47 protein-coding genes (1 of these 47 running past the window's edge) are annotated in these 57671 nt (G+C 44.2%); 31 read left to right on the top strand and 16 right to left on the bottom strand.

What is annotated here, in order from left to right; genetic code table 11:
* Positions 1-240: 240 nt before the first annotated feature.
* Positions 241-1077 carry an IclR family transcriptional regulator gene (locus tag MWG72_RS05090; RefSeq protein WP_004280319.1) on the bottom strand — a complete coding sequence of 279 codons (837 nt, stop codon included), beginning with the start codon at positions 1075-1077 and terminating at the stop codon, positions 241-243.
* 503 nt (positions 1078-1580) lie between these two features.
* On the opposite strand from MWG72_RS05090, the gene MWG72_RS05095 reads away from it, so the two are divergent.
* The 6 genes from MWG72_RS05095 to MWG72_RS05120 all read left to right on the top strand — a co-directional run bounded on the left by MWG72_RS05095 (position 1581) and on the right by MWG72_RS05120 (position 9659).
* On the top strand, positions 1581-2735 hold the full coding sequence (locus tag MWG72_RS05095; RefSeq protein WP_247143357.1) for an acyl-CoA dehydrogenase family protein: 1155 nt from the start codon (positions 1581-1583) through the stop codon (positions 2733-2735).
* Positions 2736-2766: 31 nt separating this feature from the next.
* Positions 2767-3966, top strand: coding sequence for an acyl-CoA dehydrogenase (locus MWG72_RS05100; protein WP_005096909.1), 1200 nt, complete (start codon positions 2767-2769; stop codon positions 3964-3966).
* A gap of 255 nt (positions 3967-4221) precedes the next feature.
* Positions 4222-5502 carry an MFS transporter gene (locus MWG72_RS05105; RefSeq protein ID WP_004646972.1) on the top strand — a complete coding sequence of 427 codons (1281 nt, stop codon included), beginning with the start codon at positions 4222-4224 and terminating at the stop codon, positions 5500-5502.
* Between the two features lie 40 nt (positions 5503-5542).
* Positions 5543-6214, top strand: a complete 672-nt coding sequence (locus MWG72_RS05110; protein ID WP_004730985.1) for a 3-oxoacid CoA-transferase subunit A — start codon at positions 5543-5545, stop codon at positions 6212-6214.
* Positions 6214-6873, top strand: coding sequence for a 3-oxoacid CoA-transferase subunit B (locus tag MWG72_RS05115; protein ID WP_247143358.1), 660 nt, complete (start codon positions 6214-6216; stop codon positions 6871-6873). The genes MWG72_RS05110 and MWG72_RS05115 overlap by 1 nt, the downstream gene beginning before the upstream one ends.
* 206 nt (positions 6874-7079) lie before the next feature.
* Positions 7080-9659 carry a bifunctional diguanylate cyclase/phosphodiesterase gene (locus tag MWG72_RS05120; protein WP_247143359.1) on the top strand — a complete coding sequence of 860 codons (2580 nt, stop codon included), beginning with the start codon at positions 7080-7082 and terminating at the stop codon, positions 9657-9659.
* 172 nt (positions 9660-9831) lie between these two features.
* Here the strand turns inward: MWG72_RS05120 and MWG72_RS05125 are convergent, their stop codons facing one another.
* The 3 genes from MWG72_RS05125 to MWG72_RS05135 all read right to left on the bottom strand — a co-directional run bounded on the left by MWG72_RS05125 (position 9832) and on the right by MWG72_RS05135 (position 13730).
* Entirely contained in the window at positions 9832-11031 is a 1200-nt protein-coding gene (locus MWG72_RS05125; protein ID WP_247143360.1) for an MFS transporter, read from the bottom strand.
* Positions 11032-11048: 17 nt separating this feature from the next.
* Positions 11049-12314: a DcaP family trimeric outer membrane transporter gene (locus MWG72_RS05130; protein ID WP_247143361.1), complete on the bottom strand. Its 1266-nt coding sequence runs from the start codon at positions 12312-12314 to the stop codon at positions 11049-11051.
* Positions 12315-12431: 117 nt separating this feature from the next.
* On the bottom strand, positions 12432-13730 hold the full coding sequence (locus MWG72_RS05135) for an MFS transporter (RefSeq protein WP_004730974.1): 1299 nt from the start codon (positions 13728-13730) through the stop codon (positions 12432-12434).
* A gap of 452 nt (positions 13731-14182) precedes the next feature.
* On the opposite strand from MWG72_RS05135, the gene MWG72_RS05140 reads away from it, so the two are divergent.
* The 3 genes from MWG72_RS05140 to MWG72_RS05150 are packed head-to-tail and all read left to right on the top strand — an operon-like array spanning position 14183 to position 17716.
* Positions 14183-14956, top strand: coding sequence for an enoyl-CoA hydratase (locus tag MWG72_RS05140; protein WP_247143362.1), 774 nt, complete (start codon positions 14183-14185; stop codon positions 14954-14956).
* Between the two features lie 2 nt (positions 14957-14958).
* Positions 14959-16479, top strand: a complete 1521-nt coding sequence (locus MWG72_RS05145; RefSeq protein ID WP_247143363.1) for a 3-hydroxyacyl-CoA dehydrogenase — start codon at positions 14959-14961, stop codon at positions 16477-16479.
* Between the two features lie 25 nt (positions 16480-16504).
* Positions 16505-17716 carry a 3-oxoadipyl-CoA thiolase gene (locus MWG72_RS05150; protein WP_247143364.1) on the top strand — a complete coding sequence of 404 codons (1212 nt, stop codon included), beginning with the start codon at positions 16505-16507 and terminating at the stop codon, positions 17714-17716.
* 121 nt (positions 17717-17837) lie between these two features.
* On the opposite strand, the gene MWG72_RS05155 is transcribed toward MWG72_RS05150, so the two are convergent.
* Positions 17838-18275, bottom strand: coding sequence for a PaaI family thioesterase (locus MWG72_RS05155; protein ID WP_005100341.1), 438 nt, complete (start codon positions 18273-18275; stop codon positions 17838-17840).
* A gap of 110 nt (positions 18276-18385) precedes the next feature.
* On the opposite strand from MWG72_RS05155, the gene MWG72_RS05160 reads away from it, so the two are divergent.
* The 8 genes from MWG72_RS05160 to MWG72_RS05195 all read left to right on the top strand — a co-directional run bounded on the left by MWG72_RS05160 (position 18386) and on the right by MWG72_RS05195 (position 28126).
* On the top strand, positions 18386-19141 hold the full coding sequence (locus MWG72_RS05160) for a class II aldolase/adducin family protein (protein ID WP_247143365.1): 756 nt from the start codon (positions 18386-18388) through the stop codon (positions 19139-19141).
* Positions 19138-20061, top strand: a complete 924-nt coding sequence (locus MWG72_RS05165) for a 2-hydroxyacid dehydrogenase (protein WP_005266398.1) — start codon at positions 19138-19140, stop codon at positions 20059-20061. The genes MWG72_RS05160 and MWG72_RS05165 overlap by 4 nt, the downstream gene beginning before the upstream one ends.
* A 34-nt stretch (positions 20062-20095) precedes the next feature.
* Entirely contained in the window at positions 20096-20884 is a 789-nt protein-coding gene (locus MWG72_RS05170) for an enoyl-CoA hydratase-related protein (RefSeq protein WP_247143366.1), read from the top strand.
* Between the two features lie 11 nt (positions 20885-20895).
* Positions 20896-21876 (top strand): NAD(P)H-dependent flavin oxidoreductase, encoded by a 981-nt coding sequence (locus MWG72_RS05175; protein ID WP_247143367.1) that lies wholly within the window; start codon positions 20896-20898, stop codon positions 21874-21876.
* Between the two features lie 211 nt (positions 21877-22087).
* Positions 22088-23890 (top strand): acyl-CoA dehydrogenase C-terminal domain-containing protein, encoded by a 1803-nt coding sequence (locus MWG72_RS05180; protein ID WP_004280299.1) that lies wholly within the window; start codon positions 22088-22090, stop codon positions 23888-23890.
* 128 nt (positions 23891-24018) lie between these two features.
* The gene (locus MWG72_RS05185; RefSeq protein ID WP_247143368.1) at positions 24019-24858 is read left to right on the top strand and encodes an alpha/beta fold hydrolase; all 840 of its coding nucleotides are present in this window, start codon (positions 24019-24021) and stop codon (positions 24856-24858) included.
* Between the two features lie 12 nt (positions 24859-24870).
* Entirely contained in the window at positions 24871-26367 is a 1497-nt protein-coding gene (locus tag MWG72_RS05190) for a flavin-containing monooxygenase (RefSeq protein ID WP_247143369.1), read from the top strand.
* A gap of 76 nt (positions 26368-26443) precedes the next feature.
* Positions 26444-28126 (top strand): AMP-binding protein, encoded by a 1683-nt coding sequence (locus MWG72_RS05195; RefSeq protein ID WP_247143370.1) that lies wholly within the window; start codon positions 26444-26446, stop codon positions 28124-28126.
* Between the two features lie 70 nt (positions 28127-28196).
* Here the strand turns inward: MWG72_RS05195 and MWG72_RS05200 are convergent, their stop codons facing one another.
* Complete coding sequence (locus MWG72_RS05200) at positions 28197-29420, bottom strand: CaiB/BaiF CoA transferase family protein (protein WP_247143371.1); 1224 nt, start codon at positions 29418-29420, stop codon at positions 28197-28199.
* Between the two features lie 356 nt (positions 29421-29776).
* Between MWG72_RS05200 and MWG72_RS05205 the strand changes: the two genes are divergently transcribed.
* Positions 29777-31048: an MFS transporter gene (locus MWG72_RS05205; protein WP_247143372.1), complete on the top strand. Its 1272-nt coding sequence runs from the start codon at positions 29777-29779 to the stop codon at positions 31046-31048.
* Between the two features lie 75 nt (positions 31049-31123).
* On the opposite strand, the gene MWG72_RS05210 is transcribed toward MWG72_RS05205, so the two are convergent.
* A complete protein-coding gene (locus MWG72_RS05210) occupies positions 31124-31615 on the bottom strand; it encodes a MarR family winged helix-turn-helix transcriptional regulator (protein WP_247143373.1) in 492 nt (163 codons plus the stop codon).
* 503 nt (positions 31616-32118) lie between these two features.
* On the opposite strand from MWG72_RS05210, the gene MWG72_RS05215 reads away from it, so the two are divergent.
* The 4 genes from MWG72_RS05215 to aliA all read left to right on the top strand — a co-directional run bounded on the left by MWG72_RS05215 (position 32119) and on the right by aliA (position 36633).
* A complete protein-coding gene (locus MWG72_RS05215; RefSeq protein ID WP_247143374.1) occupies positions 32119-32883 on the top strand; it encodes a glucose 1-dehydrogenase in 765 nt (254 codons plus the stop codon).
* A 75-nt stretch (positions 32884-32958) separates the two neighbouring features.
* On the top strand, positions 32959-33741 hold the full coding sequence (gene badI, locus MWG72_RS05220) for a 2-ketocyclohexanecarboxyl-CoA hydrolase (RefSeq protein ID WP_247143375.1): 783 nt from the start codon (positions 32959-32961) through the stop codon (positions 33739-33741).
* 12 nt (positions 33742-33753) lie between these two features.
* The gene (aliB, locus tag MWG72_RS05225) at positions 33754-34911 is read left to right on the top strand and encodes a cyclohexanecarboxyl-CoA dehydrogenase (RefSeq protein ID WP_247143376.1); all 1158 of its coding nucleotides are present in this window, start codon (positions 33754-33756) and stop codon (positions 34909-34911) included.
* Positions 34912-34965: 54 nt separating this feature from the next.
* On the top strand, positions 34966-36633 hold the full coding sequence (gene aliA / locus MWG72_RS05230) for a cyclohexanecarboxylate-CoA ligase (protein WP_247143377.1): 1668 nt from the start codon (positions 34966-34968) through the stop codon (positions 36631-36633).
* 110 nt (positions 36634-36743) lie between these two features.
* On the opposite strand, the gene MWG72_RS05235 is transcribed toward aliA, so the two are convergent.
* Both MWG72_RS05235 and MWG72_RS05240 read right to left on the bottom strand, forming a co-directional pair.
* Positions 36744-37421, bottom strand: coding sequence for a type 1 glutamine amidotransferase domain-containing protein (locus tag MWG72_RS05235; protein WP_247143378.1), 678 nt, complete (start codon positions 37419-37421; stop codon positions 36744-36746).
* A gap of 171 nt (positions 37422-37592) precedes the next feature.
* Positions 37593-38477: a LysR family transcriptional regulator gene (locus MWG72_RS05240; protein ID WP_247143379.1), complete on the bottom strand. Its 885-nt coding sequence runs from the start codon at positions 38475-38477 to the stop codon at positions 37593-37595.
* Positions 38478-38654: 177 nt separating this feature from the next.
* Between MWG72_RS05240 and MWG72_RS05245 the strand changes: the two genes are divergently transcribed.
* From MWG72_RS05245 to MWG72_RS05270, 6 genes are all read left to right on the top strand, one after another.
* Positions 38655-40184 (top strand): CoA-acylating methylmalonate-semialdehyde dehydrogenase, encoded by a 1530-nt coding sequence (locus MWG72_RS05245; protein WP_247143380.1) that lies wholly within the window; start codon positions 38655-38657, stop codon positions 40182-40184.
* Positions 40185-40195: 11 nt separating this feature from the next.
* The gene (mmsB, locus tag MWG72_RS05250; RefSeq protein ID WP_247143381.1) at positions 40196-41086 is read left to right on the top strand and encodes a 3-hydroxyisobutyrate dehydrogenase; all 891 of its coding nucleotides are present in this window, start codon (positions 40196-40198) and stop codon (positions 41084-41086) included.
* Between the two features lie 86 nt (positions 41087-41172).
* Positions 41173-42822, top strand: coding sequence for an AMP-binding protein (locus MWG72_RS05255; protein ID WP_247143382.1), 1650 nt, complete (start codon positions 41173-41175; stop codon positions 42820-42822).
* A 46-nt stretch (positions 42823-42868) separates the two neighbouring features.
* The gene (locus MWG72_RS05260) at positions 42869-43996 is read left to right on the top strand and encodes an acyl-CoA dehydrogenase family protein (protein ID WP_138742730.1); all 1128 of its coding nucleotides are present in this window, start codon (positions 42869-42871) and stop codon (positions 43994-43996) included.
* Between the two features lie 19 nt (positions 43997-44015).
* Complete coding sequence (locus MWG72_RS05265) at positions 44016-44789, top strand: enoyl-CoA hydratase (RefSeq protein WP_174894412.1); 774 nt, start codon at positions 44016-44018, stop codon at positions 44787-44789.
* 20 nt (positions 44790-44809) lie between these two features.
* A complete protein-coding gene (locus MWG72_RS05270) occupies positions 44810-45871 on the top strand; it encodes an enoyl-CoA hydratase/isomerase family protein (RefSeq protein WP_247143383.1) in 1062 nt (353 codons plus the stop codon).
* An 82-nt stretch (positions 45872-45953) separates the two neighbouring features.
* Here MWG72_RS05270 and MWG72_RS05275 read toward each other — a convergent pair whose 3' ends face one another.
* The 4 genes from MWG72_RS05275 to pdxR form a co-directional block, all read right to left on the bottom strand.
* Positions 45954-46124, bottom strand: a complete 171-nt coding sequence (locus tag MWG72_RS05275) for a hypothetical protein (RefSeq protein WP_247143384.1) — start codon at positions 46122-46124, stop codon at positions 45954-45956.
* 171 nt (positions 46125-46295) lie between these two features.
* Positions 46296-47165 carry an SDR family oxidoreductase gene (locus MWG72_RS05280; protein WP_247143385.1) on the bottom strand — a complete coding sequence of 290 codons (870 nt, stop codon included), beginning with the start codon at positions 47163-47165 and terminating at the stop codon, positions 46296-46298.
* Between the two features lie 369 nt (positions 47166-47534).
* Entirely contained in the window at positions 47535-48989 is a 1455-nt protein-coding gene (locus MWG72_RS05285; RefSeq protein ID WP_004280273.1) for an amino acid permease, read from the bottom strand.
* Between the two features lie 417 nt (positions 48990-49406).
* The gene (gene pdxR, locus MWG72_RS05290) at positions 49407-50909 is read right to left on the bottom strand and encodes a MocR-like pyridoxine biosynthesis transcription factor PdxR (RefSeq protein WP_004280271.1); all 1503 of its coding nucleotides are present in this window, start codon (positions 50907-50909) and stop codon (positions 49407-49409) included.
* Positions 50910-51237: 328 nt separating this feature from the next.
* On the opposite strand from pdxR, the gene MWG72_RS05295 reads away from it, so the two are divergent.
* The 3 genes from MWG72_RS05295 (at position 51238) to MWG72_RS05305 (ending at position 55584) form a co-directional block, all read left to right on the top strand.
* Positions 51238-52509, top strand: coding sequence for a Glu/Leu/Phe/Val family dehydrogenase (locus MWG72_RS05295; RefSeq protein WP_034439540.1), 1272 nt, complete (start codon positions 51238-51240; stop codon positions 52507-52509).
* Positions 52510-52856: 347 nt separating this feature from the next.
* Positions 52857-54119 carry a 4-aminobutyrate--2-oxoglutarate transaminase gene (gene gabT, locus MWG72_RS05300; protein WP_180087025.1) on the top strand — a complete coding sequence of 421 codons (1263 nt, stop codon included), beginning with the start codon at positions 52857-52859 and terminating at the stop codon, positions 54117-54119.
* A 16-nt stretch (positions 54120-54135) separates the two neighbouring features.
* A complete protein-coding gene (locus MWG72_RS05305) occupies positions 54136-55584 on the top strand; it encodes an NAD-dependent succinate-semialdehyde dehydrogenase (RefSeq protein WP_247143425.1) in 1449 nt (482 codons plus the stop codon).
* Positions 55585-55787: 203 nt separating this feature from the next.
* Here the strand turns inward: MWG72_RS05305 and MWG72_RS05310 are convergent, their stop codons facing one another.
* The 3 genes from MWG72_RS05310 to MWG72_RS05320 form a co-directional block, all read right to left on the bottom strand.
* Positions 55788-56069, bottom strand: a complete 282-nt coding sequence (locus MWG72_RS05310) for a helix-turn-helix domain-containing protein (protein WP_004280265.1) — start codon at positions 56067-56069, stop codon at positions 55788-55790.
* Positions 56062-57366: a type II toxin-antitoxin system HipA family toxin gene (locus MWG72_RS05315; protein WP_247143386.1), complete on the bottom strand. Its 1305-nt coding sequence runs from the start codon at positions 57364-57366 to the stop codon at positions 56062-56064. Before MWG72_RS05315 ends, MWG72_RS05310 begins: the two co-directional genes overlap by 8 nt.
* Before the next feature lie 249 nt (positions 57367-57615).
* Positions 57616-57671 carry the 3' portion of a Rieske 2Fe-2S domain-containing protein gene (locus MWG72_RS05320; protein ID WP_247143387.1) on the bottom strand. 994 nt of this gene lie beyond the right edge of the window, so only the last 56 of its 1050 coding nucleotides appear in the window; its start codon lies beyond the right edge, outside the window — the gene reads right to left on this strand; the stop codon is at positions 57616-57618.

Raw genomic sequence — 57671 nt, forward strand, 5'->3', positions numbered from 1 at the left:
CTTGTTATATCTTCCATAATATAAAATCCAATTTCGCTATACGATATTTATAGCATTATCTAAATCGGTTATGAAGCTTATTTTTGATCTTTTTATTTGGAATAGGAATTTATCTTTTTTAAATCTTATCTATTTCGCAGCATTAAAAAGGTTTGCTGAGAATTCTGGATAAAGGAAGAAGATGTGTAGATTGGGTATTCAATAAAAGAGCGACTTAATGTCGCTCTGATAATTAATTTTTTATATGTTATTGAGATTCATTGCAATATTATTCACCATGTGAATCAGACGCGGTCCAATTTCATTTTCCAGTTTTTCCTGATTTAACAGATAACTTGGGGCACCACAGTTAAACGTTAATATCCCATGTTTGGGGTGAACCAACGGAACTGCCACGGAATTCACATCCTTAGCCCAGTCACCTAAAGACAGACAGTAGCCATAATCCTGATAATCACGAATTGCACGTTCCAGATTACGCTTGATGGTTGGCCACTGATCTTCGTTTCTTTTCTTGATGGCATCAAATAAATATTCGCGTTCCTTTACATCCATCGCTGCCAGACAGGCACGTCCCATGGCACTACTATGAATCGGTAAAGTCGAACCGACAGGGCGGCGCATAGTCAGTGTCGATTCTGTATGTACTACTTCCAGATAAATCATGCTGAGACGGTCACGGGTAGCCATTGCCACAGGGGCTTGGGAATAGCGTGACATTTCTTCCATAAACGGATAAGCCTGAGTACGTGCAGAAATATTACTTAAAGCTGCATAGCCTAAAGCCAATACGCCAACATCCAGCAGATATTTCGTGGTATTCGGCAGTTGTTTTAAATAACCTAAAGAAACCAGGGTGCTGGTAATACGAGCTACAGTTGGCTTAGGCAAATTGGTTAATTGTGCAATTTCCTGATTACCAAGCAATTGATTGGTCGCTGAAAAGCAACGCAAGATTTCCAATCCACGCGCAATAGATGCAATAAATTGAGGATTGTTTTCTCTATGAATATGTGAAATCGGATCTAAACGGATTTCGTCGAAATTGGGAATTTCACCAGTTTTATTTTTTGTCATGTTCAAGGCAATTAAGGTTAAATTAGTAAATATGATAACAATATAATTTCACGATACAAAATAAAACACTTCTATAAAAGATAAAATATAGGAAATAGTACCGAAATTATTTGTGGTCGGAAAGAATCCTGTTACCCAAGTTTAAAGACAATATGAAATCATCTAGTTTTTTAGGTTTAATACGTAGCCCACACATTTAAGAAGTTTCGATTTCTCCGAAAGAGTCAGGGATCGATAAGTATTACAGCAAGAAAAAAGGTTTAATTATCTATTCAAAAAAACTGATAAATAAAACAATCATTCATTAAAATATTTCGTATCGTGAAATTAAATCTTAAACACAAATCGACTGGAATACCAGAGAAATTTCATTTTTTGTTTAAAAAATAAAATTTTTAATAATTTTACTTGCTCAAAATGATTTTATATGATTATTTATTTCGTAATACGAAACAAAAATAAGGGTAAAGGAATTTACCTAAATTATATCCATGGAGATTCATATGATTCGTGATCCGGAAATGCTAGACCAACTTCTGTCAACGATTCGCGATTTTGTAAAAAATGAACTGGTGCCTCTTGAGCATGAAGTAGAAGAGAAAAATGCCATTCCTGAACATATTGTGGAACAGATGAAAGAGCTGGGCTTGTTTGGCCTGACGATTCCAGAAGAATATGGCGGTTTAGGCATTACCATGGAAGAAGAAATTCTGGTCGCGATGGAGTTGGGTCAGACATCGGCTGCCTTCCGCTCTTTAATTGGTACTAACAACGGCATTGGCTCAAGTGGCATCATTATCGACGGTACAGAAGAACAAAAACAGAAATATTTACCGCGTTATGCAACGGGCGAAATTATTGGTTCATTCTGTTTGACCGAACCGGATTCAGGCTCAGACGCTGCTGCTTTAAAAACCAGTGCAGTCAAAGACGGCGATTATTATATTTTAAACGGAACTAAACGCTTCATCACCAATGCGCCACGCGCCACGACATTTACCGTGATGGCACGTACCAATCAAGAGATTAAAGGTGCTAGCGGTATTTCAGCATTTTTAGTTGAAGCAGGCACACCTGGTTTAAGCCTAGGTAAAATTGACAAGAAAATGGGCCAACATGGTTCCTATACCTGTGATGTAATTTTTGATAACTGTAAAGTGCATAAAGATCAGCTGATTGGCGGTGTAGAAGGGATTGGCTTCAAAACAGCAATGCGCGTTCTAGATAAGGGCCGTCTGCACATTGCCGGTTATAGCGTCGGCATGGCAGAGCGTATGCTGGAAGATGCACTTAACTATGCAGTGGAACGCAAACAGTTTGGCCAGCCCATTGCGAATTTCCAGCTAATCCAAGGTATGTTGGCAGACTCCAAAGCCGAGATTTATGCAGCCAAATGTATGGTGCTGGATGCTGCGCGTCTACGTGATGCTGGCCAAAATGTTACGACTGAAGCCTCTTGTGCCAAAATGTTTGCAACTGAAATGTGTGGTCGAGTTGCTGATCGCTGTTTGCAGATTCATGGTGGAGCGGGTTATATCAGTGAATATTCAATTGAACGTTTCTACCGTGATGTGCGTCTGTTCCGTTTATATGAAGGAACCACACAAATCCAGCAAATTATTATTGCGCGTGAAATGATTAAACAAGCAACCGCCTAATCTCATAATTTTAAAATAAGGAAATATTAAAATGACGACAAAAATTAGATTTGATTGGCAAGACCCGTTTTTAATCGAACAGCAACTGACGTCAGAAGAACGCATGATCCGCGATGCGGCGGCAGCGTACTGTCAAGACAAACTGATGCCGCGTGTACTGGAACAGTTCCGTCATGAAAAAACCGATCCCGCTATTTTCCGTGAAATGGGTGAACTCGGCTTGCTTGGCCCAACCATTCCGGAACAGTACGGTGGTGCAGGTTTAAATTATGTCAGTTATGGTCTGATTGCCCGTGAAGTTGAACGTGTTGATTCAGGTTATCGCTCAATGGCCAGCGTACAAAGCTCTCTGGTGATGGTGCCAATTAATGAATTTGGTTCTGAAGAGCAAAAGCAGAAGTATTTACCAAAATTAGCAACCGGTGAGTATATTGGTTGCTTCGGCCTGACCGAGCCGGATCATGGTTCGGATCCGGGCAGCATGATTACCCGTGCCAAAAAAGTCGAGGGTGGTTACCGTTTAACTGGCGCAAAAATGTGGATTACCAACAGCCCGATTGCTGATGTATTTGTAGTTTGGGCCAAAGAAGTTTCTGCCGAAGGTAATGTCGGTGACATTCGTGGCTTTATTCTAGAAAAAGGCTGGGAAGGGCTTTCTGCTCCAGCGATTCACGGTAAAGTGGGTCTACGTGCCTCGATCACCGGTGAAATTGTAATGGATAACGTCTTTGTTCCAGAAGAAAATGCATTTCCGGAAGTTCGTGGTTTAAAAGGGCCTTTTACTTGCTTGAATAGTGCGCGTTACGGGATTGCATGGGGTGCCATGGGAGCTGCAGAATTCTGCTGGCATACCGCACATCAATACACCATGGATCGTAAACAGTTTGGCCGACCACTTGCTGCGAATCAGTTAATTCAGAAAAAACTGGCAGATATGCAAACTGAAATTGCCCTTGGCTTACAGGTGGCTTTACGTTTTGGCCGCATGAAAGATGAGGGCATTGCGTCAGTTGAAGGTACGTCTTTAATTAAGCGTAATAACTGCGGCAAGGCGCTGGATATTGCCCGTTTGGCCCGTGATATGATGGGCGGTAACGGGATTAGCGATGAATTCGGTGTGGCCCGTCATCTGGTTAATCTGGAAGTGGTAAATACCTATGAAGGTACCCATGATGTACATGCCTTGATTTTAGGTCGTGCACAAACCGGAATTGCAGCCTTTTGCAACTAAACCTGAGATCTACCTCTAGCCAGCATTGCTGGCTAGATTGTTTTCGGGGTTAAGAATCGCGGCTTAATCACATCTTTCAATGTATTGCTATGTGATTTCTATAGAGCAACTTTATCAAAAACTTTGAAAATCATTTTTATACCACCTGGTTCAAGCGTGGTAATGATTAGTAAATATTCTATATTTCACCTAAATAATTAAGTGAAATATGCATTTTAAAAAGGCACAGGAGTGCCGAAAAGTAGAAAGAGCATTATGGATACGATCAGTTCACAACAACACCCAGTGGAAGGTGGAAACGAACCCAAGCAAAGAGTCTGGATTCTGGCCTTTATCTTCTCATTTTTGGCATTACTGGTTGATGGTGCTGATATTGCATTATTAGCCTACAGTCTGACCAGTCTGAAACAAGAGTTTTCATTAAGTAATATGCAGGCCGGTGCTTTAGGAAGCTGGACACTTGCAGGGATGGCTATCGGCGGTTTTTTTGGTGGCTGGGCTTGTGACCGTTTTGGCCGGGTTCGTGTGATCGTCATTGCCATCGCATTGTTTTCTTCATTAACTTTCTGGTTAGGATTCGTGGAAAGTTATGATCAGTTCAAATGGCTGCGCTTTACGTCTGCAATTGGACTAGGTGCTCTATATATTGCCTGTAACACACTCATGGCAGAGTATGTACCCACCAAATATCGCTCTACAGTATTGGCAACGCTTATGACTGGCTGGACTTTAGGCTCGGTGGTCGCAACTGTTCTGGCTGGATGGCTATTGCCTGAATTTGGCTGGCGATACCTCTATTATATTGCCATTATTCCAATTGTACTGGCCTTCGCGATGTACTTCTTGGTGCCTGAACCGAAAGCCTGGTTAGATGCGCGTAAAGCTCGCCTGGATGCAAAAGCCAGTGGTATTCTGCAGGAAAAACCAAAAAATACTTTTAAAATGATTTTTGAAGATGCACTTAGCCGTCGCATGTTTATCCTCTGGTCCTTCAGTACCGCATTTTTACAGTTTGGCTATTATGGAGTCAGCAACTGGCTACCGGCGTATTTAGAGACTGATCTGGGAATCAAGTTTAAAGAAATGACCATGTATATGATCGGGACTTTCCTGATCATGATGTGTACCAAAGTTATTGCTGGTTTTATCGCTGACCGGATTGGCCGTCGTGCGGTATTTGCTTTCGGCACTATGGGTACTGCGATTTTTATCCCTGTGATTGTCTTTGGTAATACGCCTGATAATATTCTCTGGCTGATGTTATTTTTCGGTTTTCTCTATGGTATTCCATACGGTATTAATGCGACTTACATGACAGAAAGCTTCTCCACCAAAGTACGTGGAACAGCCGTGGGCGGTGCCTATAACGTGGGCCGACTGGGTGCTGTATTTGCACCTCTTACTATTGGCTATTTTGCTCAAGGAGGCTCAATTGGTACGGGCTTACTGATTATGGGCATTGCCTATTTTCTTTGCGGTCTAATTCCCGCTTTCTTTATTAAAGACCGCTTATTTGATCCGCAAAAGGCAGATTAATCTGCACTCGTAATATAGATAGAACATGCTAGGAAGCAATATGATGAATAAAATCACGCAGGATATCGAGACGGTACTTAAGCAAATTCCTGATGGTGCACACATTATGACCAGTGGTTTTGGCCTGGCAGGTCAGCCGGTAGAATTAATCGAAGCATTAATTGACTTTGGTCCTAGAGACTTAACCATTATTAACAACAATGCAGCTTCTGGAGATCGTGGTCTAACCAATCTGCTGTTGTCTGGACTGGTTAAAAAAATGATCTGTTCATTTCCACGGGCCAATAACTCAACCGTCTTTGAAGATCTGTATAAAGCCGGAAAAGTTGAGCTGGAACTGGTGCCACAAGGCAATCTGGCCTGCCGTATTCAGGCAGCCGGTGCAGGCTTAGGAGCTGTTTTTACTCCAACCGGTTTTGGTACCAAAATAGCTGAGGGTAAAGAAACCCGTAATATCAATGGAAAAGATTATGTGCTGGAATATCCGATACATGCTGATTATGCCTTGGTTTATGCCAATCAGGCAGATCAGTGGGGCAACTTGACCTACCGTAAGGCAGCACGGAATTTTGGTCCGATCATGGCCAAAGCAGCAAAAACCACCATTGCACAAGTCCATCAAGTTGTGGAACTGGGAGAACTTGATCCAGAGATCATTGTAACGCCAGGAATTTTTGTACAGCATGTGGTCAAGGTTGGAGATATTAAATAATGAATATTCAAAAACGTAGTCGTGAACAGATTGTAGCTAAAGTTGCACAAGACATTCCAACCGGCTCTTTTGTAAATTTGGGTATTGGTTTACCGACACGTGTAGCAGGTTATTTAAAACCTGAGCAGGAGGTAATTCTGCACTCGGAAAATGGCGTTTTAGGTTTTGCTGCATTGAGCGATCCTGACCAGGCGGATGATGATCTGATTAACGCCGGCAAAGAACTTGTAAGCATGTTGCAAGGTGGCAGTTTTATGAATTCTGCCGACTCTTTCGATATCATGCGGGGCGGACATCTGGATATCTGTATCATGGGGGCTTTTCAGGTCGCTATTAATGGTGATCTGGCGAACTGGCATACCGGTAATGCTGATGCTGTACCTGCTGTAGGCGGTGCGATGGATCTGGCAGTGGGTGCTCGATGTGTCTATGTTTGCATGGAGCATGTGACCAAAAACGGTGAAGCAAAAATCGTTGAAGAACTGAGTTATCCTCTAACAGGTAAACATTGTGTCAACCGTATTTATACTGATCTCTGTGTAATTGAATTAAAAGACAACCAGGCTCAGGTTATTGAAATAGTGGATGGCTTAAGTTTTGAAGAATTGCAACGGCAGACTGGCTGTAAATTAGTGGACTGTCGTCAACAAGCAGCCTAAAAATAAGTCCGCAATATTCTGATTGAGTAAAAGTATAGTTTTAGATCACAGCTTCGGCTGTGATTTTTAAATTTTAGAATTATTATCAAATACACGTAATATTGACCATATTTCCGTATTTTAAAGATATAAATACAAACTTTTGCTAATGATTATTTTAATAATAAGTCTAAAATGTTAACAAGCTAAGGAAGGTGATAGTCTGAATGAATAATAATTGTGATGATCAAGAAATTTTTCATATTTTTAATCTGATTGGTCGCCATACCGAGCTTAAGCCTATCCTCGATGTCATTAGCCAGTGGCTTGAGTCGCGTATTCCAGATGCGCTTGTCACCATTATGCTCTATAAGGATGACACCCAAACTTTAAATGTCATAAGCGGCAAACAGCACTTCTCAAAAGAGTACTGTAATGCTATTCAAGATTTGAAAATTGGGCCAAATCAAGGATCGTGTGGCGTAGCTGCCTTTTTACGTCAGTTGGTCATTAGTCCGAATTTAATGAAAGACCCAAACTGGCAGCCTTATCGTGCTTTGGTAAATGCAGAAAAATTGTCTAGCTGCTGGTCTATGCCGATTATTAATGCTTCAGATATTCTGTACGGAACGTTTGCTACCTATTATCGAACACCAAAAATACCGACTGAGCATCATATTCAGCTTTTACAACAAGCGGCAAAATTAGTTGCTCTGGCAATTGAGCTTGATCAGGAACGCCAAAAAAGACATGAGCTTAATGAAAAATACAGCTCATTTTATACCTATCATCCAGATATTATTTTTGAACTTGACCTGCAGGGACATGTGCTTAATACCAATATTGCTTGCGAAGAAATTACAGGTTTTTCTAAAGCGCAAATCCATGGTCAGCACTATTGTGCCTTCATACCGCCCGAATTCCATGAACTTGCTAACGTTTCATTTTCAGAAGCGGCGCAAGGTAAATCTCAACATTATGAACTTCCAATTTATAATGTTGCAGGCGATATCTTATGGCTGGATCTGACCAATTTACCGATTATTCAAAATCAGAAAGTCACCGGTATTATTGGCATTGCCCGAGATATTACTGTATCGCGTGAAAACAAGGAGTCTCTACGATTATTAAAACGGGGGGTAGAGGCCAGTCCGAATAGTCTTTTTATTACCGATGTTTCTGAAGAAAGACTAATGGTGTATGTGAATCCAGCTTTTCTAAAGCTCACCGGTTATACAGCAGCAGAAGTATTAGGACAAAGCTGTTTTTTCTTACAGGGTCCAGATACTGATCCGGATCAGATTGCATTACTCAAGCAAGCGGTCAAAGAACAAAAAGAAATTCAGGTGACTATAAAAAGTTACTGTAAAGATGGCAGCTGGTTCTGGAATCGTTTAACCATAGGTCCTATTTTTGACCAGACAGGAACCTGCACCCATTTTTTGGGGATTCAGGAAGATATTACCCAGCAACGTATTCACGAAGAATATATTCAGCATCAGCATACTCATGATCATTTAACCGGTTTACCGAACCAGCATGCATTCAAACAGATTCTGGAAGATATTTTTGAAGTACAGCACGAGAGCTCACAACCTTTAGTCTTGCTGTATATAGATCTGGACGACTTTAAAAATATCAACGACAGCTTAGGTCATCTGGTGGGTGACCAGATTCTCAAAAGTGTGGGCGAGCGGCTGCAAAAATTTGTTCAAGGCAATAATGTGCTATGCCGCTTTGCTGAAGATGAATTTATTTTACTGCTCTCAGGGACAGATGAGCACACTGAAGTCGAGGCGATCGCCGGAGAAATTCTTGATCTTCTTTCCATGCTGTTTATTGTCGATCAGTACAAAATACATTTAAGTGCCAGTATTGGTATCGTGGCAGATGACAGTTCAATTCATCATTCTTCTGAATTGATTTATCAGTCTGTTTTGGCGATGCAGGAAGCCAAAAGACAAGGTCGTAATATGTGGCAGTGGTATGAAAAAACCAGAATGCAGCCTGTCGCAGAAATAGACTATACGAATCTGCGTCTGGAACTCATGGAAGCGATCAATCAGGAAAATTTTGACCTGTTCTATCAGCCGCTGATTCATCCTGAAACTGGACTGGTGACAGGCGTAGAAGCTTTAATCCGTTGGTGCCATCCGCAGCAGGGTTATATTTCCCCAGCAATTTTTATTCCGCTTGCAGAAAGAACCGGGCAAATTATTAGCGTAGGCCAGTGGGTATTGGAAAAGGCCTGTTTAGATATTGCCAAGTGGAACAAGACACACAATAGCCAGATCACGGTATCGGTGAATATTTCGCCTTTGCAATTCCGTAGAGCAGGCTTTTTGCAGGTGCTTGAACATGCACTTGAACTCAGTCAATTACCGCCGGAATTACTTAAAATTGAAATCACGGAAGGTGTCATCATTAATGGTGCAGATCGAACCATAGAAATTTTGAAAGCAGTGCGTGCTTTAGGTGTACAGGTCGCCATTGATGACTTTGGCACAGGTTATTCGAGTCTCAGTTATCTGCGTCGCTTGCCGATTAATCAAATCAAGTTAGACCGTAGTTTTATTGAAGAGCTGACCCTCGATGGTCAGGATGCTGCAATTGTGCAATCGATTATTCATCTAGCCCATCAGCTGGATCTGGAAGTTGTCGCGGAAGGGGTCGAAACCGTAAGTCAAGCCAGTTTACTCTATCAACAGGGTTGTGATCTGCTACAAGGCTTCTTTTATGCAAAACCTGCACCTTTAACTGAATTGAAGCCTGTTTATCTCGCAATGGAAAATAGTAAATTGAATTAACTCTAAAAGTTAAGATATCAATATTTTCAACCGCTCTTCAGATAGAAAGGAAACGTTAAACAGGCTTAAAGAATTTTTCTATTTTATCAGCGTATCATCTCTATAATTTATGCTCGGTACAGAAAGCGGGATAAAAAAATAAGCTTTTAACCCCAAAGGTTTTTAACAGTATCTAAGGCTCAGGCTGAATATTGGCTAAATTTCTTTCTTGGTTTAAATCATAATAGTTAATCAAAAAGATCAACACGGCAAAAATAAAACCTAAAATGACGCAGGCAGACCAGCCATAGCTTTTCCATAAATGCAGCGATAAAAATGCACCCAGACCGGCACCTGAAAAATAACAGGTCATATAGATGGCATTAATCCGCGAGCGAGCCTGCATTGAAATTCGATAGACCAGATTCTGGTTCAAGACATGCAAACAGGAAATTCCAAAATAAGCCAGAATTAAGCCCAAGATATAAATCCATAAATAATTCTGGGCAAAGAATAAAGGAATCCAGGCCAGAATCAGTCCGCACGTAGCCAGATGCGCAATCCATTTTTCCCGATGCCTGCCAATCATTTTACCGGTCCACTGAGAGGACCAGATGCCGACCACCCCCACAATGCCCATAAGGCCAATCTGAAAATCGTTAAAATGATACGGTGCTTCAGCCAGAATAAAAGTCATGGTAGTAAAGATAATACTCAGCATGCCAAAGCCCAAACCTCCGATCATACTCCGCCGGATCAGCATGGGTTCTGTTCGGGCAAAGGTAAATAGTGAGCGATAAATTTGCAATATATTCATCTGCAACTGGCTCTTGGCGCTCGGCAACTGGAACCACATGGCCAGACTTAGCAGAAGAATTGCACAACCACTAAATAGGTATACCGCATGCCAGGACCATAAAGTAGAAATCAGTCCGGCCACGGTACGGGCAAACAGAATACCAACCAGAACACCACTCATGAGCAGGCCAACGACTTCGGCACTTTTATCACGTTGCGACAGGCTGGCGGCAAAAGGAATCAGAATCTGGGTGGTAATCGAACAAAAAGAGGCGAGCAGGGTAAAGCCATACAACATATGCAGATTGGTACTGGCTGAAAGCCCAATAAGTGCCAGTCCGGTACAGAACATTAAACTGCAGATGTACAGCCGTTTTTCGAATAAATCCCCCAAGGGGACAAACAAAAATAACCCGGTGGCATAGCCAATCTGGGTCAGTACTACAGTCCAGCCAGACTGAGCTATACTAATTTGCAGATCCTCTGCAATTGAATAAATTAATGGCTGGTTAAAATAGTTACAACCCGCGCAAAGTGCGCAGGTCATAGCCATCATGAACATGAAACGGCGTGAAATTTGCCCTTGGGCTGACATCCTTGTCTCCTGAGGCTTTAGAAACTATAAGTCGCCGATAAGTTCACACGAGAAACATCCGCTTCTCGATTATCAAAAGTTTCACGTTTGCCGTGGTGATATTCTGCACCCAGATTAACCTTTGGAACTGGAGAATAAATCACGTTCGCCACATAGTCAGTTAAACGTTTATTGGTTTCAGGATTCGCGCGTGCATAGTCGCTGGAATCATCAAAATCTACAACGCTGGCATTAATGCTGCTACGTAATTTCGGTGTAAATTTATGCGTAAAGCCGATATTCAAACTATTAAACTCATTGAGTAAAAGTTCATTATTGGCTGTATCAATCGAATAATCTCCACCCCAGGCAGCGCCATCAGTTGTTGATCCTTGAGTCAAGAAAGCGGCAATACGCTGATCTCCGACCATATGGAAATAGTTCCCCTGGATCGAGTTTTGATCATCAAAACGGTAACGTCCACCAAGACCTACACCCCAACCGACTTTTTCAATATCACCTGTATCTGTTTGCGCCTGCTTTTGATTGACAAAGCCTTGAGCTAATAAATGAAGAGGGCCTGATTGATGAACATATTTAGTGGTTAATGCAGGCAAAGCAGAAGAACGATCGCCACCGGCCATATATTCCAGACCGACATTCCAGGTATTTTCTGGATCAAGTTTGAAAGCATAGCTCACCTGAGGCGTACGTAGGACTGATCCACCCAGGAACAAGCTGTAATCGACAGCTTCAGTGCTAATCTCTGGTGTTGACATCAATGACCAGGCCTGACCAAACGTCCAGTTATAGTATTTTAAGTGTGCATGACGGATACGTAATCCACCATCGCCTTTACCATTGTTGGTCCAGAAGTCGGCTTCTAAACGAGCAGAAACATTCGGATTGCCTCCTAGATCTTTGGCCAGGAAACCAATCCGGCTGGCAGCCGCAGTAAAATCGGAACGTACAGAATCCGGTTCAGTAAAAGGTACTTTATTAATCTGGTTAATGGTACGGCCACGGGCTTCAGTAGCACTTTTGAAATCGACTGCACCATCAAAGCGGATCAAGCCATAAACATCGACATTATCTACCATTGAACTCAGCGTTTTAGAGTCTTGCGCTTTGGCTTGTTCCTGCTGGTTCTTTAATGCAAGTTGCGCGGCTTTTTGTTGTTCTAGTTCTGCCTGGATTTGCTTTAACTGTGACTCAAGAAATTGCATACGGTCTTCAGAAGCTTCTGCTGAAAATGCCTGTGCTGAAGCAATACCACATAATGTCGCTAAAACTAATTTTTTCATTTCTTAATCCCTAAAGAAATTTTTAATCCTGAATGAAAGGAGACCTTTCTATACTGACGTGTTGTAAATATTTGAAGTGAGGAAGGCAGCGATTTGACCTGCCTTCCGAAGTAGGGTTTATTCTGCTTTTTGCGGATCGTATAAACGGTCTTTAATAAACAGGGCAGGAATCAAACCGCATAGGAAATATGCTGCACCCATTACCAACAGACCTGTACCGATCGAACCATGCATCGCAAGATAACCAATCGTAATTGGCGCGAAGATTGCACCGATACGACCAATATTGAATGCACCGCCCACCGCTGTACCACGAACACCAGTCGGGAAACTTTCGGTTAGATAGGTTGCATTGATGGCATATGGAATACCGTACAGGAAGCCGAAGATTAGCATCAGTACGCCAATGTTATCGGCATTATGCATATACACCACGACAGGGATAAATAGCGCTGTTCCCATGGTGCCGAAAGCAAACACAATACGGCGACCAATTTTATCAGCAACATAACCTGCAATGATTTTGGCGAATATCATGGTCAAGAAAGTACCAATCATATAGATCGCCATTTCCTTGAATTTGATCCCTAATTCCGCTTCCAGATAACTTGGCAGCCAGTTGCTCACCCCAAAGTAACCGAATAAGAGAAAACCTGAGCTGAATGACCATAAGATAAACATTCTGCCGTGTGTTTTATCTTTTAAAATAGTGATATATGGATTGCCTTTTTTTGCATTATTATCGACGATCTGGCCAGTTCTTTTCATTTCCCGAACACGTTTCCACGATTCTGGTTCAGGCACCATAAAGTGCATGAGGATACCGAGTGCTAAAGGTGCAATGGTTATCCAGTACAGCATACGCCAGCCGAACTCAGGAATAATCCAGCCTGAAAGCATGGTAATCACCAGAGAACCCAGAGTAAAACCGGTCATCAATGTTGCCAGCACTGTGGTACGGTATTTGGTTGGCACATATTCAGACATCAAGGTATTACAGGCAATATATAAACAGCCTAAACCCAAGCAAGAAAGAGTACGTAAAATTGCAAATTCAGTATAAGACTGAGCAAAACCTGAGTAGGCTGACAAGATCGAGAAGGCGATGGTGGCCAGTACAATGACGCGGACACGTCCAAATTTGTCGCATGCCCATCCACCAATAAAACCTCCTATCCCCATTCCTAAAAGAGAATAACTTCCCAAGGCACCGGCCTGTACAGAAGTTAGTCCCCATTCAGCTTTCAGACTGGTCAGACTGAAAGCCAGAATCCCGATATCTGCACCGTCACAGAGCAAAATCAGAAAAGCAAAGACAAAAGCCGTCATCCATAGACGTTTTGGCGCCTGTTTAATGGTATCCGTGGAGGAGACATCGGTTTTATTGTCTCCTGTTACGATGGTATCGCTTGTCATTTTTATATCCTCTATATATTAAAAGTAGCATTTCCTCTGCTACCGCTAAATCCATTTTTCTTCCTCACGGAAACATTTTCCTGATCTAACAGACTTGCTCTGCATACAACAGCCGCTGCATTTATTATCAGGCTACATTCGATTTTTCACGCTTTACGCTAAATCAAAATCATCTCATTGCTGGAAAATTTGATTTCGTAAATTAATTTTAAGTTCTGCCTTATGGCGATTATTCATTTAAATGAATAATCAGATTACATTTAAAATACTTAATTCCGTATTGCGAAATCAATTAATCATAAAATAACCAGATGAACAAGAGTTTTTACTCTATTTTTAGTAAAAAATAACTTTTTTGAATTCTGGAGTTAAAAATCCTTGATTTATAGCTTGAGAAACCTTAGTTTTATATAAAATAAAATTTCGCTATACAAAATAAATGGAGTTTTTTAATGGAACAGGTCGTTCAAATAGAACAAATCTCAACTCATGTAGCGATGGTTAAAATTCATCGACCAGAAGCGAAAAATGCCCTGAATACAGAAGTTCGCCAGAAACTCGCGGCGGCTTTTTTGCAACTGAATGCCGATGAAAATATCCGTGCCATTATTCTTACCGGTGGTGAAACAGATTTCGCAGCAGGAGCCGATCTTAAAGAACTGGCCAATGCAGAAACCATTCAAATGATGCAGCGCCGGACTGAACGTTACTGGCAAGCGATTGCTCAATGTTCAAAACCGGTGATTGCAGCTGTAAACGGTTATGCACTTGGTGGTGGCTGTGAACTGGCGATGCATGCAGATATTATTATTGCCGGGAAAAGCGCCCAGTTTGGTCAGCCTGAAGTGAAAGTGGGTGTCATGCCGGGTGCCGGTGGTACCCAGCGATTATTCCGTGCCGTGGGTAAATTCCATGCGATGCGTATCATCATGACGGGTTGTCTGATACCAGCGCCGGAAGCTTATCAGATTGGCCTAGTGTCTCAAGTAACGGAAGACAGCGAAACCCTTGCAACAGCAATCAAGATGGCTGAAGGTCTGGCAAAAATGCCGCCAATTGCGCTTGAACAAATCAAGGAAGTGGCTTTACTGGCTGAAGATGTGCCGCTTAATGCCGGACTTACCCTGGAACGTAAGTCTTTCCAGATGCTGTTCTCATCCGAAGATCAAAAAGAAGGCATGCAGGCCTTTATTGAAAAACGTAAACCGAATTATCAGGGACGATAAGCATGAGTATTCAGATTCAGAAAATCGGCATTATTGGTGTAGGCACGATGGGTGCAGGTATTGCCCAGATCGCGATTCAGTCTGGTCATGATGTGGTACTGTTTGATGCCAAAGAAGGGGCAGCCGAACAGGCTCAGGATAAACTGGCCAAAACATTAAATACCTTAGCAGATAAAGGTAAATTCAGCCATGAAAAAGCCGCTGAAGATATTGCTCATCTGTCGACTGCGCAGCAGCTAGAAGACCTGAAAGATTGTGACTTGATTGTTGAAGCGATTATTGAAAATCTGGAAATCAAGCAAAAACTGATGCAGCAACTGGAAGGAATGATAAAACCAGAAGCGATTCTGGCATCTAATACGTCTTCGCTGTCGATCAGTGCAATTGCTGCCAATTGCAGTCAGCCAGAGCGTGTTGCCGGTTATCACTTCTTTAATCCGGTCCCACTCATGAAAGTAGTCGAAGTGATTGAAGGCTTTAATACTCGTGCAGATATTGTTGAAGCATTAACCCAGCTCTCTACAAAAATGGGTCATCGTCCGGTCAAAGCTAAAGATACTCCAGGATTTATCATTAACCATGCCGGCCGTGCCTTTGGTAGCGAAGCCTATGCAATTTTGAATGAAAATGTCACACCATTTTATGATATTGACAGGATCTACCGTGACGGAATCGGTTTCAAAATGGGGCCGTTTGAATTAGGTGATCTGACCGGTATGGATGTCTCGCACCCGGTGAGTGAATCGATTTATCACCAGTATTATGAAGAAGCACGTTACCGTCCAAGCGTGATTACCCGTCAGCGTTTTATTGCCAAGCAGTTAGGTCGTAAAACCGGTAAAGGTTTCTATGATTACACTTCGGGTAGCAAAGAAGGTGATGTTGCTCCAGCATTGGTTGAAAAGTTAAGTCAATATCCATCAGTCTGGCTAGGCACCGAATATGACGAAGACCGTCAGGCACTTGAGCAATATCTGCAGCAGTTCAATATCCAGATTGAGCAAACTGAGACACCTTCAGCAGAGGCTTTAATCCTGATTGCCACTTATGGTGAAGATGCAACTTCAGCCGCTGTCCGTTATCAGCTGGCACCTCAGCAAGTGGTGTGTATCGATCTGCTATATGGTCTGAACAAACACCGTACCTTGATGCCAACTTTTGTCACCCAACCTGAGCTGGTAAAAGCAGCCCAATCGATTTTCAATCTGGATGGTGTGACCGCCAGTGTAATTCAGGAAAGCGTCGGCTTTGTGGCTCAACGTGCTTTGGCAATGATTGTGAATCTCGGCTGTGATATTGCCCAGCAAGGCGTTGCAACGGTGGAAGATATCAACATCGCGGTGAAATTAGGCCTTGGCTATCCATATGGTCCAATTGAATGGGGGGATGTGCTGGGAGCTGAAAAAATTCTAAAAATTCTGGATCGTATGACTGCGATTACCCGTGACCAGCGTTACCGTCCAAGTCCTTGGTTGCGTCGCCGCGTTCAGCTTGGTCTACCACTTGTTCATACAACACATTAATTAGAAAGTTAAAGGAATAACACTCATGTTAAATGCATATATTTATGATGGTTTACGTTCACCAATCGGTCGCCATGCAGGAAGTCTGGCAAGCGTACGTCCAGATGATCTGGCAGCTACAGTCATTAAAAACCTGCTGGAAAAAACCGGTATCCCGGCAGCAGATGTAGAAGATGTAATCTTTGGTAGCACCAATCAGGCCGGTGAAGACAGCCGTAATGTGGCACGTTTTGCAGCGTTGTTAGCGGGTATGCCGGTAACAGTTCCAGGTCAGACGGTAAACCGTTTATGTGCATCAGGTCTTGGTGCTGTGATTGATTCGGCACGTGCCATTACTGCAGGTGAAGGCGAGTTGTACATTGCCGGTGGCGTAGAAAGTATGACCCGCGCACCTTTTGTGATGGGCAAAGCAGAAAGTGCTTATTCACGTGATGCCAAAATTTATGACACCACGATTGGTACCCGTTTCCCAAACCGTAAATTTACGGATCAGTTTGGCGCGCACAGCATGCCTGAAACAGGTGATAACGTGGCTGAAGAATTCGGTATTAGCCGTGAACAGGCTGACACCTTTGCTGCTGCTTCACAGGCAAAATATCAGGCAGCGAAAGAAACAGGTTTCTTTGAAGGTGAAATTACCCCGATTGAAGTTTCTCAAGGACGTAAACTGCCGCCTAAACAAATTACTGAGGATGAGCATCCACGTGCATCTTCAACATTTGAAGCTTTATCCAAGTTAAAACCGCTTTTCGAAGGTGGTGTAGTAACAGCGGGTAATGCATCAGGTATCAATGACGGCGCTGCAGCACTGATTATCGGCAGTGAAAAAGTGCAGGAACAGTATGGCTTAAAACCTTTAGCTCGTATCCTGTCTTCTGCAGCCGCTGGCATTGAGCCACGCATCATGGGTGCAGGCCCAATTGAAGCGATTAAAAAGGCAGTACAACGTGCTGGTTTGACGCTAGATGATATGGATGTCATCGAGATTAATGAAGCCTTTGCCAGTCAGGTATTATCTTGCCTGAAAGGTCTGGATGTCGCTTTGGATGATCCGCGTGTCAATCCAAATGGTGGTGCGATTGCCATTGGTCATCCACTGGGCTGTTCGGGTGCGCGTTTGGCTTTAACCGTTGCACGTCAGTTACAGCGTACCGGTAAAAAATATGCCGTGATCAGTCTGTGTATCGGTCTGGGGCAAGGGCTGGCGATGGTGATTGAAAACCCTGAAGCTGCCTAACAGTTTTAGTCATCACCTAAATGCCATGTATATATGATATGCATGGCATTTTTTATTGGGATTTTTCTTTCAAAATAAAAATCCCTGCACATGCAGGGATTGATTACATCAGTGTAATGATTTACTTACGGGCAGTGACTAATAAAGTCGCTGAACCAAAGGCATAAACTTTACCTTCTTTATCGATAATTCGGCCTTCTGAGGTCAGCACATTGCGTCCGATCCGGATGACTTCACCAATCGCAGTATAGGTTTCACCACTTTTCATTGCTTTCAGCATTTTCACATTCAGGTCAATTGTTGAGAAACTGACACCTGCATCTACTGTCGTATGCACGGCAGCGCCAGTAGCACTATCTAGAACCGTTGCACAAAAGCCGCCATGAATTCCGCCTTGTAAATTGTAATGGCGCTGATCAGGACGCACCTCATATTCCACATAGTTTTCGCGCACCAAGGTCAGACGCATGGGAATAATTTCACTCATGGCTGAACTGGGAATTTCCCCATTTTTAATTGCGGTGAGATATTCAAGTCCGTTTAATTGTGATATTGGCATATCAACTCCTTGTAATGATTTATTTCGCCTTATGAAATAATATTCTGTTTTTCTAAAATTATGATATAACAGATAGTGATCGAAATGCTATATTTTTCCAGGATGGAACGATGACAATAAAAAATCTCGTCACAGATGCCGAGTGGCAGGCACGATGTGAACTCGCAGCGCTTTATCGCATTATTGCGCATTACCGGATGACGGATCTGATCGATACTCACATCAGTTTAAGAGTCCCTGATCAGCCTGACTGTTTTCTGATTAATCAGTATGGTGTCGCTTTTGAAAAAATGTGTGCCTCAACGCTGGTCAAGATTAATCATGAAGGGCAGGTCGTAGAAAGCTATGAACAGGATAAGCCGGTGAATATGGCAGGCTTTGTCATCCATGCCGCGATTCATGAAGCACATGCTCATCTGAATTGTGTCATTCATACGCATACCGCGGATGGCATAGCAGTTTCTGCACAGAAACACGGACTTCTTCCCATTTCCCAGCATGCGTTGAAATTTTATCAGCAGGTGGCCTATCACGAATATGAGGGCGTTGCATTGTCAACAGATGAACAGGAGCGCCTGATTCAGGACCTGGGTAGCCATCGCGCCATGATTTTACGCAATCACGGACTTTTAACGGCTGGCGAAACGATTGCACGGGCCTTTCATGAAATCTATTTTCTGGAGCGTGCCTGTCAGGCGCAGATCAAAGCTTTAAGTGGGGGTGCCGAACTGCATTATCCAACAGAAGAAGTCCGAATTAAAACTGCCAAGCAGTTCGCCAGTCCTTTAGTTGAACCGATTTTACAGCGTGCCTGGCAGGCTGCGTTATCCCTGATTGAGCATCAATATACGGAGTATGCATCATGATTGTGATATCCAGTACTGTGCCGAATATTGAAGCAATTCTGGTGAAGTCTTTTCAGAAATATGCCCCTGAGGGCAGTTTTTGTACATTGGACAGCCCGGAAGCAGAACTGGCGACCACAGCAGCCTCGTGGTTTCCAGATTTAGAAAAACTCCGACAACTTCCAGAACTTGGTCTGATTCATTCGATTGCTGCAGGAGTCGAACATTTAAATTTAAACGAGATTAGATCTGACCAGTCAGTCTGCCGGGTACTGGATCCACATCATCAAAAAGGCATGTTTGATTATCTGCTTTGGGGTGTGCTGTATTTTCAGCGTTATTTTGACCGCATGATCCAGCAGCAAAAGCAGCAGTTATGGAAACAGTATCGTCAAAGTTATAGTCATCATATCCAGATCGGGATTATGGGCCTTGGCCATATGGGCGGTTATGTGGCAAAACGTTTTGCCGACATGGGCTATCAGGTGTCTGGATGGTCCAATTCCCCAAAAGAGATTGCTCAGGTCAAAAGCTATGTAGGCCAAGAACAGCTTTCCGAGTTCCTGGCCCACAGCCAGATATTGATTAATCTGCTGCCACTCACTGAAGAAAACACCGGTATTCTTTCTGCTGAATTATTTCAACAGTTACCTGAACACGCTGCTCTTATTCAGGTGGGTCGTGGGCAGCATTTAATCGAGCAGGATCTACTCAATGCACTGGATTCAGGTCATCTCCGTGGCGCAATTGTCGACGTATTTGAACAGGAGCCATTAGCTGCTGAACATCCATTCTGGCAGCATGAAAAGATCGTTGTTACACCACATGTTGCTTCACATGCACCTATGTCTGTGGTGGTGGAACAGATTCTAGAAAATGACCGACGTTTAAATCTCGGGCTGGATTTATGCCATCAGGTAGATGTCAATAAAGGCTATTAATTGTAGGGATACCGGAAAAATAAGGAAATTGATGATGTGGGAAACGATTCAGACCCAGGTTCAGCAAGGCGTTGCTACTTTAAGTTTTAACCGTCCAGATTCACTGAACAGTTTCAATCGGCAAATGCATGAGGAAGTGCAGCAGATGCTGAAAAGCTGGAATACAGACTCGGATATTCGGGTGATTGTGATTCGTGGTAATGGTCGGGCATTTTCAGCGGGACAGGATTTAAAAGAACGTGCCGGGCAGCTCGGTAGTGTGCCGTTGCCTCCCGAAGGCTCTCTAGCCAAATATTATAATCCTTTGATCAACCTGATTCGTAAAAGTCCCAAACCGGTGCTTGCGGCAGTAAATGGTGTGGCTGCCGGTGCAGGGGCCAATATCGCGCTGGCTTGCGATCTGGTTATTGCCAAGGAAAGTGCCAAATTTATTCAAGCCTTTTCTAAAATTGGCTTAATTCCTGATGCCGGCGGCACCTGGATGTTGCCGCGTTTGATCGGCTATGCACGTGCCATGGCACTGACTTTACTTGGTGAGCCTGTGCATGCCAAAGAAGCGGCTGAAATGGGTATGATCTGGAAAATGATCCCTGATGCAGAATTTGATGCTTATATCGATGAGCTTGCACAGCGACTGGCACGACAGCCGACCTATGCACTGGCCTTAACCAAACAGGCTTTGCAACGCAGTGCTGAAAATAGCATGGATCAGCAACTGGAGCTGGAACAAAACCTGCAATACTTGGCCTTAAGTAGCCAGGACTACAAAGAGGGTGTGCAGGCCTTTGTTGAAAAACGTCCTGCACAATTTACCGGACGCTAAGGAGAGCATTTATGAAAATTCAGACCCGTATTACCGAGCTTTTAGGCATTCGCTATCCAATTATTCAGGGCGGCATGATGTGGGTCGGTACCGCAGAAATGGCCAGTGCCGTATCTAATGCAGGTGGCTTGGGAACATTAACGGCATTGACTCAACCGACGCCTGAAGCCTTGGTCAAGGAAATTGCACGCTGCCGAGAAATGACCGATCAGCCTTTTGCGGTCAATCTGACTTTATTGCCCGCTGTGAATCCGCCGCCATATGCAGAATACCGACAGGCGATCATTGAAAGCGGTATCAAAATCGTAGAAACAGCAGGCAACAAGCCACATGAACATATTGAGGCGTTTAAGCAACACGGCATTATTGTCATTCATAAATGTACTTCCGTCCGTCATGCGCTTTCAGCACAAAGAATCGGTGCGGATATCATTTCGATTGATGGTTTTGAATGTGCGGGCCATCCGGGTGAAGACGATATTCCTGGCCTGATTTTAATTCCTGCCGCTGCGGATCAGCTCACTGTGCCGATTGTGGCCAGTGGCGGTTTTGCTGATGGTCGTGGTCTGGTCGCAGCTTTGGCTTTGGGTGCCGAAGGCATCAATATGGGTACACGCTTTTGTGCCACTCAGGAAGCCCCGATCCATCCAAACATCAAACAGTTTTATGTCGATAATGATGAAAGGGCGACACATCTTTTGTATCGACAGTTCCGAAATACCGCCCGTGTTGCCAAAAATGCAGTATCTGATCTAGTCGTTAAAATGAGTGAAGATCCAAATCTGCAATTTGAACAGATTCGTCCCTATGTCAGCGGTTTAAAAGGCAAGCTCGCTTTAGAAAATGGCGATGTGGATGCGGGAGTTCTGACTGCAGGTCAAGTGATGGGATTGATTCATGACATTCCGACTTGCCAGACGCTGATTGAAAATATTATGCAGGAGGCAGAGCAGATCGTTCATCAGCGTTTAGCTCAATTTTTTCCACGTTAATCAGCCTTAGTGCAGTCGCTGTATAGAAAAGCCATTCCACCATGAATGGCTTTTTTTCATCCTGTATATTTTTTATTTTTAAATGGGAAATTTCATCGAATGACTAGATTTTATTCTTTAAATTATATTATAGTGGATTTAAAACATAATTTCGTATTATGAAATTAATAGTCATAAATATACAAATTAGAACTCATACAAGGGAATTACGATGAGAAATTATATTGCGCCATTAAAAGACATGAAGTTCGTGCTGAAAGACCTGTTAAACGTTGAACAGAAATATCAGGGCTATGCAAAATTCGCAGACAAGGTTTCTATGGATATTATGGAGCAATATCTGGAAGTCGCTGCGGACTTTTGCCAAAATGAACTTCTACCGATTAATGCGACAGGCGACCAGCAGGGTTGCCGTTTGCAGGATGGCGTCGTAACCACCCCGGATGGGTTTAAAGCAGCTTATGACAAATATGTAGAACTCGGCTTTACCTCATTAACTGGTGACGAAGCATATGGCGGTCAGGGCTTCCCGACCTTATACCGTATTGCCATTTCTGAAATTATTACCGCAACGAACTGGTCTTGGGGCATGTACCCAGGCCTGTCCCATGGTGCCATGCGTACTTTAGAGCACCACGGTAGCGATGAACAGAAACAGAAGTTTCTGGTACCTTTAATTGCAGGCCGCTGGACTGGAACCATGTGCTTGACTGAATCTCATGCCGGTTCTGACCTAGGTTTAATCCGTACCAAAGCAGTGCCAAATGAAGACGGCAGCTATAGCATCAGTGGCGAGAAAATCTTTATCTCAGCCGGTGAACATGATCTGGCTGAAAATATCGTGCATATCGTATTGGCACGTTTGCCAGATGCACCTGCGGGAACCAAAGGTATTTCGCTGTTTATTGTGCCGAAATACAATCTGGATGAAGCTGGTAATGTGGCTTCCCGTAATGGCGTGGTATGTAGCGCTCTTGAACACAAGATGGGCATTCACGGTAACGCGACCTGTGTGCTGAATTTTGATAATGCCAAAGGTTTCCTGATTGGGCCTGAAAATCGCGGCCTAAACTGCATGTTTACCTTTATGAACTCGGCACGTATCGGTACAGCCATTCAAGGCTTGGCAGCAGCAGAGTCTTCTTATCAGGGGGCATTGGCTTATGCCCAAGACCGTCTGGCGATGCGTTCACTTGAAGGTGCGAAAGCGCCAGGCCAACCTGCAGATCCGATTATCGTGCATCCGGCAGTACGTAACATGCTGCTGACTCAAAAGGTGTTTGCAGAAGGTTCACGTGCACTTGCATATTATCTGGCGACCTATGCCGATATCGCTGAAGCCACTGACAGCCCGGAAGAAAAGAAAGCAGCTGAAGACCGTCTAGCATTATTAACCCCTATTGCCAAAGCATTAATGACCGAAACCGGCATAGAAGCGGCTAAACATGGTATGCAGATTTTCGGTGGTCACGGTTATATTGCTGAACATGGCATGGAACAGATTGCCCGTGATGCACGTATTGCCAGCCTCTATGAAGGAACTACTGAAATTCAGTCCATTGACTTGCTGGCGCGTAAAGTGCTGGGCTCAAAATTGGGTTTGCTGACCGCATTAACCGATGAAATTCAGGGCTTTGTAAAAGAGCATCAGCAACATGTCCAGTTCAGCCAGCAAGTTGCACAAGTCAGCCAGTTGACTGAACAATGGCTGAAATTAACCAGAACCATTCAGGAGCAGGCTCAACAGTCTGCCAATGAAATTGGGGCAGCATCAGTTGACTACCTATATTTCTCTGGTTATGTCGTGTCCGCTTATTTGTGGCTGAAAATGGCAATTACTGCGCAGCAGAAAATTGAAGAAGGCAATACTGATCCGTTCTATGCAGCCAAGATCAAAACTGCACAATTCTTCTTTGCGCGTATTTTGCCAAGAACTTCAACCCACTTTGCCAATATTCAGGCGGGCGGTGAAAGCCTGTTTTTACTTGAACCTGAAGAGTTCAAATTCGATTAAACCTTTTGACCCACGATACTCGTGTCGTGGGTCTTTTTTAATAATTTTTGCATCCTCACCCAATTCAAATATTGAGATTTATTCTCGGATATTGAATAAACCATAAAACAACAAGATCAGGAGTCTATATGGATTTAGACATGATTACTCGACAGTGTCCTTATGCTGATCTGCAGCTTAATTTTCATGAAGTCGGACAGCGTTCTGCATTTCCGACTATTATTTTGATTCATGGCACCGGTGGAAATACCGACAAGCATTTCAGCTATATTTTTCCGATGCTGGGTATTCATCAGCGGGTTTTATCCATTGATTTGCATACCCCGAATAAAGCTGATCTAAAGGTGACTGATTTTAGCCAACAGGTTGAAGCATTGATTCAGCATGCAGTTGCAAAAGATGAAATCATTACAGTGGTAGGCTATTCACTCGGTGCCGTGATTGCTGCACAAGTGGCAGCCAGTTTAAAACAGCGCGTAGCGCGTTTGATCTTGTTAGCCGGTTGGGCCAAAACCAGCTCGGTGCAACAACTGCGTACCGTTATCTGGCAACAGTTATTTACTGAACAATCTGCGGCCTTGCCTCATTTTGTGAATTATTGCCTATATAGCGATGACTATCTATCTGCCCGTAGCGAACAGCAGGTACTGGATCTGGCACGTTTTGTTAAACCTTCCCAAGATGCAGCCAAACAGCGTGAACTGAATTATCACATTGATATCACTGCAATCTTGCCAGAAATCTCTGCGGAGACCTTGATCGTGGCCTGTCGTGAAGACCGTATGGTGCCTCTAGCACAAGCAAAACTACTCTTTGCTTCAATTTTGAACAGTCGCTATATCGAAATTTCTTCAGGACATACAATCCATATTGAAGCGCCAGCAGAAGTAGTGCAACTGATCAATCAGTTTAGCCAGCATCCAGAACAATATCCGGCGAATCAAAAAATCCAGCCTTATATGCCTTAAAGGAGATAAATAATGCAAGCTCAAGGACAGCGCAGCAAGATTCTGATTGTAGGCAGCGGTTTTGGCGGTTTGGGCATGGCAATTCGCCTTAAACAGCAGGGCATCCACGATTTTAAAATCATTGAACGTGCAGCAGAAGTGGGCGGCACTTGGCGTGACAATACCTATCCCGGAGTCGCCTGTGATGTACCTTCCCATTTATATTCTTTCTCGTTTATTAAAAATCCCAACTGGTCGCGTGTCTTTCCACAAGGGGTAGAAATTCAGCGCTATTTAATTCAATGCTGTGATCAGGAAAATATCCGGCCCCATATTAATTTTCATACCCAACTGGAAAAAGCCCGCTGGGATGCTAAAGAGCGCATTTGGGAAGTACAAACCTCTAGAGGTCTGTATCAGGCTGAGATCTTAATTACCGCAACCGGGCATCTGGCAGATGAGCATCTCCCGCAAATTCCGGGGCTGGAAGAATTTGAAGGCCAAGTGATGCATTCCGCGCGCTGGAACCACGAGCTGAATCTGGAAAATCAACATGTCGTTGTGGTGGGTTCTGGTGCTTCTGCCATCCAGCTTGTGCCGGAAATTTCCAAAACAGCCAAAAGCCTGACCGTCTTGCAACGTAGTGCGCCATATATTTTGCCCCGACCAGACCGAGCTTATTCTGAGTCAGAAAAACAGCTTTTCCGCAAAGATCCGGACAGTATGTCGGCCCTCAGACATTCCTTGTTCTGGGGCAATGAATACAATTTTGCCCAGCGCCGTAATCTGAAAAGCCAGATTGAGCGGGTCAAGAAAAACTGCCTGCAATTCTTAAAACATCAGATTTCAGATCCTGAATTACAGCGCAAACTTACGCCGAATTATGAACCTGGTTGTAAGCGCTTATTGCTTTCTAATGATTATTATCCGACTTTTCTAAAACCAAATGTCACACTTGAAGACTCAGCATTGGCAGAAGTTACGAAAGACGGTGTATTCAGTCAGGCTGGAAATAGATTTTTTGCAGATATCATCGTATTTGCCACCGGATTTGAAGCGGCGCGTCCACCCTATGCCGCAAAGGTAGTCGGTAAACAGGGTTTAAGTCTGGAACAGCAATGGTCCAGCGGTATGCAGGGTTATCAGTCAACGACCGTACACAACTTTCCAAACCTGTTTATCCTGAATGGGCCAAATACAGGCAGTGGGCATAATTCAGCGCTTTACTTTCTGGAAACCCAGTTTGATCTGGTGCTGGATGCCTTGCAATTTTTTGAGCAGGAACAGATTCAGGTTTTCGAAGCGGATCAGAGCGCTGAAAATAGCTATATGCAAGAGCTACAGCAACTTTCCCAAGGTAGTGTCTGGTTATCGGAAAGCTGTAAAAGCTGGTATCTGGACCCGGTCAGTCGTAAGCTGACTTTGGTCTGGCCCGATTATGCTCATTCATTTAGGGATAAAAATCAGCATTTTATTCGTAGCGGTTATCACTATCAGTATGTTGAATCGAGACCGCAGAAAGTGGTTTAAAAATATTTAATTAAAATCAAAATTTTATAGTTTCAACAATACAAAATAAATGTAAATCCAGGACAGGAGTATAGTCATGAGCAGTCAGCCATGGATGGAAGAATATAAAAAGTGGAATATCAATCCGGAGTTTACCCGGCCAGATCCTGAGAAAACCCTGAGCACGACAATTGCTGAGAATTTGGTGAAATTTCAGGATAAAACCGCCTTTATCTATCTGGATCGCAAATTCAGCTATCACGATATCGATGTGTATAGCCAGAAACTGGCAAGCTATTTACAGAGTCTTGGGCTGACTGCTGGCAGCCGTATTGCGGTGATGCTGCCTAATATTATTCAATATCCAATTGCTACTTTTGCCATTATTCGTGCTGGTTATGTGCTGGTCAATGTCAATCCCATGTACACCCAGCGCGAGCTCTATCATCAGCTACAGGATTCAGGTGCAGAAGCCTTGATTATCCTGGGACAGACTTTGGAGCAATTAACAGCACTAGATGAATGTCCTGAACTCAAATATGTCATTTCGACGCATCCGCTGGATTTTATTCAAGAGCAGCCAAGTGCTATTTATAGTCAGGCAGCACAATATCCAGATAAACAGTTTTCTGACTTTAGACAGGCAATAAATCAGGTAAAGATTATTGATTTTGAACCGCCTGTACAGCATCAGGAAGATACGGTCATTCTGCAATACACGGGAGGAACCACAGGTGTTTCTAAAGGCGCAGAACTAAGCCATCGCAATATTTTATTTAATATCGCCCAGAACAGTACCGTGTTTATCAGCCATTTTGGTGACCGCTATGCCGCTGAAAATGAATATGTATTCTGTGCCTTGCCGCTGTATCACATTTATGGATTTACCATCTGCCTGTTCAGTTATGGTTTAAGCCGTGGTTTCGCCAATGTCCTGATTCCCAATCCGAGAGATCTGGATGCTTTGGTGGATCAATACCAGAAACATCCACCCACTGTTTTCCCCGGGGTGAATACTATGTTTAATGCCTTGGCGCATCATCCACGTTTCCGTGAGCTGGATCATTCAAGCCTGAAAACCACAACCGGCGGAGGAGCATCTATTCTGAAAAATACGGCAGAGTTATGGCATGAGGTCACAGGCTGTCAGATTTATGAAGGCTACGGACTTTCTGAAACCTCACCAACTGCAACTTTTAACCCGCCTTTAAGCCGGCGATTTAGTGGCACGATTGGCTTGCCATTGGCAGGAACTGAAATTCTGATTCTGAATGATGAAGGAAAACCTGTAGAGCTTAATCAGGCTGGAGAAATCGCCATACGTGGTCCACAGGTGATGAAAGGATACTGGCAGCAACCCGAAGCTACGGCACAGGTATTTACCAAAGATGGTTACTTCCTGACAGGTGATATCGGCTGCATGAACGAGCAGGGCTATATCACCATTCTGGACCGCAAAAAAGACATGATTCTGGTGTCCGGATTTAATGTTTATCCCAATGAACTGGAAGGCGTACTGTCCAAACATCCTAAAATACTGGAATGTGCAGTGATTGGTATTGATGATGAAAAATCTGGACAGGTACCCAAGGCATTTATTGTGAAACAGGATGAAACTCTAACCCAAGATGAAATCATGACTTATCTGAAGCAGCAACTGACCAGTTATAAATTGCCGAAATACATTGAATTTGTGTCCGAACTACCAAAGTCTGCAGTAGGCAAAATTCTGCGTCGTGAACTGCCTCGTACTGTTCAGCCCAGCGCTAAGGCCTGTTAAGGAATGATCTAATCCATTATCTTTAAAATAAAAAAGGAATCGCAAGATTCCTTTTTTACTGCTTGCAGGCTTATCGCTGCTGGATAACTTTTTTGCTTTTCAGTTCTTCCATTTCAGCAGAACTTAAATATTGACTCAAAATGGCATCGGTATCTTCACCCAGACAAGGGGGTGCCTTTTTATATTCTACCGGTGTCTTGGAGAGTTTGATCGGTGAACCGATTGAGGTGTAATCTTCACGTAAAGTATGCGGCATCTGAATCACCATATCGCGTGCCAATACCTGTTCTTCTTGCAAAGTCTGTTTCAGGTCATTGATCATTCCTACCGGCACTTTAACCGCATGGATTAAATCCACCCAGGTTTTTGCCGGTCTAGTATAGAAATGAGCCTGTAGAACTGTGGTCAATTCTTCACGATGTGTAACACGTCCAGAATTTTTTAAGAAGCGAGGATCTTCTGCCACCTTAGCCAGACCAACGGCCTGACACAAAGCTTGAAATTGCAGATCATTACCACAGGCAATAATAAATTCACCTTCCTGGGCTTTGAACACCTGATAGGGCACAATATTGGCATGCGCGTTTCCGAAGCGACCGGGTACTTTGCCTGAGGTGAGATAATTCATGGCCAGAACAGAGAGGGAAGCAACCTGGGTATCCAGCAGCGCCATATCAATATACTGACCTTCACCGGTTTTCTCACGGGACAACAAAGCCGCCTGAATGGCAATTGCGGCATATAAGCCGGTGGTCAAATCGGCAAAGGCCAGACCCGCTTTTTGTGGGCCACCACCGGGCAGGTCATCACGTTCGCCAGTGACACTCATCATGCCACCCATTCCCTGAACGATAAAATCATAGCCCGGCTCTTGCGCACGCGGACCGTTCTGGCCAAAACCGGTAATGGAACAATATACCAGTCGCGGATTTAGCTGGCTCAGACTTTCATAATCCAGCCCATATCGTTTCAACGAACCGGCTTTATAGTTTTCAATGACTACATCACTCTGTTCAGCAAGTTTTTTGATAATACTTTGACCTTCAGGTGTAGATAAATCGATTGCAACCGAATGCTTGCCACGGTTGGCTGACAGGTAATAAGCCGATTCATGGGTATCTTGCTGGTGATTGTTTTTAAGCCAAGGTGGTCCCCAGATACGGGTATCATCCCCATGATCCGGTTTTTCAATCTTGATCACTTCTGCACCCAGATCAGCCAGAATCTGGCTACACCAGGGCCCAGCCAAAATCCGGCTTAAATCCAGTACACGAAATCCTGTTAAGGCACCCATTATTACGCTCCCTGTTCGATCATATTCAAATGACATATCGTTCTTATCCCTCTTTTTAAAGCTATATGAAAATGAAAGAACAATCAACTTTATGATAATAAATTTCGTATAACAAAATAAAACATCTAAAATGATGAATATTCATCTTATTTTCTTTAGCCTGATGCAAATATAAGTATGAACGAAGAACAAGAGGTCACTGATAAAAAGGAAAAAGCGATCTCCCAGACAGGATTAAAAAAGGAGTCAATCAAGTGAATTAAAAACGGATTAGCCTTAAAGCATATTCATTAGCGGAATAGCTTTAAATATAAAAGATCATGAAAACCTAAGGATAGGAAAACAGAGATTTAAATATGACGGATTTAGCGAGAGAATTAGAAAAGATTAAACCTACGACCAAACGAACGCAGCAAATTGCTTTTATTTTCGCCTTTCTGGCTTTACTGGTAGATGGCGCGGACATGTTGCTGCTGTCTTTCAGTTTAAATAGCCTGAAAGCAGAGTTTGGTCTCAGTAATCTGCAGGCCGGTACACTAGGCAGTTTTACCTTAGCAGGTATGGCGATTGGTGGCTTTATGGGTGGCTGGGCCTGTGACCGTCTGGGCCGTGTACGTACCGTAGTCATTTCGATTCTGGTATTTTCCATATTGACCGCAGCCTTAGGCTTTGCACAGAACTTTGAACAATTTGCTGTTTTACGCTTTCTTTCTGCCTTTGGCATAGGCTCTTTATATATTGCAGCCAATACGCTCATGGCTGAATATGTTCCAACTGAATATCGCACCACGGTTTTAGGTACCTTACAGGCAGGATGGACCGTCGGTTATATTGTGGCCACTGTACTGGCAGGCTGTATCATTCCAGAATATGGCTGGCGAACCCTGTTTTTTATTGCCATTATTCCCTCGGTTATGGCGATTTTTATCCAGAAACTGGTTCCTGAGCCAGAATCCTGGCAGCGTGCACGTTTGCAGCGTCTATATGCCCCAGCTGAAATTACAGCACAGCAACCCGCCAAAAAAAGCACAGTCAAAGAGATTTTCGCGGATCCTGCGAATCGCAGAATGTTTATTTTGTGGATCTCTACGGCCGGTTTTCTGCAATTTGGCTACTATGGCGTAAACAACTGGATGCCGGCATATCTGGAATCTGAATTGCACATGAATTTTAAATCCATGGCAGGCTATATGATTGGTACCTATGTAGCCATGATTTTCGGAAAAATTCTGGCGGGCTTTGCTGCAGACCGTCTGGGTAGACGCGCTGTCTTTTCGTTTGGAGCAATTGGAACGGCGATTTTCCTGCCCGTGATTGTGCTATTCAATACGCCAGATAACATTGCCTATCTGCTGATTTTCTTTGGATTCCTGTATGGTATTCCATATGCGATTAATGCCACTTATATGACGGAAAGCTTTGCCACTTCGATTCGTGGTACTGCAGTAGGGGGTGCTTATAATGCAGGTCGTATTGGCGCCATGTTTGCACCTGCGATTATTGGCGCGGCAGCCAGCGGTGGTTCAATTGGTCTAGGCTTCCTGATTATGGGCGGTGCCTATTTCTTGTGTGGCGCAGTGTCCGGGATTTTCATTAAAGACCGTCAATACGATCCACAAAAAGCATAATTTCAACTTCAAAAAAAGAGCCTGAATACAGGCTCTTTTTTTATATTCATCAATTAGAGCTGAATTTCTATTTGTTTATTCCTGATCTGCTTCTTTATGCAGATGAATACTTTTTAAACCATCATTTACTTTATTGAGTAGATGAATCAGGGTAATCACATCATCAAAGGCCAGCTTATTTAAGGCTTGACCATAAAAATCAAAGAAATCAGCTTGCAAGTTGTCCCATGTTTCCAAGCCTTCAGCCGTCAGCGCAACAATTTTAGCGCGGCGGTCCTGTTCGCTAATGACCCGTTCCACCAGTCCATCACGTTCCAGACGTTTTAATACTGCGTCCAGGTTTTGCCGACTCACCCCCAGATATTCCGTCAGATCAGAGAATGACATTCCTGATTTAACTTTTGGACGGGACAAAGCACCCAGCACGGCCCAATGTACTGGAGATATTTTTAACTCATTGAGGCATTTACGGTCCAAACTGTTGCCCACCTGAAACAGCCGGAAAAAAAGCCGGTTATGAGCAGAGTATAAGGATTGATCATATTTTTTTGACAACGTATCACTCACAATATTGGACATCCTCAAAACTGAAATAGCCGAGCCGCGCAGAGTATAGCCTATCGCTTTTTCGCACAAATCAGTTTCTATTATAATTTGTTTTAAAAATCATAGTGTTTTTGCAGAAATTTTCCTATTTAAATTCTGAGTCAATCAGTTTTATGGTTTGGAAATCTCTCTTTTTCTCCTCACTTCCATTGCGCTCACTCGTCAAATATCTAAGGTTTTCTTCCTAATTTTAAAGGAATAAATTATCTGTCATGCAAAAGACATAATTTGGCCCTAGAGTGAAGTCGGATTCAAATTAATCTAAAGCCAAAAAACAATATAGGTCAATACATTGAATAATTAAAAATATTAAGTTAATGATAAATATATAAATAATAATTTATAATTATTATTTTATGTAAATGCATTGACATAAATTCAATCTCTTTCTATTTTAGATAAAACACACCGAATTAAAACAACAGCCGATTAAATTCAACAACAAAATAGCGTAAGGATGAGCAATGAAAGGATTAAAAGACAAGGTTGTGATTGTGACAGGCGGAGCAGGCGGAATTGGTTCAGCCACCTGCCGACGTCTGGCAGAGGAAGGTGCCAAAGTCGCCATTTTTGATATGAATCTGGAAGCGGCTGAAAAGCTGGCAAATAAAATCAATCAATATGGTCAGGCACTGGCAATTCAGTGTGATATTACCCAAATGGACGTGGTTGAGCAGGCGGTTCAAAAAACCAAAACTGAACTCGGTCCAATTGATGGACTGGTCAACAATGCCGGCTGGGATATTTTTAAACCTTTTGTTAAAACCAATCCGCAGGAATGGGAAAAACTGATCCAGATTAATCTGGTCGGTATGCTGAATATGCATTTTGTAGTGCTGAAAGGCATGGTTGAACGCAATTCCGGCAGTATTGTCAATATTGCTTCTGACGCAGCTCGGGTCGGTTCTTCAGGTGAAGCAGTCTATGCGGCCTGTAAAGGCGGCTTGTTATCTTTCTCTAAAACGCTGGCACGTGAACACTCACGTCACAACATCAAAATAAACGTGATTTGCCCGGGACCCACCGATACGGCTTTGCTTGCAGGCGTGACTGAAGGTGCATCAAATCCGGAAAAATTACGTGAAGCCTTTATTCGTGCCATTCCGCTGGGTCGCTTGGGTCAGCCGGATGATTTAGCTTCTGCCATTGCCTTTTTCTTGAGTGATGACGCCAGCTTTATTACCGGGCAGGTACTCAGTGTTTCTGGCGGTTTAACCATGAACGGTTAAACGGACATCATCATTAAATCTCATAATAAACACAGTTCAATCAGATAGATAAAAACAGTACAGGATGTAAAGAAAATGAATTTTGAAGATATCTTATATGAAGTTAAAAACGGTGTTGCCTGGATCACGATTAACCGTCCGGAAAAAATGAATGCTTTCCGTGGTACCACCTGTGACGAGCTGATCAAGGCATTAAATAAAGCAGGTTATGACCGTAACGTGGGCGCAATTGTGCTGGCAGGCGCGGGTGAGAAAGCCTTCTGTACAGGTGGTGACCAGTCGGCGCACGACGGCAATTATGATGGCCGTGGAACGATTGGCTTACCGATGGAAGAATTACATACCGCCATTCGTGATGTACCCAAACCGGTAATTGCACGCGTACAAGGCTATGCCATTGGTGGTGGCAATGTGCTGGCAACCATTTGTGACCTGACCATCTGTTCAGACAAAGCCATTTTTGGCCAGGTTGGTCCAAAAATGGGATCGGTTGATCCGGGCTATGGCACGGCATTTTTAGCGCGTGTGGTAGGTGAAAAGAAAGCCCGTGAAATCTGGTATATGTGCCGTCGTTATTCTGGTCAGGAAGCTGTAGAAATAGGTTTGGCGAATAAATGCGTACCGGCCGATCAACTGGATGCCGAAGTGCAGGCCTGGGCTGAAGAAATCTGTCAGCGTAGTCCGACTGCCATAGCAATTGCCAAACGTAGTTTCAATATGGATACCGCACATCAGGCGGGTATTGCTGGCATGGGCATGTATGCGCTGAAACTTTATTACGATACTGAGGAGTCTCGTGAGGGAGTCAATGCACTGAAAGAAAAACGTCAGCCTGAATTCCGTAAGTATGCCAAATAAGGAGACTGCTCCATGAAAAAGAATCCTTATATCACTGAAGAACTCGAGTTTTTGGCAGAAACAGCAGAAAAATTTGCCCAGAAATATATTGCTCCCGGCTTTCTGGAACGTGACCAAAGCCGAGTCTTTGACCGTGATCTGGTCAAAAAGATGGGTGAAATGGGCTTTATTGCACCTGAACTGCCGGAACAATACGGCGGTCAGGGCATGGGCCGACTGGCTGCCGGAATTATCCATGAAGCGATTGCCAAGGCAGATTTAAGTTTCTCCTATATCAACCTGCTTGCTTCCCTAAATGGGCAGATTCTGGCCGAACATGGTCAGCCTGAAGTAGTTGAGCCTTGGTTGAAAAAACTCACTGCAGGCGAGGCTATCTTTTCAATTGCCTTGACCGAGCCGCGTGGTGGTTCAGATGCAGCGAATTTACGTTTAAAGATTGAACGTGATGGCGATGAATATGTCATTAATGGCGAAAAGACCTCAATTTCTGCGGCCGATCAGGCAGATGCTTCGGTGGTTTTCGGTCGTACTGGTGCCAATGAAGATGGTGCGCATGGCGTGACAGCGCTCTTGGTTCCGATGAATTTACCGGGCATCAGTACCACGCGATTTGATTGTCATGGTCAGCGTGCGATCGGTCGCGGTTCAATCTTTTTTGACAATGTTCGCGTACCCGTCAATCACCGTCTAGGGGATGAAAACAAAGGTTTTGTGCAGGTGATGCAGGGCTTTGATTTTTCTCGTGCTCTGATCGGTTTACAGGTTTTGGCCGTTGCCCGGGTGAGTCTGGATGAAGCTTGGGAATATGCCGCGCAACGCGAAGCTTTTGGTCAGCCATTGACTGCATTTCAGGGAGTTTCACATCCACTCGCGGAATACGAAACCCAGGTTGAGGCTGCACGCTTACTTTGCCTGCAAACCTTGTGGCTCAAGGACAATCATCTGCCACATACCTCTGAAGCAGGCATGTGTAAATGGTGGGGGCCAAAACTGGCCTATGATGTAATTCATCAATGTCTGTTGACTTTTGGCCATGCCGGTTACGACCGTGGTGTGATGGAACAGCGTATGAGGGATGTACTCGGTTTCCAGATTGGTGATGGAACAGCCCAGATTATGAAAACCATTATTGCGCGGCACAAAGCAGGACGTAAGGCTGTTCCGGCTTAAGGAAAATAAGCCCAAACCTGAATATGATAATTATAAAGAATGAGGAGTAAGCGAATGGATTTCGATGCGGTTCTGATCCCGGCCAGAAAACAGGCCATGCTCAAACAGGGATACTGGTTAAATCAAACGATTCTTGATTTTTTACGTAGTGCCGTAGAAAAGAATCCGGACAAAACAGCTTTAGTAAGCGTTAAAGTCGAGAATCAAACTGAACAGACTTTCAGCTATCAGCAGCTTTGGGACATGACCAATAAAATTGCACTGGGCTTGAGACAACTCGGTGTTGAAAAAAATGATGTGGTGTCTTGCCAGTTACCGAACTGGTGGGAGTTTACCTTGTTATATCTGGCTTGTAGCCGTATCGGTGCAGTACTCAATCCGCTTATGCCGATCTTCCGTGAACGTGAACTGGAATTCATGCTCAAGCATGGTGAATCCAAAGTTTTTGTTGTACCTAAAACGTTCCGCAATTTTAATCATGAACAGTTGGCCAATCAGCTGCAAAACAAGCTGGATACCCTGCAACATGTGATTGTGGTCAATGGTGCAGGTGAAAATAATTTTGATCGTCTGTTACTTAATCATGGACTGGAACAGGATCTCTTAGCTCTTGCTGAACTGGATAGCTTGGAATCTGGCCCGGATGACATTACCCAGCTGATTTTTACCTCAGGCACGACCGGTGAACCGAAAGGAGTGATGCATACTGCCAACACCTTATTTTCTAATATTGTCCCTTATGCCGAGCGTTTGCATTTAACCGAAAGTGATGTAGTGTTAATGGCGTCACCAATGGCGCACCAGACCGGTTTTATGTATGGCCTGATGATGCCAATTCAGCTGAATACCAAAGTGGTGTTACAGGATGTCTGGGACGTAGCCAAAGCCGTAGATCTGATTCATCAGCATCAGGTGAATTTCACCATGGCTTCGACTCCATTCCTGAATGACCTGTCCAATACCGTGGCGGAACAGCATGACAAGGTTGATTCACTGAAAATTTTCCTGTGTGCCGGCGCACCCATTCCAGGTCCATTGGTGCAAAAAGCCCGGGAAATTCTGGGTGTTAAAGTCATATCAGCCTGGGGTATGACTGAATGTGGTGCGGTGACGCTAACCCGACCTGAAGATGAAGATGAGCGCTCTTTCAATACTGATGGCATCGCTTTACCAGGCGTGGAAATCAAGATCGTGGATAAAAAAGGTCAGACCAAAGCCGTGAATGAATCCGGTCGTTTGATGATCCGCACCTGTTCAAATTTTGGCGGTTATTTAAAACGTCCACATTTGAACGATACAGATACTGAAGGCTGGTTTGATACTGGCGATATTGCCTATCAGGATGAGCAGGGTTACATCCGGATTTGCGGACGTAAGAAGGATGTGATTATTCGTGGTGGAGAAAATATTCCGGTCGCGGAAATTGAATCACTACTTTATAAGCATCCGAATATCGCCACAGTAGCTTTAGTGGCTTATGCAGATGAGCGAATGGGCGAGCGTTCCTGTGCAATCATCAAGCTGAAAGATCAGACAAAGCCGTTAAGTTTTAATGAGCTGGTAGATTTCCTGAAAACTCATAATCTGGCTATGCAGTATCTTCCGGAACGCCTGGAAATTTGGGAGGATATTCCGATGACGCCATCGGGAAAAATCCAGAAATTTAAACTCAGAGAATTACTGGCTCAGCATATTGCCTCAACGGCAGTTGAAGCGAACTAAATCTGGGAATAAATAGATAAATTAAACCCTGAATAATCTTGCATCATTCAGGGTTTTTCTTATTCAAAAAGAAGCGATCTAAAAGATTAATACGAATTTTAGATTAACTTCTATTTTAATAATTTTAATAAAGCTTCTGCGGTTGCAGCAGAAGAGGCCGGATTTTGCCCGGTAATCAGTAAACCATCTTGCTGTACATGCACCTGCCAATCCTCAGCTTTGGAATATTTCCCGCCTTTTTCTTTCAGCATGTCTTCCACTAAAAATGGCACAATATCGGTTAGGCCTACGCCGTTTTCTTCGGTATTAGTAAAACCGGTGACTGTCTTGCCCTCTACAATAGAATGGCCTTCGGCATCTTTCACATCACGCAGGACACCCGGAGCATGACAGACCAGCGCAACAGGTTTATCTGCCTGCAAGGTTTGCTCAATTAAAGAAATGGAATTCTGGTCTTTGGCCAGATCCCATAGTGGTCCATGACCACCTGGATAGAACACGGCATCAAAATCCTGATTGAGAACTTCACTCAGTTTATGTGTATTGGCAAGAGCCTGCATGGCCACCTCATCTACTTCAAAGCGTTTGGTGGTTTCGGTTTGCGCATCCGGCTCATTACTTTTTGGATCTAATGGTGGCTGACCACCTGCAGGAGAAGCCAAAACTACCTCTGCGCCTGCATCGACAAAGGTGTAATAAGGCGCAGCTAGCTCTTCCAACCAGAAGCCAGTTTTTTTGCCAGTATCGCCCAGCTGGTCATGTGAAGTCAGTACCATCAAGATTTTCATATTATTTTCCTGTAGCTCATTAAAAAACATCGCGAATGATCGACTGTTAATTTAACAAGTCATGAGCGTCAGGAATGTTGTGATACGTTCATTTGCTGTATCGATACGTTGTTGTTTCAGTTGATTTAACTAAAGTACGTAGCCTTGCAAAGTGAACAGTGTGTTCAATATTCATCTGCCCATTAACAGGTCTTGCTGAAGATCGGCTTGTTTACGCAAGAAATCCCAGACCAGTTTAATTTTTGGTTCATGTTGCAGATCGACCAGCGTCAGCATCCAGAAAGTATGGGTAAAACTGACCTGATCGCCCAAAACCTCTTTGAGTTCGCTTTTATCATTGACCAGAAATTTCGGCAAAATGGCCAGTCCAGCACCTGCACGAACCGCAATTTCCTGCGCCAGAATACTATTACTGCGAAAACAGGCACTGACCTGCAAGGGAAGACGCTCCAGCGAATACAGTGCAGTGCTATAGACGAGATCATCAATATAATCGACAAAACGGTGCTGTTTGAGGTCTTCCAGTTTTTTAATTTCCGGATTTTGCTGTAAATAATGCTGGCTGCCATACAGTTTCAGGCAGTAGTTAGACAAACGAGTAATGATATAGGGGCCAGATTTGGGCCGGTCAATCGCGATCACAATATCGGCTTCTCGATGTGAAAGTTTGATCGCTTTCGGTACGGGAATCAGGTCAATGGTCAGCAAAGGATAATGCTGGGAAAATTCTGCCAAAAGACGGGCTAAAAATGCCGTACCAAAACCTTCTGGCGCACCAATCCGGACCCGACCTTGCAAAGGGTCGTGGCGCTTGTCAATCTGGATAAAGGACTGCTCCATCTGTTCCACACGCGGTACCAGTGCCAGACCTTCCGAGGTCAGTTCATAACCGGTGGCTTCGCGCTTAAACAGTTGAGTACCGAGGGTATTTTCCAGGGCCTGAATCCGCCGTGCCACGGTACTGTGTTCAACCCCAATCAAGCGTGCTGCATTGGTAAGCGTTTTAGCACGTGCCAAAACTAAAAAGAAACGTAAATGATCCCAATCCACTTTCATCTTCTATTTAACATCCTGTTAAATCCCTGTGCAAATTTGCACAATCATCGTGCATCATTTTCTATTGGTGGTCAAAGTGTTCTTTGTTAGTCTGCTGAAACAGCGTAAAAATTATACGTTAAATAAAAGCCAGTAAAGGCAGATACAACGACAATAACAAACCAGCACGGAGCGACCATGAACGCCATTTCTCATCCACAGCAAAGTACCGGATTCACCACCGCAAAACTTCTCATTAATGGTGAATTTGTCGAATCAAAAACCAGCCATTGGCAAGATATTGTTAATCCTGCCACTCAGGAAGTCTTGGGGCAGGTGCCATTTGCTACTACAGAAGAAGTCAATGCTGCGATTGCGGCTGCGCAAAATGCCTTTACCAGCTGGCGCCAAACCCCGATCCAGGCACGCATGCGCATCATGCTGAAGCTGCAGGATCTGATTCGTACGAATTTAAAAAGTATTGCCCAGGTCTTAACAGCAGAACAGGGGAAAACTCTGGCCGATGCCGAAGGTGATATTCAGCGCGGTCTGGAAGTGGTGGAGCATGCCTGTTCGATCGGTTCACTACAAATGGGTGAGTATATTGAAGGTGTGGCACGCGGTGTCGATACCTATACCTTGCAGCAACCATTGGGTGTCTGTGCAGGAATTACCCCGTTTAACTTTCCGGCGATGATTCCACTGTGGATGTTCCCGATGGCGATTGTCTGCGGCAATACCTTTGTATTAAAACCCTCAGAACAGGATCCGCTATCGACCATGATGCTGGTTGAGTTAGCGATTCAAGCCGGTGTACCGGCTGGCGTACTGAATGTAGTACATGGCGGCAAAGAAGTGGTCGATTTACTGTGTACCCATCGCGACATTAAAGCGATTTCTTTTGTTGGTTCAACCGCGGTCGGTACGCATGTCTATAACCTGGCAGGCCAGCACGGCAAGCGTGTGCAGTCGATGATGGGCGCCAAAAACCATGTGGTGGTGATGCCAGATGCGAATAAAGAACAGACCTTAAATGCCTTGGTCGGTGCAGCTTTTGGCGCAGCAGGTCAACGTTGTATGGCACTTTCCGTGGCGGTAATGGTCGGTGAGACCAAGCACTGGGTCGATGAACTGGTCAATAAAACCAAAACCTTAAAGGTAAATGCCGGGCATGAACCGAATACCGATGTTGGACCAGTGATTTCAACTCGTGCCAAATCGCGTGTCATCGATTTAATTAACAGTGGTGTTGAACAGGGTGCTGAAATGCTGCTGGATGGCCGTGATGTGCAGGTTCCAGGCTATGAACAGGGTAATTTTGTCGGACCAACGATTTTTAATCAGGTCACGACCGATATGCGCATTTATAAAGAAGAAGTATTTGGTCCGGTACTGGCGATCATGCATGTCGATACTTTGGAACAGGCGATTGCACTGATTAATGCCAATCCGTTTGGTAATGGCGTTGGACTGTTTACCCAAAATGGCAATACGGCACGTACCTTCCAGAACCAGATTGATATCGGTCAGGTGGGCATTAACATTCCAATTCCTGTACCTGTGCCTTTCTTCAGTTTTACCGGTTCACGCGGTTCAAAACTGGGTGATCTCGGTCCTTATGGCAAACAGGCGGTGCAGTTCTATACCCAGACCAAAACCATTACCAGCCGCTGGTTTGAAGATGACCAGGAAACCACTGGTGTCAATACCACAATCAGTCTGCGTTAAGGAGCATCAGAATGAAGATTGCATTTATCGGTTTAGGCAACATGGGCGGCTCCATGGCGCAAAACTTGCTCAAGTCCGGTCATCAGGTTTTTGGTTATGACTTAAGTGCAGTGGCTTTACAGCATTTTGCAGAAGCTGGCGGTGTGGTCTGCGACAGTCCACAAGCTGCCGCGAAGCAGGCGGAGATCGTGGTCAGCATGTTGCCTGCAGCCAAGCATGTGCGTGAAGTCTATCTCGGTGAGCACGGTATTCTGAACGTGCTTCAGGCGGGCAGTTTGTGTGTCGACAGCAGTACCATTGACCCGCAAACCATTCAGGAGGTTGCTGCAGCAGCTCAGGCCAAGCAGATTCGCGTCTGTGATGCACCGGTATCCGGCGGTACTTTAGGTGCCAAAGATGGCACTTTAACCTTTATGGTCGGCGCAGATGATGCCACCTTTGAGGCCGTTAAACTGGTTCTCGGCTGTATGGGTAAAAATCTGGTGCATTGTGGTGCGGTGGGAACAGGACAGGTGGCAAAAATCTGTAATAACCTGATTCTGGGGATTTCCATGACTGCCGTTGCAGAAGGAATGGCACTCGGAGCCAAACTGGGCATTGATCCGCAGGCGCTGGCTGGGGTAATCAACAGCTCCACCGGACGTTGCTGGAGTTCTGAAATTTATAATCCATGGCCCGATATTTGTGCCAATGCGCCGTCATCGCGGGGTTATACCGACGGTTTTGCCGCACAACTGATGCTCAAAGATTTAGGTTTGGCGGTCGATGCAGCGCAACAGGTGGATCAGCCGGTTGTACTCGGCAGCATGGTACAAAAACTCTATCAACAGCTCTGTCAGGAAGGAGATGCCCATCTGGACTTCTCCAGCATCATGCATCAATACACCACGCCAAATGCTTAAAACTTAAAAGATTCAGATGGAGCAAGGATTCGCTTCAATAATTACACCTTGTCAGTAATAACGATAAATTCAGGCTGAGGTTTAACATGTTAGATTATCAAACAACGGTTCAAGACTTTGATTTAAATACGGTTGCAAGCCAGTATCTCTCCGGTTCCATGCAGGCAGTAAATGCCTGTTATGAATGCTGTGACCGTCATGCCGATTCCGATGCCATTGCCCTATACTGGCATGGTAAAGATGGCAGAAAAGAACAATATAGCTTTGCCGAGCTCAAAAAATATTCCAGCCAGTTTGCCAACTTTTTAAAGTCTCAAGGCATTGGTAAAGGCGACCGCGTTTCCGGATTATTACCACGTACTCCCGAGTTGATCATTACTATTTTGGCAACCTGGCGGATTGGTGCGGTCTATCAACCGTTATTTACGGCCTTTGGGCCTAAAGCCATCGAGCATCGTATTCAGCTGGCGCAAAGCAAGCTGGTGGTGACTGATCTAGCGAATCGGGACAAATTATCCGAGATCAGCAACTGTCCACCGATTGTGACGGTACATGCCGAAACTGAGGCAGAGCGCTATCCGCACGACCTCAGCTTCTGGACGGTATTAAACCGTCAGGCTGAAGCTTGTGAGCTGGAGATCCTGAATGTTGATGATCCATTTTTATTGATGTTTACCTCGGGCACCACTGGACCAGCGAAACCGCTTAAAGTCCCTTTAAAAGCGCTGATTGCTTTTGCAAGCTATATGCAAAATGCCATTGGTCTGACTCCTGAAGATGCTTTCTGGAATATTGCCGATCCCGGCTGGGCCTACGGGTTGTATTACGCGATTACTGGCCCCTTAATACTTGGACACTCGACCTTGTTTTATGAAGGTGGGTTTAATGCGGAAAGTGTCTGCGACATTGTTAAGGAATATGGCATTACCAATCTGGCTGGTGCACCGACCGCTTACCGCATGATGATGGCAGCCGATCCTGCTCAAATGGCAAAACTGCGCGGTAAATTACGTGTCGTCAGCAGTGCGGGTGAACCGTTAAATCCGGAAGTGATCCGCTGGTTTAAAGAGGTGCTGGATGTACCGATTTATGACCATTATGGCCAGACTGAAGTCGGGATGGTGGTGTGTAATCATCATGCCCTGGAACATCCGGTCCGTTCAGGTTCGGCAGGCTTTGCCAGCCCGGGTTACCGAATTGCCGTTGTCGATGAACAGGGTCATGAATTAGCGGCTGACGTCCCGGGAATCTTAGCGGTTGATATCAGCCAATCTCCGATGATGTGGTTCTCTGGCTATGAAGAAAGCCGAAAATCTCCATTTGTTGGACAGTATTACTTAACTGGGGATACCGCAGAAATTCATGCCGATGGCAGTATGAGCTTTGTCGGGCGTAGTGATGATGTCATTACAACGTCAGGCTATCGGGTCGGTCCATTTGATGTGGAAAGTGCCTTGCTGGAACATGATGCCGTGATTGAAGCTGCGGTGATTGGCGTACCGGATCCCGAGCGCACTGAAGTGATTAAAGCCTTTGTGATTCTGGCAAATAACTTTACAGCTTCGAGCCATCTGGAAGAAGAGCTGGGTCAATTTGTGAAAAAGCGTTTGTCTGCGCATGCCTATCCACGCCTGATTGAATTTGTGACCGAATTGCCGAAAACCCCAAGCGGTAAAATTCAACGCTTTTTACTGCGCAATCAGGAAATCAACAAGCAGCAATCCAAAACTGCATAAGCTCATAAAGCCAATAGATTAAATAAGAAGATTGAAGGAAGCATCGATGCAACTAACGGAAGAGCAAAAACTAATTCAGGATATGGCTAAAAGCTTTGCCCAGGAACAGATTAAACCCTTTGCCGGCGAGTGGGATCAAAAAGGCATTTTTCCTAAACAGGCCTTGGCCCAAATGGGAGAACTGGGTTTTTTAGGCATGCTGATTCCGGAAGAATGGGGCGGCTCGGGCACAGGCACGCTGGCTTATGTCTTGGCCTTAGAAGAAGTCGCTGCGGCCGATGGCGCAACATCCGCGATTATGAGCGTACATAACTCGGTGGGTTGTGTGCCGATTTTCAAGTTCGGCACGGAACAGCAAAAGCAGCAATTTTTAAAGCCTTTAGCGCAAGGTGAAATGATTGGGGCCTTTGCGCTGACCGAACCGCATACCGGATCGGATGCTGCTGCCATTAAAACTCGGGCGGTCAAGGACGGCGATCATTACATTCTGAATGGCGCCAAACAGTTTATTACTTCAGGCCACAATGCCGGGATGATTATTGTCTTTGCCGTGACTGATCCAGACGCGGGCAAAAAAGGCATGAGTGCATTTTTAGTGCCGCGAGACACACCTGGCTATGAAGTCATACGGGTGGAAGAAAAACTCGGCCTGCATGCTTCGGATACTTGTCAGATTGCCCTAACTGATGTCCGCATTCATGAAAGTTTAAGACTCGGTGCAGAAGGCGAAGGTTTAAAAATCGCCTTGGCCAATCTGGAAGGCGGACGGATCGGTATTGCGGCACAGGCGGTGGGCTTGGCGCGTGCCGCTTTAGAAGAAGCCACTGCTTACGCGCACGACCGCGTGGCTTTTGGCAAACCGATTTTTGAACAGCAGGCGATTTCGTTCAGGCTGGCCAGTATGGCGACTGAAATTGAAGCGGCACGGCAACTGGTGCATTTTGCAGCACGCAAAAAAGAAGCCGGTGAAGCCTGTTTAACCGAAGCCTCCATGGCCAAGCTATTTGCTTCGGAAATGGCGGAACGTGTCTGCTCCAAAGCGCTGCAGATTTTTGGCGGCTACGGTTATCTGAAAGATTTTCCGATTGAGCGGATTTATCGCGATGCGCGGATTTGTCAGATTTATGAAGGCACCAGCGATATTCAGCGCCTGGTGATTGCACGCAGCCTCTAATTTTAAAAGGACTTATTTCATGCAATGGCAAACGATTTTACTCGAACAACGTAATGGTGTCGGGCTGATTACTTTAAATCGTCCGCAAGCTTTAAATGCACTGAATAATCAGCTGATTGTTGAAGTCAATCAGGCACTGGATCAGCTGGAAAAAGATCCGGCAATTGGCTGTATTGTGATTGCCGGTTCGGAAAAAGCCTTTGCCGCTGGTGCCGATATTAAAGAAATGGCAGATCTGAATTTTCCGCAAATTTATCTGGATGATTTTTTTAGTCTGGCCGATCGAATTGCGCAGCGCCGTAAACCTTTAATTGCCGCAGTGAGTGGCTATGCCTTAGGCGGTGGTTGTGAGCTGGCATTGATGTGTGACTTTATTTACTGCGCTGATAATGCAAAATTTGGTTTGCCTGAAGTGACCTTAGGCGTGTTGCCCGGCATTGGCGGGACCCAGCGTTTAACCTTGGCGATTGGTAAGGCCAAAGCCATGGAAATGTGCCTGACTGCACGGCAGATGGGGGCGCAGGAAGCGGAACAAAGTGGTTTGGTCGCTCGGGTTTTTGCCAAGGAAGAATTGCTGGAACAAACCCTGCAAGCTGCCGAGAAAATTGCTGAAAAGTCGCTTACTGCCGTGATGATGATTAAAGAATCAATTAATCGGGCCTTTGAAGTGAGCCTGGCTGAAGGCCTGCGCTTTGAACGCCGGGTTTTCCATTCGATTTTTGCCGGTTCCGATCAAAAAGAAGGCATGCAGGCCTTTGTAGAAAAACGCCCAGCCAAATTTACCCATCAATAAAACAAAAATAGGAAAATAAAATGAGTGATGAAAATAATTTAGCGATTCGGGTCGCAGGAGGTCTGGGCATTATCAGCCTGGACCGCACTAGCCATTTAAATGCCTTAACCCTGGCGATGATTCAGGGCATTCAGGCGCAACTCGATCAGTGGCTGCATGAACCACAGGTACAAGCGGTTCTGATCAATTCCAACAGTCCCAAGGCGTTCTGTGCCGGAGGAGATATCCGCTATCTATATGACAGCTATCAGGCCGGCAATACCCAATATCAGGATTTTTTTGCCACTGAATATAAGATGCTGAGCACCTTGCGTAATTTTCCAAAGGCCGTGATCGTGATGATGGATGGCTATGTACTGGGCGGAGGCTTTGGATTGGCTCAAGCCTGTCATATCAAAGTTACGAGTGAAAAATCACGTTTTGCCATGCCAGAAACTGCGATTGGTTTTTTCCCCGATGTCGGTGCTACCCATTTTCTGTCCCGACTGGATGAAGTCGGTGTCTATATGGCATTGACTGGTGAGCAAATCAGTAGCAGTGATGCGCTGTATCTGGATCTGGTGGATTATCATGTGCCGAGTGAGCGTTTTGCTGAACTGGAAGCAGCATTGATTGCAGCACCGGTATTAAACCCGATTGAGATTCAAAAGATCATTAGTTCCTATATTACGCATCCGGTAGAAAGCGAGCTGCAAAAACGTGCAGATCTGATTAATCAGCATTTTGGCTATCAACACCTGGAGGAGATTGAACAGAGTCTTGCTCATGCAAGTAACACAACTGATCAGGAATGGGCCAATAAAATGCTGGCAATTTTGCAGCAGCGTCCGGTCATGGCAAAACAGACCAGTCTGAAGTTACAGCAAGCTGGACAGAATTTGTCGCTGGAAAAATGCATGCAGCTAGAAAGGGATTTGCAAGATATCTGGTTAGAGCAGGGCGACTTTATTGAAGGGGTTCGTGCGCTGATTATTGATAAAGACAAAAATCCGCAGTGGCGAACCGAGAATGCAAAATTTGAAAAGACCTTGCAAAAGATCTGGCCAGCCTGGACTCAGCAGCGTATCGAAAATATTACTTAAAGCTGATGGTAAAAGACCCTCTATAATTTAATTATAGAGGGTCTTTGTATCTGTCCCATACTTTCATCGACATGAATTCTATTTAGGGGGACGTTTTCTTTTTCTTGCCGCCACCATCTTGTTTGTTGACCGTTGACCAGGCAATACGTTCGGCTTCTTCCTCAGAACGACCACGTTCTTTTTCGCTTTCTTCAATATGTTCAGCCTGCCGTTTCTGTTTATCGGTATAGGCTGATTTTTCACCTCTAGGCATCTTAATATCCTCATCAGGTTTGGCTGAAATTACTATAACAAGAGCTTACTTTTGCGAGGGTAAGTATTTGTTGGAAACATTTTATAAAAACAATTTTTTTTAAATATGAAAATCCAAAGATTAAATAGATGAAGATAACGGTCAGCTAGAACTGCTATCTTCTGTGCCAGATTAGCCGTTAATAATACTGCCGCCATTCACATGAATCACCTGACCTGAAATATAACTGGCTTCTTCACTGGCCAGAAATAAATACGCCGGTGCTACTTCACTTGGCTGGCCCATGCGGCCCATTGGGGTACTTTTACCAAAATCTTTAAGCTGATCGGAATCAAAACTGCTCGGAATCAATGGTGTCCAGATTGGACCTGGCGCGACTCCATTGACACGAATGCCGGTTTTATTTTTCAATAAATTGGTGGAAAGGCTTCGGGTAAATGTGGTGATGGCACCTTTGGTACTTGCATAGTCAATCAACTGGTCATGTCCGTGATAACTGGTAATACTGGTGGTATTGATAATGCTGTCACCTGCTTGCATATGCGGAATCACCGCCTGAGTCAGGTGGAACATCGACAGAATATTAACATTAAATGTTTTAAGTAATTGCTCGGGCGAGATATCGGCAATACTTTCTTGAGGGTATTGAACCCCGGCATTATTGACCAGAATATTAATCGTTTTAAATTCCTGAAGGGTCTTTTCCACCATTTTCTTGATTTCATCTTGATCTTGTAAATCACATTGAATCAGCAGACAACAGCGGCCTTCATCTTCCACCATTTTTTTGGTGTCCCGTGCATCCTGATCTTCATCCAGATAGCAAATGGCGATATCTGCACCTTCGCGGGCAAATAAGACCGATACAGAACGGCCAATCCCGCTATCACCACCGGTAATCAAGGCAACTTTGCCTTTTAATTTTTCACTGCCTTTATAATGCGGTTTAATAATTTCCGGTGCAGGGTCCATTTTGGTTTGCACACCCGGTTGATGGTCTTGTGTTTCAGTTGAAGCTGGGGTTTCAGGATAATGATTCATATCTTTTCCAATTCCAATGATTGTGGCCATATAAGAAAAAATATATTAGAAGCTTTTGGGCAAAATGAGGCTGGACTCAACATTTCATAACAGAATGTATTCGAGATTTATCAATTATTCGTTGAAACGGATCAGGTTGAGCAACCAGAACAGAAAAAGCTGATGAAACAGCTTCTGGCTACACTTTGATAGCTGAGGTGGTCTTGAAAGGTGAAATTTGATTAGGAAAGGTGAGGTATCAACGGAGATTTAAAATCTAGACATACATAAGCATCTCTTTCTGGAAATATATAAGAAAAATGGAGAGCTTGCTAACTCTCCATTTATTTATTCATTCTGATGTGTTTAAAAAATTTCTATAGAAATAAATTAAAGATTATCACTTAAATTAATTCTGGCCTGTGCTGCCTTTTCCTTTTTGGCTGAGGCTTTACCCCAGTTAAACTTTTGTGCACAGATGCCTAAGCCCACAATAAATAATGCAAGCACACTGGTATAAACCACTTCTTTAAAATAGGTTCCTTCAATAATCATGGTAATTAAAGCGCCGACAATAAAGATAATGACCAGATAAGTGAGCCATGGGAATAACCACATCTTGAATGGAATATTTTGTCCTTCAGCTTCCAGTTTTTTACGTAACTTAAGCTGAGAAATGGCAATAGCAAGATAGACATATAAAGATACGGTACCAGTCGCTAACATCAAGACATCATAAATATTCATACTTTCGGTGGCAGTCAGATAAATCGCCACGAAAGAAAACAGGCTTGAAAAGATGACACCTACCCATGGGCTGTTATTGCGGTTGGTTAAACCGAAACTCTTTGGTGCATCTCCACGTTTCGAGAGGGAATAGACCATGCGTGAACAGGTATAAAGTGCGGAGTTAAAGCAGCTACATACCGAGGTGAGCACGACAAAATTAACAATATGGCGTGCTTCTGGAATACCGAGTGCAGTAAGCGCTACGCTATACGTACCCCAGGTCGGATCTTTCAATAAAGGATTATTGTGTGGAATCAGGCAAACCGTAATCAACATTGAACCGACATAGAATAAAATGATACGCCATACAATTGAATTAGCGGCCTTACGAATTTCCTTGGCTGGATCTTTGGTTTCAGCTGCTGCTACGGTGACAATCTCTGCTCCCATATAAGCAAACATTACACCCAATAAGGCCGTGATCACCGATGAAAACCCATTAGGCATAAAGCCTTGAGCGGTTAGATGAGTTGTACCACCGAGCATAGAGGCATCGCCCCAAGGCCACAGGTGCATCACGGCCAAACTACCAAACACCAGAAACAGTACAATGGCAATAACTTTGATCAGGGCAAACCAGAACTCGAATTCACCAAAGTTTTTTACGTCACGGAGATTAATCCAGACCAGTGCTACAGTGACCAGAAGCATATAGCCCCAGATCGGGATAAATGGAAACCAGCTATTTAGGATTTTCCCGGCAACAAAGGCTTCCCAGCCCATGAGCAACGTCCAGAAAGACCAGTATAACCAGCCGATAGAAAATCCAGCCCAGCGCCCGATTCCACGATCCGCATAGGTTGAAAATGAACCACTGTCGGGATTCAGTACCGCCATTTCTCCCAGCATACGCATGATGAGTAAAACTAATATTCCACCTAGAGTATAGGCAATGAGTGCAGCCGGTCCTGCAGAATAGATGACATTACCGGAGCCGACAAAGAGTGCTCCACCAATGACACCGGCAATTGAAATCATGGTGAGATGGCGTGATTTAAGTCCGTTTTTTAAGCCGTTTGATGATTCGGAATTGGAGAAATGTTGATGTTCTGCCATATAATTTCCCTTAATATCAATAGCGTAGCGGCAATAAAATTCCTTATTTGGCTTACGCTATCTTATCCTTTGAAACTGTAACCGAATTCATCAGTGCTTGACCAATATTAAGTTAATCTTAATAAAATGAATCCTTGTAGCCCTATAGACAGGATCACACTTTGATTAAAGTACGGTTACATGCTGTTCATGTATGCAGTTAATTTCTCTTTTTTGTTGTAAAGTGACGAGAGCCATTTTTGAGCAATTCAAAGGAGCCAATTGGCTTAAGAGATAAAAAATATAAGCAGGCCATATTTACAGAAAAATAAATCCTACCTAAAATATCAGGCTAAAAGCAGGTTTACGTTCCCTTTAAAAATAAATTAAAAGCTTTTTGATTTTAAAAATATAATTGTATTGATCCCTGAGTTTTTACTAAGTTAAAGTGCGGATCCCATGCTCGCGCAAGCACTTTAACAATATCCCGAAAGCCACCAGAATTTCCTGTTCACTCACACAGGCAAAGCCCAGTAATAATCCTTTCTGCCGGGTGGAATAATGTTTGGTATAGTATTGCGATAAGGCTCTGACCTTGATTCCCAGTTCAAGCGCTTTGGATGCAATCAAGACATCATCACTGCTGCTCGGCAATTTTAAAATTAGATGCAAACCGGCGGCGGTATTGTATTCATGCAGAAAATCTTCACCTAAATGTCGGCGAATCAGATCAATTAAAAAAGCGTGGCGTTTGCCATACAATAAACGCATCCGTCGGATATGCGCTTCATAATGTCCTTCACGGATAAATTCAGCCAGTGTTTGCTGATCGATTAAGTGACCACCACGATAAAGTTCCGAGGCTACAATTCGCAACGAAGAAAAGAGCTGTTTTGGTACCACTAAATAGCCAATACGCAGGGCCGGATAAATGGTCTTACTAAATGTCCCCATATAAATCACCGGAGAATCCGGCTCTAAACCTTGTAAAGAAGGATAGGGCTGGCCCGAGAACCTGAACTCGCTGTCATAATCATCTTCAACAATCCAGCTATTATGCTGGCGTGCGAGTGCAATTAACTGTTTGCGCCGTTCTAAACTTAAGTGTGAACCTAAAGGATATTGATGCGACGGCGTCACAAAAATCAGCTTAGGCGGTTTTTTGGGATGTAGATCGGGGATAATCCCTTCCTGATCGACCGGTAAGGAACGCAGATTCACACCATTAATTCGTAAAATATTACGCGCACCCCAATAAGCCGGATCTTCGATCCATACTTCATCGCCTATATCGCTTAAAGTACGTGAGACTAAGTCAATTGCCTGATGGGTGCCTTCGGTAATAATGATCTGATCAGCATCGCACTGCACTGAACGGGCAATTTTCAGATATTCCGCCAGCTCCTGACGCAGTTCCAGGGAGCCACCGGCATTGCTGTAAATCAGGTTATTAACTTGAGGTTCACGGCTCAAACGCGTTTGGATTTTGCTGAAAATATGATGCGGAAATTCGGTTACATCGGGTGCGCCCGGTACAAAGGCTCCCCATTGATAAGGCGAGGCCGCGGAATAGCCGAGCAAGTAGGAACCGCGTTGCGACAGATTGTAATTTTGCTGTGCTTTTTTTTCTGCAACGGCAGGAGAATTCTGTTCTACCTTCACCAAAAAGGACTCAGGTAATTTCTCTACTACCCAGGTGCCTTGACCGGTACGGGCATCAACATAACCCTGTGCCTGTAATTGTTCATAGGCATTTAAAACCGTATTACGCGATACCTGAATTTCTTTGGCCAGATCACGTGATGCAGGCAAGCGGGTTTTGGGAGCCAATACGCTATCAATAATCGCGTTACGCAAGCAGCGGAACAGGCGCATCTGTAATGTTCCTGTGACATCTTGCTGCAATCGCTGCAGTAAATAATCTCCAAGCAAGCTACGCAATTGGCTCTCTCCTACAAATTTGAAATGGCTCTCGTGAGAGCGGTATTGCTAGGTGCAAAATAGTCTGATCAGGCAGTCATTGTAAAGTGTCTTGTATGCGTTTTGATCATTTACCTGCGGCTTGAATGCGAGCATACAGGCGGGCAGGCAATATACACAGATACCGATTAAAACTAAAGCGGAAAATCTAGACACTGATTTTGTTTGGAGCTCGCTGAACTAAGACCTGAATCAAGCAATGATTGCCATAACAGCCGAATAGAGATGTGTTGCAGCCGCCAGGACATACGACTGCATATAACAAAAGGATCATAGAATGAACATGATGATGAAAGGATTGACCTATACCGAGCAAGGTACAACGGCCTGGAACAATTATCTTAAGCAACTGGATAAAGTAGCGCCTTATCTGGGTGAGCTGAGTGAACGACTGGACATGCTGCGACGCCCAAAGCGCAGTTTGATTGTCGATGTTCCGGTCATCATGGATGATGGTACGGTTCAGCATTTTGAAGGCTATCGTGTTCAGCACAATTTAACTCGCGGTCCAGGCAAAGGCGGCGTGCGTTTTCATCCAGATGTCAATTTAGATGAGGTGATGGCTCTGTCGGCCTGGATGACGATCAAATGTGCTGCTCTAAATTTACCTTTTGGCGGTGCCAAAGGCGGTGTGCGAGTTGATCCGAGCCAGCTTTCCAAGCGCGAACTGGAACGCTTGACCCGACGTTATACGGCAGAAATCAATTTAATTATTGGACCGCAAAAAGATATTCCGGCGCCGGATGTTGGAACCAATCCGCAAATCATGGCCTGGATGATGGACACGTTTTCCATGAATGCGGGTTCTACGATTACTGGTGTAGTGACCGGAAAGCCGGTTCATTTAGGGGGGTCTTTAGGCCGCAGTAAAGCCACAGGTCGTGGTGTGTTTATTAGCGGGCGTGAAGTTGCCCAGCAAATCGGTCTGGATTTAAAAGCTGCCCGGGTCTGTGTGCAGGGCTTTGGTAATGTCGGCAGTGAAGCTGCGCTGCTTTTCCAGGAAAATGGCAGCAAAGTGATCTGTGTTCAGGACCATTCTGCCACCCTGTATCAGGAACAGGGAATTGATATTAAAAAGCTGCTTGAATACTCCAATACCCACCATAAAATTCAGGGATTTTCTGCCAGCGATGAAATTTCTGCATCAGATTTCTGGAGCATTCCTGCCGAAGTCTTTATTCCGGCAGCGTTGGAAGGTGTGATTAATACTCAGGTCGCGCAAAATATTCAGGCCAAAATGATTCTGGAAGGTGCCAATGGTCCCACTTTGACTGAAGCGGATGAAATTCTGAGTGAGCGTCATATTACGGTGGTGCCAGACGTGATCTGCAATGCGGGTGGCGTGACGGTCAGCTATTTTGAATGGGTTCAGGATTTGGCCAGCTACTTCTGGACTGAGGAAGAGATTAACCAGCGTATGGATGCCAGCATGAAAAATGCGGTACAGGATGTATGGCAAAAAGCAGTTCAGGCCGGATGTTCTTTGCGTACAGCCGCTTATATTCTGGCTTGTGAACGTATTTTAATGGCACGTCAGGAACGAGGGATCTATCCGGGTTAAGCGAAGTTTTTGCAAGATGGATTAATTGATTAAACTGACTGGATTTAATCCATGATGACCTATCGTAAATTTTTGCAATGGATTTTTAAATTGGCTTCTTTATTTAAAAAGGAGCCAATTTTTATTAAAAATATAAATAACTGTTTATAAATAAAATAATTTTATATTTTGACTATTTTACTCGTTTTAAATAGATCAATTGGCTCCTTTGAATTACTCAATAATGGCTCTCGTCTCATACGCATAAAAGCGCAAAATGAACAACATCAGCCAGTCTTTGGCAAATTTCTATCCCAAGATCCGGATAGCAAAATTTACAACGTATGAATCAAGAATGAGGATACAAAATGGACAGTAAACACTCAGCACTGAATGCACGTAAACAGCAGGCGACACCACGTGGTGTTGGGGTCATGTGTCAATGGTACGCAGAGAAAGCAGAAAACTCGACCATCTGGGATGCAGAAGGCAATCAATATATCGACTTTGCGGGCGGGATCGCCGTACTGAATACTGGCCATCGCCATCCTAAAATTATTGCTGCGGTCACTGAACAATTAACCAAATTTACCCATACGGCTTATCAGGTTGTACCATACGAGAGCTACGTTGCTCTGGCAGAACGTATCAATGCACGCGCTCCCATCCAGGGTGCTGCAAAAACCTCATTCTTTTCAACGGGTGCTGAAGCTGTCGAAAATGCAGTTAAAATTGCCCGTGCCCATACTGGCCGTCATGGCATTGTCACTTTTGGCAATGGTTTTCACGGCCGCTCATTTATGACGATGGCCATGACTGGTAAAACTGCACCTTATAAACGCGACTTTGGAGTGATGCCTGGTGGTGTTTTCCATGCCCGTTATCCGGTGGAATCCAAAGGCATTAGTGTTGATGATGCAATGCAAAGCATCGAAGATATTTTCGCAGAAGATATTGCTGCGCATGACGTAGCAGCAATTGTGCTTGAACCGGTACAAGGTGAAGGCGGTTTTAATGTGGTGCCAGCAGAATTCCTGAAACGCTTGCGTGTGCTATGCGATCAAAACGGCATTTTACTGATTGCTGATGAAGTACAGTCTGGTTTTGCGCGTACAGGTAAACTGTTTGCGATGGATTATTATGAGACCAAGCCAGATCTGATTACGATGGCAAAGAGTCTAGGCGGCGGTTTCCCGATCTCAGGCGTGGTAGGTCGTGCTGAAGTCATGGATGCACCAAATCCAGGTGGATTGGGAGGCACTTATGCAGGTAACCCGGTTGCTGTTGCGGCTGCCCATGCGGTACTGGATATCATTGAAGAAGAAGGTCTTTGTGAGAGAGCGAATGATCTAGGCGCAGAACTGGTTGATGTTTTACATGAACTGAAAATGTCTTCTAGCATGGTCAAAGATATTCGTGCACTGGGCTCAATGGTGGCGGTTGAGCTGGAAACTGCGGAACAGGCAAAAGCTGTACAAAACCATGCCATGCAAAATGGTCTGTTAATCCTGACCTGCGGTCGTTATGGTAATGTAATCCGTTTCCTATACCCGCTCACGATTCCGGCAGAACAGTTCCGTGCGGGATTGGCTATCTTGAAACAAGGGTTTGCAATGTCTGTTGCAGCCTAATGAAAGAGTAATGATCATGCTTCAAGCGCAATATAGAGATTTATTACAGCATCCTGATATCAGCTTCGATCAGCCTGCCACGGATGAATATATTGAAGTCAAAGATGCAGCAACCCAAGCCACTTTGGCATGGGTAAAATCCCATGACCGGGCATCTGTAGAACAGCTGATTGCTCGTTCTCAGCAAGCACAGAAAGTCTGGAAAGCCAAGACAGCCCTCGAACGTGCGGATGTGCTTTGGGCCTGGTTCAATCTGATGCAGGAACATAAAGAGTCTTTGGCTCAGATTCTGACCGCTGAACAGGGCAAGCCACTGGCTGAGGCGCGTGGTGAAATCGGTTATGCCGCTTCCTTTATCCGCTGGTTTGCCGAGCAGGCGCGTCGTATTGATGGTGACGTGTTGACTCCAACGCTTTCCCATCAACGTTTATTGGTCATTAAACAGGCAATTGGGGTAACAGCTGCGATCACGCCATGGAATTTCCCGGCGGCGATGATTACCCGTAAAGCCGCGCCAGCTCTGGCTGCTGGCTGCTCAATGCTGGTTAAACCGGCTGAACAAACGCCTTTAACCGCCTATGCGCTTGAGGTTTTGGCCTTGCGCGCAGGTTTACCACAAGATGTATTGCTGCATGTTAGTGGTGATGCGGTTGAAGTGGGTCAGGTCTTATGTGAAAGCGAAACCGTGAAAAAGTTAAGCTTTACCGGTTCGACTCAAGTCGGCCGCATCCTGATGCAGCAATGTGCGCCGACCATCAAAAAACTGTCCTTAGAACTTGGTGGCAATGCACCGGTTCTGGTCTTTGATGACGCTAATCTTGAACAGGCGGTACAGGGCATCATGGCGAGTAAATTCCGGAACAGTGGACAGACCTGTGTGTGTGCGAACCGGATTTATGTACAAGATGGCATTTATGATGCGCTGGTAGAAAAATTGGTGGCTGCCGTTGCCAAGCTGAAAGTGGGTGATGGCCGTGATGAAGCCTCTACTCAGGGTCCATTAATTGATGAGGCTGCAATTGAAAAAGTGCAGTCACATATTGCCGATGCATTGAGCAAAGGTGCACAGGTGAAAACCGGTGGACAGCGCTCAAGTCTGGGCGGTACATTCTTCGAGCCAACACTTCTGACTGAAGTCACCCAGCAGATGCGTATAGCAAAAGAAGAAACTTTTGGACCATTGGCACCGCTGTTCCGCTTCAAGACTGAAGAAGAAGCGATTCAGATGGCGAACGATACAGAATTCGGTCTGGCCACGTATGTATTTACCCAAAGTACAGCACGTCAGTGGCGTGTAGGTGAAGCCTTAGAATACGGTATGGTGGGAATCAATACCGGAGCTATCTCTAATGAGGTTGCGCCATTTGGTGGAGTCAAGCAATCGGGATTAGGCCGTGAAGGATCTAAATTCGGTATGGATGAATATCTTGAAATGAAATATTTATGTGTTGATATTTCTTCATAATGACGTTTCGCAAGTAAACATATTCATTAAAAACTGATGAGACAATGTCAGCCTCCAGTGAATCCCGTGTTTAATTTAAACCGGGATTCCTGTAATGAAGCAAGGATTTAACAGACAGATTGGAGCAGGGCATATTTTCAGTTGTTAAGCCATTCTTCTTCTCTAAAATTCCCCTAAATATCAATTAAAGCATCAGATTTCTATCAGGATTTAACCCTAATTTCTAACTTTAAGCCAAAAGCATCCAGTAATTTTTGCATAGACTTGAGTGTTGGATTGCCTTCAGGTTGTTCCATTTTCTGTAGAGTCTGGGGAGCAATCTTGGTAATTTTAGCCATATCGTTGAGTGTGAGGTGCAACTCGGTACGAATGAAGCGAGCAACCTGATGAAAAGGCCAGTCAGGATTGTTACTGACGGTTTCAAGTACAGACAATCTCTTTTGCATCTGTTGAATCGGAGTCAGTGGCTTGAAGCGTTTATCCATAATTCAGCTCCTCCAATTGTTGGCAAATATTATCAATTCGATACTGGCTATTTTCCAGAATTTCAGGTGCCAATTGCAGATACTGCATGTGCTCGAGTAATCCCTGATAAAGTGGTAATTGCTCGATTAGCACCGCTCTGATTTCTTCTGAATCAATGAGCGTACTTTCGGCGATCTGTTCAATGACTGAATGCCAAATTGGCATACCACCATGATCATCTCGCTCCCAACGCGTAGTTCGGGCAATACCATCTGGATGTAGCCACATCGGCGCAAAGTCAAATAATGGGGTTAGTTGAATGATTCCGTTATTGAAACGTTGAAGCGCTGTATTACGGGTATGATTGTCCTTATTGCCTAAAGCGACATTGGCAAGATCACGCTTCAAATATTCAAAGATTTCCTGTTTTGGTTCAGTACAGCATTGCATCAACAGGCTACAGATCTGGTTATGGGTCATTCTTACCCCAAAACCGGCTTTTCCTCCCAGAGAAGCAATACTTTCCTGGGCAATTCTTTCAACCTTCCCATCGCTGACCTTACGGTCGAATCGGGGAATGAATAAAGTCTTGCCATGCAGCTCCAGTTCCTGATGAACATGAAGTCCCAAGTACTGGGCAATTTTCATATATAAGGCTTCGTGCATCAAAATTTTATCTAAATTCTGATCACTGCCACGGCTGAATTTCACCAGCCAATGCTGTTTGACCTGATGATCTGTCAGTGTGTGATCCAGATAGAACAGGTCATCGTGACCTTGAGTTAGCAGTAATTTTGGCCACTCGCCCTGAATACCAGAAGAACCGGCAATAAAAAGTCCATAAGAGGCTAAGGATTCAATAAATTTTTCTTGACGTTCTACGACTTGGTCTAGACTAAAGCCATGATTCTGCTGAACAGGAAACTGCCCCTGTAGCCATTCATAAGCCTCTTTCACCCGTAAATTACCAATCGGATTGCCTGCACCCGCTTTTAAAAGCGCCCAGTCTGCTTGTTCCTGAGTATTTTCAGAAAAATTAAGCTGACGGAGTAATTCTTTACGGCCATAACCTTGAGGTAACAAATCCATCAGGAAGGCTGGCCAGGTAGATTGCAAGGTATTTTGCACATTTACTGGTAAATGATAGGCTAGCGCATGCCCATCGCTTAGGTCCATATAAGAAATAGCATATTCAAATAGATATGATGTGCGCGTGGCTGCTTGCCATCCAGTTTGTTGTTGACCGACAATCTCAACAATAGCGCAATCCAGCCATTCATCTTCCTGATAAATCTGCAGTGTGCAATATTGATCCATAATTTTATTAAAATAGTAAAGTAAAGTGATTTTATTTATTATATACCTATTTTAATAAAAAACTAATTTTATCTTCTTAAAGTTCTTTATCGTTCTAAAAGGCCTTATCTTCACCAGAATACAAGGCTTATGAGGCTATATAACAAGATGTATCCTCATAGAAATCAATATATAACCCAATTAATTTTTAAATATCAGAGGAGCTCTAACCCTGGTTATTTATTATGAATCTTTCTTTTGAATAAAATTTTAAGCAGCAAATAAAGGACTAAATCCCCGTTTACGTAGTAATTTTCGGTACATAC

The organism is Acinetobacter lwoffii, from assembly GCF_022967985.1.
Classification (GTDB): domain Bacteria; phylum Pseudomonadota; class Gammaproteobacteria; order Pseudomonadales; family Moraxellaceae; genus Acinetobacter.

Coding starts and splice junctions, on each gene's coding strand:
- gabT (WP_180087025.1), top strand. CDS start 52,857: ATGGACAGTAAACACTCAGCACTGAATGCACGTAAACAGCAGGCGACA.
- MWG72_RS05150 (WP_247143364.1), top strand. CDS start 16,505: ATGTTAAATGCATATATTTATGATGGTTTACGTTCACCAATCGGTCGC.
- MWG72_RS05255 (WP_247143382.1), top strand. CDS start 41,173: ATGTTAGATTATCAAACAACGGTTCAAGACTTTGATTTAAATACGGTT.
- MWG72_RS05270 (WP_247143383.1), top strand. CDS start 44,810: ATGAGTGATGAAAATAATTTAGCGATTCGGGTCGCAGGAGGTCTGGGC.
- MWG72_RS05310 (WP_004280265.1), bottom strand. CDS start 56,069: ATGGATAAACGCTTCAAGCCACTGACTCCGATTCAACAGATGCAAAAG.
- MWG72_RS05190 (WP_247143369.1), top strand. CDS start 24,871: ATGCAAGCTCAAGGACAGCGCAGCAAGATTCTGATTGTAGGCAGCGGT.
- MWG72_RS05240 (WP_247143379.1), bottom strand. CDS start 38,477: ATGAAAGTGGATTGGGATCATTTACGTTTCTTTTTAGTTTTGGCACGT.
- MWG72_RS05200 (WP_247143371.1), bottom strand. CDS start 29,420: ATGGGTGCCTTAACAGGATTTCGTGTACTGGATTTAAGCCGGATTTTG.
- MWG72_RS05205 (WP_247143372.1), top strand. CDS start 29,777: ATGACGGATTTAGCGAGAGAATTAGAAAAGATTAAACCTACGACCAAA.
- MWG72_RS05285 (WP_004280273.1), bottom strand. CDS start 48,989: ATGGCAGAACATCAACATTTCTCCAATTCCGAATCATCAAACGGCTTA.
- MWG72_RS05295 (WP_034439540.1), top strand. CDS start 51,238: ATGAAAGGATTGACCTATACCGAGCAAGGTACAACGGCCTGGAACAAT.
- MWG72_RS05125 (WP_247143360.1), bottom strand. CDS start 11,031: ATGTCAGCCCAAGGGCAAATTTCACGCCGTTTCATGTTCATGATGGCT.
- MWG72_RS05135 (WP_004730974.1), bottom strand. CDS start 13,730: ATGACAAGCGATACCATCGTAACAGGAGACAATAAAACCGATGTCTCC.
- MWG72_RS05265 (WP_174894412.1), top strand. CDS start 44,016: ATGCAATGGCAAACGATTTTACTCGAACAACGTAATGGTGTCGGGCTG.
- MWG72_RS05110 (WP_004730985.1), top strand. CDS start 5,543: ATGATGAATAAAATCACGCAGGATATCGAGACGGTACTTAAGCAAATT.
- MWG72_RS05095 (WP_247143357.1), top strand. CDS start 1,581: ATGATTCGTGATCCGGAAATGCTAGACCAACTTCTGTCAACGATTCGC.
- MWG72_RS05100 (WP_005096909.1), top strand. CDS start 2,767: ATGACGACAAAAATTAGATTTGATTGGCAAGACCCGTTTTTAATCGAA.
- MWG72_RS05280 (WP_247143385.1), bottom strand. CDS start 47,165: ATGAATCATTATCCTGAAACCCCAGCTTCAACTGAAACACAAGACCAT.
- MWG72_RS05140 (WP_247143362.1), top strand. CDS start 14,183: ATGGAACAGGTCGTTCAAATAGAACAAATCTCAACTCATGTAGCGATG.
- MWG72_RS05115 (WP_247143358.1), top strand. CDS start 6,214: ATGAATATTCAAAAACGTAGTCGTGAACAGATTGTAGCTAAAGTTGCA.
- aliA (WP_247143377.1), top strand. CDS start 34,966: ATGGATTTCGATGCGGTTCTGATCCCGGCCAGAAAACAGGCCATGCTC.
- MWG72_RS05155 (WP_005100341.1), bottom strand. CDS start 18,275: ATGCCAATATCACAATTAAACGGACTTGAATATCTCACCGCAATTAAA.
- MWG72_RS05170 (WP_247143366.1), top strand. CDS start 20,096: ATGTGGGAAACGATTCAGACCCAGGTTCAGCAAGGCGTTGCTACTTTA.
- aliB (WP_247143376.1), top strand. CDS start 33,754: ATGAAAAAGAATCCTTATATCACTGAAGAACTCGAGTTTTTGGCAGAA.
- MWG72_RS05105 (WP_004646972.1), top strand. CDS start 4,222: ATGGATACGATCAGTTCACAACAACACCCAGTGGAAGGTGGAAACGAA.
- MWG72_RS05165 (WP_005266398.1), top strand. CDS start 19,138: ATGATTGTGATATCCAGTACTGTGCCGAATATTGAAGCAATTCTGGTG.
- MWG72_RS05175 (WP_247143367.1), top strand. CDS start 20,896: ATGAAAATTCAGACCCGTATTACCGAGCTTTTAGGCATTCGCTATCCA.
- MWG72_RS05235 (WP_247143378.1), bottom strand. CDS start 37,421: ATGAAAATCTTGATGGTACTGACTTCACATGACCAGCTGGGCGATACT.
- MWG72_RS05090 (WP_004280319.1), bottom strand. CDS start 1,077: ATGACAAAAAATAAAACTGGTGAAATTCCCAATTTCGACGAAATCCGT.
- MWG72_RS05275 (WP_247143384.1), bottom strand. CDS start 46,124: ATGCCTAGAGGTGAAAAATCAGCCTATACCGATAAACAGAAACGGCAG.
- MWG72_RS05145 (WP_247143363.1), top strand. CDS start 14,959: ATGAGTATTCAGATTCAGAAAATCGGCATTATTGGTGTAGGCACGATG.
- MWG72_RS05195 (WP_247143370.1), top strand. CDS start 26,444: ATGAGCAGTCAGCCATGGATGGAAGAATATAAAAAGTGGAATATCAAT.
- badI (WP_247143375.1), top strand. CDS start 32,959: ATGAATTTTGAAGATATCTTATATGAAGTTAAAAACGGTGTTGCCTGG.
- MWG72_RS05260 (WP_138742730.1), top strand. CDS start 42,869: ATGCAACTAACGGAAGAGCAAAAACTAATTCAGGATATGGCTAAAAGC.
- MWG72_RS05160 (WP_247143365.1), top strand. CDS start 18,386: ATGACAATAAAAAATCTCGTCACAGATGCCGAGTGGCAGGCACGATGT.
- MWG72_RS05185 (WP_247143368.1), top strand. CDS start 24,019: ATGGATTTAGACATGATTACTCGACAGTGTCCTTATGCTGATCTGCAG.
- MWG72_RS05120 (WP_247143359.1), top strand. CDS start 7,080: ATGAATAATAATTGTGATGATCAAGAAATTTTTCATATTTTTAATCTG.
- MWG72_RS05305 (WP_247143425.1), top strand. CDS start 54,136: ATGCTTCAAGCGCAATATAGAGATTTATTACAGCATCCTGATATCAGC.
- MWG72_RS05215 (WP_247143374.1), top strand. CDS start 32,119: ATGAAAGGATTAAAAGACAAGGTTGTGATTGTGACAGGCGGAGCAGGC.
- MWG72_RS05130 (WP_247143361.1), bottom strand. CDS start 12,314: ATGAAAAAATTAGTTTTAGCGACATTATGTGGTATTGCTTCAGCACAG.
- MWG72_RS05245 (WP_247143380.1), top strand. CDS start 38,655: ATGAACGCCATTTCTCATCCACAGCAAAGTACCGGATTCACCACCGCA.
- MWG72_RS05315 (WP_247143386.1), bottom strand. CDS start 57,366: ATGGATCAATATTGCACACTGCAGATTTATCAGGAAGATGAATGGCTG.
- mmsB (WP_247143381.1), top strand. CDS start 40,196: ATGAAGATTGCATTTATCGGTTTAGGCAACATGGGCGGCTCCATGGCG.
- MWG72_RS05180 (WP_004280299.1), top strand. CDS start 22,088: ATGAGAAATTATATTGCGCCATTAAAAGACATGAAGTTCGTGCTGAAA.